This window comes from Butyrivibrio sp. Su6 (assembly GCF_900108105.1).
GTDB lineage: Bacteria > Bacillota > Clostridia > Lachnospirales > Lachnospiraceae > Butyrivibrio.
Genome location: NZ_FNUR01000004.1, coordinates 1 through 57,671 on the forward strand (window position 1 = coordinate 1; position 57,671 = coordinate 57,671).

Genomic DNA, 57,671 nt, shown 5'->3' on the forward strand with positions numbered 1-57,671 from the left:
CTCATACCACCGGAGTTTTTCACACTGTGTCATGCGACACTGTGCGCTTATGCGGTATTAACAGTCGTTTCCAGCTGTTATCCCCCAGTATGAGGCAGGTTGCCCACGCGTTACTCACCCGTCCGCCACTAAGAATATACAATCATCTGCCGAAGCTTCTGAAACGTATATTCTCCGTTCGACTTGCATGTGTTAGGCACGCCGCCAGCGTTCATCCTGAGCCAGGATCGAACTCTCACGTTTAAAAGTTTGATCAGGCTAGAACTAAGCTTGGCTTTTGTTCTGTCCGTTATTTACTAAATCTTTGTTCTGAATAAATTCTCTTTTGCATTGGTCTTGCGAATTGCTTCGCAATGCTCATTGCTTTTTGGAATTTTTCAGGGTTGCATTACTGTTTATTTGTCAAGGTGCATGAGCTTGAAATCCGCTCCAGTGCTGCATTTGCAGTGCCTTGTGTTTCGCGGCTGCATCAGCAACGAATACAAATATATCACCCGGGTACTTAAGTGTCAACACCTTTTTTTAAATTTTTTTTGCCTTTTTTTGGCTTTGTCATTTTTACGTTTCACTTTAAAGAATATATGGAATATATATTGTTAAAGTCAGCCTAGGACAAAAACAGAAACCAGCTAGTAAATAACTGGTTTCCGGCTTTGTTTTCCCACTACAGATTTTCAACCAGCTTTACTACTGAAAAATTTATGCTTTAAAAACAGATTTTTTTATATTTTCCGGCTCACAGGTATTGCAATGTGCCTTTTCAAAGAAGAAAAGTGAATGATTTATACTTGAAAGTGCATCCAATTTCCCCTCGTTTATCATCATTTTTGTTTTTAAAATTTTCATTCCCATTTCCATAGCTGTCATTTTCTGTTCCCCTCTCTAAATATATTTTCATCATACTTACAATTATTAATACGATGATACGGAACAGGTGGCAAAAAAATTTCAATTATTTTTCCGAACAGTGAAAATAGTATTCTTATCAAATAGGTCTATGGCAAATGCCATCTTGAAATAAAACGGCATATTATCATAAGCTTCAAAGCTGGTACGCTCCAAAAACTCTTCAACAGATATTTCTTCTATATATCCATAGGGATTAGCAACTGTTATATTATCATTCTGAATGTCCATGCCAATAAGAAGCGAATAGTGAAGAGTCCAATCATCTCCGTATTTAGCTGCCCACTCAAATGGTACCGGGATCCCCTCGGACAAAGTCTCATACGCAGCTTCGATCAATTCAGTATTAGTCAGATATCTGTGGATAGTAGTTGTATACCCTGGAAATCTTTTATTCATCTCTTCTGCAAATTTAGGTCCGGTCGAAGTCACGACCTTCCCATATTCATTAAAAAGAGTCTCTTCGGTTATATCTCCTCCATCCCATTTGGAAAACATCTCTATACATGCGTATCCGCACGATATCTTTTGAGTTATAACATCAATGCCTTCAATATAAACAGGCCTGTTGTACTTTGTATTTATATATATAGAAGAATAATCTTCACGAATATTGTTTGTCCTTATCCCCAGCCTTATAAATGCTCCTGCCAAAAAAACTACTACAACTATCAGTATTGCCGCTAAACATTGAACTACTTTTTTCATATACATATTATCCCCAACTTTTTCTCTATATTATATGAAGAAAGTAAACAACACACAACCTAAATTGTATGCTATAAGCCATATTTATCTGTAGCTTACGTTTCAAACATTAGATAGCTCAGGTTGCTTATAAAGATCCTTCTTTTTCAGACCATTTAACTTACCGCTTTTGGGCCAGCCTGAGTTGGCAGCAAGTATATACAAAAACCGCGGGAACTTAAATGCATCAGCATAGAAGTCTTCCATAGGTTTTGCTTCATTTATGGCATTGGCAAGATCACAAAGTCCAACAGCAATGTTGCGCGCAGGGCCCTTATCCATGTTAGGAGATGCCGTCATCATCCCCATCATCTCACCTGCACCTATGGCAAGACCTCCACAGTATGTAAATCCGCTTTCATCACACCAGCTCTTTACCATTGACATAAGATTTGTAAGCTGACTGCTCTCGTAAAATCCCATGTTGGCGATAACATATATCTTCTTAGCCCCTGCATTGTCGCTGCTTTCAAGCTTCTGCATAAGCCTCAGAACAGCTGATGGAACGCCATCAACATACAGCGGCATTCCAAGAACTATCTTTTTTGCAGGTAAAAGCTCTTTTACAAGCTCATCAATCTGCTCTGAATATGAGACAAGAGAAAGCATCTTAATTTCTCCTTCTAATGCAGGAGCAAGTTTACTAAGAAATCTCATGGTGTTTGACTTCTCGCCTCGGTAACTACAGTTTATCAGATAAGTTTTGGGCAAAAGAGCTGCTTCATCGCTGCTTCTGTCAGGTGAACCTGCTTTGCAAGAACTATCATCTTCAAATTGCACAGACTTTATTTCGCCGTGGAGATTAGTACAGACAGCCTTCACATATTTTCTGGCCTTTTCCTTATCTTCTTCTGAAATATTTCTTCCCCTGAAAATGAAAGTCATAGGTTTAGTCTCGGGATATCTTCTCTTGTGATGCATCTCGCCGTCAAAAATTTCAAAAAAAGGAAGCACATACCCTATGCTCCTGTCGAAGACATTCTTGATAAAGCTGCTAAATCCCCCATAGGTATATCTGCTCATAACAATTACTTCGTCGGCTTTGTGTATGAGCATTCCCATATGCTCATAGCCATCCTTGATGACACATTCTCCGGGAGTTTTAGTCCAACAGCCAAAACATCCAACGCAAGACTTTATCCTGCCATTATCGGAGATAATCTCATAATCCCTGTATTTATCTGATATTTTGTCCCATTCGCTGTTACTGAGATCGTGAATAACTAACTTCATTGCGTTGTTTTTCCTTTCTTTATATTGATTTATCGTATTGTTTCCTTAGATATTTTCTCAATCTGACTGGCGGCTTCCTCCGGCGTAATTTTACCTATCGCAAGTTCTTTTAGTTCATTACAAACAGCAAGACTTAAGTCCTCATACTTGATTCCTCTTGGTCCCGCTACATTGTTTTTGCCGTTTTCTATTATCACATTAAGATTTTTCTGACCATCCTCACTAAGTCCCTGAACGTTTAGCTCCATATCAGCCCTTGATGGCATATACTCAAGATATTGATTGACTAAAAGATCCTGACCTTCGTTTACCAGATAGTCCATAAAGCGGAAAGCCGCTTCTTTCTGCGTTGATTCAGGGTTCATGCAAAGGACTACATCAGGATTTGCAGTTACAGGGGCTATTTTTCCATCACCATTCCAATCAATCAGAAATACATCATGGTCTGCGCCCTCTCTGTCAACAACAGCCCTGGTTCTCTCATCGCTTACTGTGTACATGTTCATAGCCCAGGAACCGTTTGTGATCATTGGTATCTTGCCGTCGCGCTGAAACATGTCATTTATAGTGTCATAAATAGGCATCTTTGTTGCTTTATCCTGAAATACTCCGCTTGTAAAGCAGTCCTGCCATATCCTGAAAGATTCTATTATAGGCTCTGATTCAAAGCTCGCCTTACCTTCTATAGCATCGTATAAGGCATCTTTGTCGCAATCTGCAGCAATTGACATCCACATATCAAGATTCATCCATGAATCCTTGGCTCCAATTGCCAAAGGCATCTGTCCATTCTCGCGAAGTGTCTGACAGGTTTTCTTCATATCCAGGTAATTGGCCGGAACTTCGCATCCGTACTGCTTTAGCATATCTACGTCTGCCCACATATATCCGGCATAGGTTTGCCCCAAGGGAAGTCCATAAATCCTGCCTTTAGCATCACTCACGCTCTCCAGGCATGAGTCAAGGAATTTTTCCTTCCACTCTTCTCCCCATGCCCTTTCACAAAAGGGCGTTATGTCTTCCTCAAAAATCCTGAAGGTATCAAAGGCCGAAGATCCAGAGCTTATTCCATATACGTCAGGACCATCACCATCTATCAGCTCTACCCTCATATGCTCCTGATATGCGACTGATTTAGTAAAGACATATTCTACATGTATATCCGGATTCTCTTTTTCAAAAGAATCAATGATCTGGTAAATTGGGCTATCTGGCCCATAGTCAGCGGGATTCCAGGTTTGAAAGGTTATGGTCGTTTTCCCTTCCTGTATCTTGCCTCCACAGCCGTTAAGCAATCCCAGGCACAGGGCTAAGATTAAAAAATATAAAACACCCTTTTTCATAAAAACTTCCCCTCATACTATCCTATTAACATTTGTACTTTAAACTTATTGTCCCCTGTAATATATCTGATCTCACTGCCGGTCTTTTTCACAAAGTCAAGAACGCTTCTGGTTCCGATTCCATGTCCTTCTTTTGAAGTTACAGGATGCCCGTCTTCATCAAGCATAACTTCTCCAATACAGGAATTAGATATTTCCAAAAGAAGCTGCTGCTTAAATTTACCGGTAACTTCAATGAATCGCTCATTCTCAGGAACCTTTTCACAAGCGTGGATCGCATTTTCTAGCAAATTGCTTATAGCAATAGCCAGTTGCATCTCATCAACACCAACATTATGAGGAATGTTGGCCGATACCTTTACCCTTATATTATTCCTCTCAGCTATGGTCACATAATGCATAAGGGCAGCATTAACCGTTGTATTTTCACAGAAAGACCTGCTTCCCCGCGGCTCCTGTGACATTCGTTCCTCAAGGCATTTTTTTGCTTCATCCACCTTACCATCCTGGATAAGAGATAAAAGAAGTGCTTCGAAATGCCTCCTGTCATGTCGCATAGCCCTGTCCTGACTAAGAAGCTCTTCTGTGGCATTGAGTCGCTCTTTCATACTGTTTGCAGCCATTTCCAAAATAGCCGCATCTGATTTTAGCTGGTACTCCCTCTGTTTAAGTACAGTTGAGTCAACCAATGCATAGAGCTTTCCGATAACTTCTCCATCTGCCGAAAGCTCTTTTTCCTCAGGTGTGTAATACTTATCGCCAATCTCAATGGTATCGCCTTTAATGATTGCTTCTCTTAAGGTATTAACGACACTCATTGGGTCTTTGGTAATATCAGGATAAAGCTCTTTTGCATGCTCATTGTAGTACTGAAGCTTGTCGTCAACATCAAGAGCAATAACTCCCTCTGATAACCTGTCCACAATATAATCTCTGGCCATATCAATAACCCCAAGAAGGTTATATCTGAATATGGCAATGAACATGGAAATAGTGATCGCAACATTTCCAAAAACAGTTAAGTCAAAGTAATATGTAATAAAGAAAACATGTGCAATCTGGAACAAATAGAGAATTGACGCAATGAGAAATCCACCGATAATGATAAAGGCACGCCTTTTGGCAATTTTACCCTTGTGATATTTTATGGATCTGAACAGCATTGCTAAAACGATCACAATGACAACAGCCTGATACTGCATAAACGCCTTATGTACAATACCGGCTCTCTGCAAAAGAACCGGAAACATACCGGTCTTGTCGTACCAGATTTTGGAATAGTATAGATCATGGTTCTGAAATGTAAAAATGATGGCATAAACAAACACATCAATTAGAAGTAATGCTCTTACAAGGAGCTTCGGAATCGAAATGTGACACAGCTCAGCAGAAACCATAATAATGGAAAATAAAATAAACGCTCTACCTGCATATGAGAACTTCAGGGCAGCAATATATCCTTCTTCAGTTTTTGAAAGAAGTTCCAGAAGATATCCGGTATTGTTGACCAGCATTGTGATGCAGTTGAGAAAAAGATATGCATGGAGCTTATTTTTGAGGTTTCTAAAAACAACAAAGCCCTCAAAAAGCATAGCAAATATGCTCAGTATAATCGCGCCTAAAAGAAATTCCCTCATAGTCATTGTTATGTCCTTTATTCACAAATTGCTACTTAATTATAGCAATTTCTTTTCCTAATAGTGTATATCTTTACAGGCATATCAAAGCCAGCGCCCCATATGCTGCAAGTCCAAGGCTTGCTGCGCAGCAGCTTGGTGCATCAATAAAGATATCCAGTTTAGTCGCTCTGAACAAAAAACCAACAAGCTGAAATACTACAGGATTTAGTAACACACACCATATTGGAGCATGGATAAAGTCCATAATAATAAGTACTATGACCGCTATCGCAGGAATAATGACCAGCATTGAATACAGTGTAAAAAAAGGTACATAAATTTGTCTAAAAACTGACTGAATCACATCTTCAGCAAGCTTCAAGTCGGTTTCTGCTATGATCTTTCTGTATATTGTCGGCTGTTGGCAAAGAAAGGTATGAATCATAAATCCTCCCATTGCTCCGATCAGGAATATGACCGAAAGAACTGTGGCGATCATTGAATGCTCCTCGTAGAGAGTCATCATCAAAGCAATAAATCCGCAGGAGTACATAGGCACTGCAAACATCGCAAGGATGTCAGACCACACAAATCTCCAATGGGCCATATTTTTCCATTCGCTGTCAATTACGCCCATCTTTCCAAGTTTCTTATTCTGCGGCCCTTTTAAATCCAACAAAAGATCTGCTGTAGCACATAGTAAGCCACCAATAATTCCAATTACTGCTAATAGAGTATTCATCTTTGTTTTCCTCCCGAAAACTTCACAAAGCTTCCTGGACACGTGGCTCTGACTGATGCTCACATGCAAGATTATTTAGCCAGCGCTCTTTTTTCAGCCAAAAATGGAATATAAGGGTCCTGCCAATGTCCAGAAGTTTTACGCAAAGGTACATCTGTACAGGTCCAATATCAGTGTATCTTGCAAGCAGAAAAAGCATAGGAAGCATGACCACTATTGTTATTCCAGCATCTGCATATGCGCCCATCTTCGTGTCGCCGCCGGATCTTGCGATTGCCTGCTGTGCATTTACAAGCACCCATACAGGCATAAAAAATGCCATAAGTATTACCATACTCCTTGAAATTGTAATGGCACTTGGGCTTAGCTTTCCAAACACTATCGGAATGATAAGTGTTGTCGCAAATCCAACAAAGGTCATGGCAACACCAAAAACGATAGATCCTGACAGGAGCCACGTTTTTTCTCTGCGGGCTTTTTCAAGATTGCCTTCTCCAAGAGTTTTCCCGATTATTACGGTAGTTGCAGAATAGATTCCACCAAATGCCACAAAGAACAGATTAGCTATGGCAAAACTCGATGCCATTCCTGAAACAACATCTGCTCCGCCCCTTCCGTTATAAATAGCTGTCGTTAAGGTTTCGGAAAGAACCCAGGTCATCTCACAGAAAAGCATCAGAGCACCTTTCTTTAATATTTCCCTGAACAACTTTCCATCTATTATGAATTCTCTGCTAAAGTGAACTGCAAAATCAGGCTTGGTCTTGAAATAGATAAATGCAAATATTGCAAACTCTACTGTTCTTGCTATAACAGTAGCATAAGCAGCTCCTCGGACACCAAGTGCCGGCATTCCAAAATTCCCGTAAATAAGAAGATAATTGAATACGGTGTTTGTAAGAGTTGCTATTACTGTTACGACCAGTGGCGTTTTAACTCTTCCCATATCTCTAAGTGAACTGGCGATACTCACAGAAATGATCATGGGGATTCCCACAACAGACATGATTCGTATATATGGAACTGCCTCATCAAGAATAAGAGCTGCCTGTGTGTTTCCCCTAACCATAAATGATAGGATTTCTCTCGGATATAATAAACATACCATAAGGTATGGAACGAGTGCTACAAATCCTGCAAGCAGTTTAAACATAAACGCCTGCTGCATTCCGCCACTGTCTTTTGCACCAAAAAACTGCGTAAGAAATATCCCTCCGGTCATACAGATTGTGTTAATTAATACCATAAACACAAAAAGCACCTGACCGGCAACATTTACCCCTGACATTGATATATCGCCCAGTCCTGATACCATAAAATTATCTATCAGCGACACCATGCTCTGTATAAGCTGCTGAAGCATTATAGGGACTGCTATCGCCAGAACGTTTTTATAAAACTTTCCACTTCCGAAAATCGTATTCTCTTCTCTCATACATTTAAAAGTCAGTAGCTATCTTCTACTGAAAACTCTCCTTCTGTCATCTTCCTTTATAAGCATACCGATTTCAGTACAATCATATATTTATCACAAAACAAAAAACAGCCTCAAATTTACACTCATTTGAAGCTGTTTTACACTGATATTTAAATCAAAAGTATCATTCAGAATATTTATATCTCTTCATAATCTGGCCAGATATTATACAGATGGTCGTTCCTGTCACGCCAAGAATAAACATCATCATCGCTGCGCCTGCCCCCTTTCCACTTCCGAAAAGAAAAGTCCAGAAGGGATCATCACTTTTAAGTACCATAAAGGGCTCGCAGATCTTGTCTACAAAGAGTCCTCCAAGGAAAAGACCAATGGGAATGGTAAAGAACTGCAGAGTATTCCTGCAAGCATATACTCTTCCCTGAAGCTCTATTGGAATGACATTGCGCATTATAACATTCTGGTTGGCTGCCATAAGTGGTACGAACACCCATCCTATTATCTGGGCAACACACCATAATACCGGGTTTCTGGCAAAGGCCAGTAAAAAATTCTCTATCCCTAGCGCAAAAAGCATCGTGAGATATATAACCTTTACTCTATCCTTGGGTTTTGGCAGGATCATTGGAAGAAAGCTTCCTGCTACCATAGCCAGCCCCGAGCATGCTGTTACAATTCCATACACATTGTTACCTTTTTGAGGTATAACAAGGGCCGGAAGCACAGCATCAAAAGCTGAAGCTGTCAGGTTAACCCCCGCCATGAACAGTATTACGGTAAGTATCAGTGGAGTATCTTTTAGGAACCTTAGCCCTTCCTTTGCAAGTTTGATAACATTTTCATCCTTGCCTGCTCCATCTTGAATCTCAGGCAATTTTATATAGAACAATAATGCCACAAATGCAATGGCAAAAGTCAGAAGATCTATAGCAATAACCGTTTCAAGGCCAGCTAATCCATAAACCGCTGCAGCTATGAGCGGGTTACCAATTGAAATGAGCGAACGTGACAATTGCTGAAAGCCACTGGTCTTCTGATAATGCTCTTTTGGAACAATAAGCGAATATGTCACTTCTGACGCAGGCTGCTGAACAGTGTTCATGAGACCTGAAAAGGCATTGATGGCGTATAAATGCCACATTGACAGAGTATCAGTTTTGTATAATACAAATACCGCAACAGTCGTAAGCGCCGCTAAAAAGTCACATATGAGCATGGTTTTCTTTTTATCAAATTTGTCTGTTATTGCTCCGGCAAAAATGCTCATAATTACATATGGTGCATATGTGCAGATTCTTAGCGCTGCTGTACTCAGCGCAGATCCTGTCTTTTCATACATCCACAGCGTCAGCGCGAATCCCGTTATTGCACTACCTAGCTGTGACAAACTCTGTGTGAGCCAGATTATGTAAAAATCTCTTAATTCCTTTATTCTGTTTTTCATTGTTATTTATCCTCCATACAAATAATTTTATCTGCATGGAGCATATGCAATGCAATTGATCATGCCCTTCCTCTCTTCTTTGCTTCTATCATTCAAAAACATTTTTCCTTATTTTTATATGTTTTATAGTAACTATACGCTTTGCAATATAAAAAAGACACCTTGCACTTATCTGGTGTCTTTTTACACAGATTCTTACTATATTATTGTATATTATTATATGAAAATATCAATCTCTGAAGATGATCTTACCTGTTACATGATCCATTCCATCGACAATTGCAAGAGATTCAAGTTTATAGCCTAAGTTTCTGATTATCTGTCCACCAGGCTGGAAGCCCTTCTCTATAGCAATACCGATGCCTGCCACAGTAGCGTTGGCATTATTTATTATGGATATCAGACCTTGCAAAGCACAGCCGTTTGCCAGGAAATCATCAATGATAAGAACCTTGTCATTCTCATCAAGGAACTTTTTGGATACGATCACTTGGTTCTTATTTTTGTGGGTAAAAGACTCCACTTCAGCAGTGTACATTTCCCCATCCAGATTGACACTCTGCGTTTTTTTTGCAAATACCACAGGAACATTAAAATGTCTTGCTGCCACGCAGGCAATACCTATACCTGATGCTTCAATGGTCAGGATCTTATTTATCTCGACTCCTTCGAATCTTTTAGCCCATTCTGCACCCATCTTGTCGAAAAGCTCAACGTCCAATTGATGATTTAAGAAACTGTCCACTTTTAGTATGTTGCCCTCTTTAACAACACCGTCTTTCATAATTCTCTCTTCAAGAAAATTCATCTCTCTACCTTCTTTGTTTTTAATTCATATCAAATGTTATTTATCTTTCTTCGCGGAAGTAATTGGTTCCAAGGCTCTTTGGAGGCTGATCTTCTTTTTTGTTTCTCATACTGGTAAAAACAAGCACCACAAGAGTTACGATATAAGGAATCATCTTATACAGCTCCTTGTATTCTGTGTGTGTTCCCGAGGGAAGATACAAGTATAAAATGTAGAGCCCTCCGAAAAGTATTGATGAAAAAATACCTACATCAGGTTTCCATATCGTAAAGATAACAAGTGCAATAGCAAGCCAGCCTCTGTCGCCGAAAGCATCATTGGACCAAACACCACATGCATAATCCATTACATAGTATAAGCCGCCAAGTCCTGCTATCATACATCCAAGACATGTTGAAATGTATTTGTATTTTTTTACATTTATTCCTGCAGCATCTGCAGCTGCAGGATCTTCTCCAACAGCGCGAAGGTGAAGTCCGACTCTTGTCTTCTTAAGCACATACGAACAGATCAAAGCAATAATAATTGCAACATATGCCAAAAATCCGTATGAGAGGAACACTTTGCCAAACCATCCCGTTTTTGATGCAAAAGGCAGGGTCCTGCTAAAATAGGCAGAAGTAGCTGACAGTGAAATTGATGGAACATCAGCACCTGCAAGCTTTATCAAAGAGCCACCGAAGAAATTACCAAAACCTATACCGAACGTAGTCATGGCAAGACCTGTAACATTCTGATTTGCCCTTAAGCTGACAGTCAGAAAGCAATATAACAATCCCATCAAAAGAGAACCTGTCAGTGCACAGATAAGAGGAATAAAAATTGCAAGGAAACCATTTAACTCTCCTGACGCAACAGACTGTTCATAGAAAAAAGATCCTATTACACCGCTTATTGCACCGACGTACATGACACCGGGTATTCCCAAATTCAGATTTCCTGATTTTTCTGTGATCGTCTCACCTGTACTTCCAAGCAACAGAGGAACGCCCTGCTGTACAGCTCTTGGTATAAATGCAACCAGACTAAACATTATGCGTTCTCCTTTCCCAAATCTTTACGTACAACGATTTTATATCTGATAAAAAACTCACATCCAATTATGAAGAACAGAATTATTCCGGTCAGAATATCTGCAAAACTCTGATTAAGTTCAAATGCAGTGGATATTTCACTGGCACCTCTGTCCATGAAAATAATAAGAAGGCTGGTAAAGATCATAGCAACCGGGTTAAACTTTGCAAGCCATGAAACCATAACACCTGTAAAGCCCTGTCCATCAGAAATTGTTGTTGTTATTGTGTGATTGATGCCTCCCACTAAAAGAAGACCCGCCAATCCGCAAATTGCGCCGGACAACAACATGGTTCTTATTATGACCTTCTCAACACTGATTCCTACATATCTGGCAGTGTTCTGACTTTCACCAACTACTTCTATCTCATATCCGTGCTTGGTATATTTCAAATAAATAAACATTCCAATAGTGACAACAGTAGCAGCAATAATACTTAAAAGATATTTATTACCAATGCTCGGAAGCCAGCCTATATTTGTATTTTGGTTGATAATACCAATTTTGCCTGATCCCTTAGGAACCTCCCAGACTATAGTAAAATACGCCACAAGCTGCGTAGCAATATAGTTCATCATCAGTGTTGAAAGCGTTTCATTAGTGTTCCACAAGGCTTTAAACAATGCCGGAATTACTCCCCAGACAGCCCCCGCCAATAAAGAAGTAACTATCATAAGAATAATTATGACACCATTCGGAAGCTTGTCTGATAGTGTTATCATACATGCTGCCGCTGCAAGACCACCTATCAATACCTGTCCTTCACCACCGACATTCCAAAACTGCATTTTAAATGCAGGTGTTAATGCCAGAGAAATAATAAGAAGAATGGCAACATACTGCAGCGTTATCCAGGTTTTTCTCTGAGTGCCAAATGCACCTTTAAAAATTGTTGCAAATATTGATATTGGATTGTCACCTGTGCAGACCATAGTAATTAGTGCACATAATGCCAAAGCAGCCAAAATTGCGATTATTCTGATAGTCCATGCTTCCCTGTTGCGGATGTCTGCCCTTTTTACTATATGAAAACGAGGCTCTTTTATCTTCTGTTCCATTATGAAGCCTCTCCTTTCTGTGTCATCATTGATCCCAAGGTGAATTTATCGGTATTCCTGCCATCTACAATTCCCGTAACTTTGCCACCGCAAAGAACAAGAATTCTGTCGCAGAGCTCAACAAGAACATCCAGATCTTCACCTACAAAAAGCACAGCAGCTCCTCGTTCTTTCTGCTTGTTGATAAGATCGTATATCTGGTAGGAAGAACTGATATCAAGACCTCTTACCGCATATGCAGTCAGCAAAACCTTAGGTCTTGAGGATATCTCTCTTCCAACAAGAATCTTTTGTACATTTCCGCCGGAAAGCAGGCGTACAGGAGTGTCGATACTTGGAGTTGCCACCTGCAATTTATTTACAACTCTCTCCGCAAGCTTTCTAGGCTCTTTTTTCTCTGTGAAAAATCTCGACTTGCCACTTCTATAGGATCTGAGCATCATATTGTCAGCAAGATTCATATTGCCTACAAGTCCCATTCCAAGTCTGTCTTCAGGGACAAATGACAGCTTTACGCCAAGATCAGAGATTTCTCTCGGAGATTTACCAAGAAGGTCCTCCGTTCTTCCATCCTGGTGAACATATGTGATCTTTCCATCTTTAATATTTTCGAGACCCGCAATTGCCCTAAGCAGTTCCTTCTGTCCACAGCCGGATATTCCGGCAATTCCCAGTATTTCTCCCGTATTGGCGGTAAAAGACACATCATCAAGCTTAACAATTCCCTCTTCATCAACAACAGTGAGATTTTCCACCACGATGCGCGGCTTGGGATCCACAGGCTCGGGTCTGTCGATATTAAGAGAGACTGAATGTCCCACCATCATATCTGTCATTTCCTGAGCATTGGTCTTGCTTGTCTTCATATCATCGATGAATTCTCCATGGCGCAGAACCGCAACTCTATCGGATATGCTCTGCACCTCGTTTAACTTGTGAGTAATAATAACTATGGATTTTCCATCTTTTTTCATATTGCGCATGACATTAAAAAGCTTCTCGGTTTCCTGAGGAGTCAGTACGGCTGTTGGTTCATCAAGTATTAAAATATCAGCGCCCCTATAAAGCACCTTAACAATCTCAACTGTTTGCTTTTCAGAGACGGACATATCATAAATTTTCTTATTTGTATTGATCTCAAATCCGTATTTGTCGCAGATTTCCCTGATTCTTTTTTCAGCCTCTTTTATATTAAGCCTTCCTTCAAGACCAAGAATTATATTCTCTGTCGCATTAAACACATCAATAAGCTTAAAATGCTGATGAACCATGCCTATTCCCAGATCAAACGCATCCTTAGGAGAACGGATAACAGCCTCCTTGCCGTTTATGATTATCTGACCGGCATCAGGGTAATAGATTCCTGCAAGCATATTCATAAGAGTTGTTTTTCCACTTCCATTCTCACCAAGAAGAGATAATATTTCACCCTTATAAACATCGAGATTGACATTGCTATTTGCCGTTACATCACCAAAAGTCTTTGTAATGCCACGAAGCGATATGGCTACTTCTTTGTTTTCCACGATTATCACCTTTCAAAAATACAAAATAGATTAAAAATAGGAAATCTTTGTTACAGCACAACTAATTTGTGCTCACAAAGATTTCCTAAGATCACATTATGTTATGATCAATATGCTGTATCAAGAAGTGAAATTCCATCAATCTGTAAGTCAAAGTAAGGAGCTGCACGGAATTCAGAACCTGATTCTGCAAAATAACCATCTGTGATAACTTCAGTATCAGCAGTATACTCAGCATCTGTATCTACATCAGCCATGTAGGATGTAAGTGTCTCACCGTTAACAGTAAATGTTGTTGTATCAAATACATGAAGTGTTCCTGCATTCATAGCTTTTTCAGCCTCTGCTATAGCCTCAGCTGTTCCCTCTGCTGCAGCAGTTCCAAGGTCTGTAAGTACAACAGAACCTGTCTCAAGTGTTCCAACCCAGTCAGTAGCAATCTCTGTTCCATTTGCTACAGCGTCGATGATATATGCGAAATATGGTGTCCAATCAATTCTTGAAGAAACAATAAATGTGTTAGGGCAAGCGGATGCTGTGCTTCCGTTGTAGGACACGTCAGGTACCCCAGCCTTTTCACATGCTGTAGGAGCACCCATTGAATCAGCATGCTGGGAAAGAAGAACACAGCCATCTTCGATAAGCTTGTTAGCGCCTTCTTTTTCAGCTGTCTCATCATACCAGGAACCTGTAAAAGTTACTTCCATTGTAGTTGAAGGGCATACAGAGCGGGCACCAAGGAAGAATGATGTGTAACCTGAGATAACTTCTGCATATGTATATGCACCAACATAACCAATCTTAGCCTGGTCTTCAGTAATTTCTCCATTTGCGATCATCTCATTGAGCTTCATTCCTGCAGCAATACCTGCAAGATAACGTCCCTCATAAATTGTAGCAAAAGCGTTGTGGTAATTGGAAAGGCCCTCTGTATGTGCCTTTGTACCTGTTGCATGACAGAACTGAACTTCAGGGTATTCTTTAGCTGCCTCAATCATGTAGTCTTCATGACCAAATGAATCTGCGAATACGATATCACAACCTGCATCTGCAAGTTCGCAAGCCGCCTCATAGCATTCCTGTCCTTCAGGAATATTTGTCTTGAGCATGTACTCAACACCGGCTGCTTCGCAAGCCTGTGTGGCACCATTGATGAAGTTCAGATCGTATGTTGAATTCTCATCGTGTAAAAATATAAATCCAACCTTTACATCTGATGAAGCTGTCTGTGCAGCCTCTGTGCCAGTAACCTCTGATGTTGATGCTGTTTCTGCTTCAGTTGCGCTTCCGCAGGCAGATAATGCCATTACCATTGTTGCAGCAAGAACTGCTGACAACACTTTTTTGAATTTTTTCATGTCTTCCTCCCATTTTTTTAACCGATCACAGGTCATTTATAGGGATGGATTTTCTATGCTTTTCTTTGAAGCAAAATAAAAAGGCGTAGAATCCGAGTTTCTACGCCTATCTGATTTGATATCATTAACAATTAATAGTATAAAACTGTTGTATATACATCAAACACTCGATAGTCCGGTAATTTACGGTAACCGGGTAGAAACATCAAATCCATATCATTTGACCTATATCGATAAAATACCCGCTTATATTAGCAAAGTAACATCAAGATTACAAGCTTTTTTTATCTTTTCTTTTTATAATTTTTCTGATCGCTCTCGTTTTTTGTTTTTCCAATATATCAGCGCAATTATCACAATATAAACTGCCGACAGAATAACATAAAACCATATATCAACCTGCAAGAAACAATATAGGAAATTAAAGCAAAAGTGTATCACTATGCCATAGATAAGGTTGTCATCCTTTTCCATGAAATAGTTCATGATAAAGCAGAGCCCCGTCATTACGATGACGTTGGACAGAACATAGGGTATCATCTGAATCCCCATATAATCTGAATCAACAAACCACAGTATGGTATGCCAGAATGCCCATATAACACCCTGTATCACTGACGCTCGGAAAAAACTGTATTTTGCATTAAGGTATGGGCGAAGATACCCTCTCCAGCCTGATTCTTCTCCTGTCGGTCCCGTTGTGATCGAGAATAAAAAAGATGCCCAAAATGGATATACTCCAAGACTCCAATATGTTCCAAAGGCTCTGCCCTGGATCAGGGACAGCACAAAAACAGTGATCACAGTTGCTGCTATGGTAATAACCGCAGATGCAAATAACGACAGCAATGACATTCTCACGCCAAAAGCCTTTTTATAGAACCCTGTAATGGTCACTCCGGGACAAAAATACCTAAATCCCTTAAGGAGCACTATGGTCGGTGACCAGGCACATACATTGGACAATATGCGCATTACTACGGGCGGACAGTGAAATACCATACTTGCTGTTCCACATATTCCGAGAACCATACACCAAAACACAAGATAGCTTAAAACTACGTACTTTTTAATTTTCTTTTCCATTTTTCCTCTCTATCTACCACATATCAAATACGAAATCCAACAATAATTTACAGCAAAATAAAACAGACCACCCCAGTTTCACTGATTTAGGTCTGTTTTACACTTATTCTTTAATTTATCAGCATCCTGACCTTAAAAGTCTTCTCTTCTGCTATATATCTAATCTCGCTATCTGTCTGATTTATAAAGTTAAGAACACTTCTAGTTCCTATTCCATGCTCTTCCTCAGTATTAAACGGATATCCTTCCTCATCCAGCTTTACTTTCTCAGCGCATGAGTTCATGATCTCAAACAGAAGCTGACTTTTATACCTTGCAGTGATGTCAATCCGTCTCTCACTCTCAGGAACTTTTTCGCAAGCATGGATAGCATTCTCTATAAGGTTACTGATCACTATGGCAAGCTGCATCTCATCCACATTCAGATTTGCAGGGATATTAGCAGATATATTTACCTTTATATTCTCTTTTTCGGCCATAGACAGGTAATGCGTGATTGCCGCATTAAGTGTAGTATTCTCGCAATATCTTTTTACAGAGTGGGGTTCCTGTTTGAGCCTCTCATTAAGACAATCCAGGGCTTCCTGCGTCTTGCCATCCTGTAAAAGAGTTTGAAGAAGAGCCTCAAAATGTCTTCTGTCATGACGCATGGCTCTGTCCTGCTGCATGATGCTCTCAGAAATAGCAAGTCGTTCCCTCATGGCTTTGGTTGCAATCTCCATAATAACCGCATCTGATTGAAGCTTTAACTCATTTTGCCTTGCTTCCATCTCCATTTTCATGAGTCTTGTGTTTTTTTCAAGAAATCCAAAGACAAGTATGTTAATAGCTACAAGAACCACCATAAGTTCAGTATATTGGGAAAGGTTATATTCCTCTCCTCTAAGATATCTGTTGCCATCAAGAACCAAAATAATGATAGTAGCGATTGGCAGCACAACATATGGAAGAATTTCCTTATCAAGCCTCTTGTCCTTATCCTTATTTCCGAAAAGACAGATGACTCTGACCACAATAATCTGCAAAGACAAGATAATTCCATAGCTCTGAGGAGTCATAAAGTCATAGTTTATCTTAACCATATCCATACTCTGAACGCCTTGAACATAAATCGTGATGATTACTTCAATTGCGCTCTGGGCAGCAATATAGAAAATGAAATATATTATGCCTCGAATATGATTAACTTTATAGCAAATGAATAATGGAATGAGGAATGCCAGGAATGATGCTATCAGATTTATATAAATCACTCCCAGCGTATTGGCGTAAAAGAAAGACAGCACAGTTAATGCATATATCATAAATACGAGAATCCTATGCTTCTTAAAGAATTCTCGCATCACGTAAAAACTCATATGCATGGCATAGTACACAAAAAGAGCTACTATATCCCCTAATAGCAGCAATGTATATGGATTGGACAAAAGGTCAGCCATAACTAATCCCCCCTTGATACTATGTATTTCTAAATTATTATAGCATCGTTAATTTTTCCGGTCTTTCAGTCTCAATTTTTATCATAATCTTTTTCGCCATCCTTCTTAAACCAAAATGAATAATGATACTTCTTTCTAAAGCCGAGCCTCTCATAGAATTCCATATCGGAAATGACGTAAGCTCTTTTCGCTCCAAGCTTTTTTGCCCTGCCCAGCGCTTCAAAGATAACAGCCTTAGCAACGCCTTTTCCTCTATATGAGGGAATAGTACATACAGGCTCAACATAAACATAGTCAGTACCTGCCATATACCATAGCAGACAGCATGCCACCATTTCTCCATTTTCATTCACAGCAGCAACACCTAAGTCCTTATTAAAATGCTTCCTGACTCTTGGAACGATTTCTTCTTCACGCTCGAATACAGCTTTATCATCACCATGATCAAATCCCTGCCAGAAAAGCCATTGAAGTTCATAAGCATTTTCCATCGGATCCGGGCAAAAGAATTTAAGCCCGTCCGGAAGTTTCGCTTCAAGCGCATCAAAAAGACTCCTTTCCATGATGGTCTCATCCTGATCAGAGAGTGTAAATCCAAGGCTCTTTGCCATCTTTATTTCATCTGTATTCTCGTCACAGATAGCCAGTCCAAACCCTGAGTCATCCTTTAGTTCTTTATAAGCATATTCAACAACCGAAGAAAATAAATCTTTATACTCCGGAAGCACTCCGCAAAAGCCCTCTCCAAAATACATATCGTAAATTGCAGCACCAACAATTTTGTCATCCACTGTCCAAAGGCCAATGGAGTTCTTTAAGCTCTTATCAAATTCAGGATGTTCAATCATCCATTCAAGTCTCGCCCAGTTCCAGTTAATGTGGCTATCATCGTTCTCATTTAAAGCAATGAGAAAACCACATAATGCATCATACTCGTCATCTGTGTAGTTCTTGAATTTTATATCAGTTCTCATTTATGCTGTCTCCTTTTAAGCTCTTACTTAATAATACATTCCATCTGAAGATCATATGGCTCATCTTCCGCATAGGATGAAATTGGGTCAGAACTGAGACGGAAACCCATAGCGGAATAGAAATTTATCGTTTCCTCAGAAGAACAACAGGATGCATACAAAGCATGCGCTCCTCTCTTTAGTGCTTCCTGTCTGGCAGCTTCAAGCAGGAATCTGCCAATTCCACGACGGCGGTAATCCGTGGACACGTGAAAGCTATCTATGATGAGTCGCCCTTTATTTAGCTGGGGGATCAGCATAATCTCGCCAACCACACAGTTTTCCTCAAACGCACAGTATCTGTCTTTTCTATCATCCACATAGCATACCAGTCCCACTGGTCTGGATGCGCAAGGCACCCATCAAGCATTTCACCATATGCCTTCCTAAGTTCATCATCCTTTTCTGCCAGGATGCTGCTCTCCATCTGCTCTCTGCTGGCAGGATAAACCCTTATTCTATCTGTTTCCATCTTAATTCTCCTGTCATCAATCAAAAATCTGTCCGGGAAGCTTTAATTTCTCCTTCGGAGGGAATGTCTTGTCAAACTCCTCAACATCTGAGTCGTCAACATAGTAACCCTTCGGTGTCTGATATACCCCTGTGATGCCATCAAGATATCCCGGAATCAGCTCTCTGCACAGGAAAAATGACGCATCTGCGCCCTCTGGAAGATCATGGTATCTAATCCCAAACTTGCTTGCATAGTCAAATCCGCAATGGCTGTAGAATCCGATATTCCCCTCAAAAAGAACTGCTCCAAATCCCATCTCTGCAGCTTTTTCCAGAGAATAATCAAGAATTGCCTTTCCATAGCCTTTTCTCTTAAGTTCAGGTGTAATTCCAATGGGGCCCATGGTAAGCACATCAATAATCCTTCCATCATCAGCCTCAATGACAGTTTTCATGAACATGTTCTGTCCGATCAGTTTCCCATCCTGCTCCATAACAAAGTCAAGCTCGGGGATAAATGCTGGATCATCTCTGAGCACATGAATTACATAGTGTTCACTGCATCCAGGACGATAAACGTTCCAAAATGACTCTCTTACTAAATTTTCAACTTCTCTATAATCTTTCTTTTCTTCTAATCTAATTGTGTAATTACTCATTGTTTTCTCCTCTATTTCATCGTTAAGAAATTAAAAGCTCACCAATTTCTATATGTGGGTTCCTATATCTGGCGGAACTCTTCTCTCTATTATGGTGGATAGCATTCTTAGGGCAGTTCTGAATACAAGCTCCGCAGCTTATACAGCTCTTTGAAAAGAGAGGACGACCATTTTCAATATGTATATTTCCCATTGGACAAAGTCTTGTACATGTGCCACATCCCGTACATGCATCGTTCACGGTAACTTCTTCTGTAATACCAATTCCTATAGGAAACTCATACTTTTTCTTGTGACTACTTGTAATAAGTTTGCTTAAAAGCGAATTCCTTTTAACGTACTTTTTCTTTTCAACTATATCGCCCACTATCTGGTCAATTGCGTCCTGCTGCTTTTTGCTATCGCCTTCCTGTTTTTTCATGTCAGCAAAAGTAATGCAGTTCTCGCCCATTAAAACTGAATTAATATAGTCGAACTTTCTTCCATTTGCCAGAGTAATCTTGTTTACCTCGTTGCAAACAGATCCAGCAAAACATCCGTAAGTTGCTATGGCGAAGAGATAGTTGCACTCTACCTTCAGTTTCTGCAAAAAATCCTCAATATATGGTGGTATGCAAAGCCCGTAAACCGGAAATACTATACCTACAACATCATCTTTTATCTCATAGGTTCCCTGTTTGATCAGCTTGGGAATAGATAAACACTCTCCTCCCAAGCACTTGGCCACATACAAGCAATTTCCAGTTGAGCTGAAATACAAGGTTTTCATTCAATATCCTCCAAATGTGTAAACATAAACTGTATAGTAACTATACCCTTTGGAGAAAATAAAACATGGATTACACTAATTATTTTGCTTTTTACACGGATTTATCCAGATCATCAAGCGCCTTGTCAAAGGCTTCAAGGAACTGCCTCATGCTATCCAAAGTACTTTCAGGTATTTGGTCAAGTATAGCTTCATACATAGTTCCCATGTTTTCATGCATCTTGCGGTGATCATCCCTTGCCGCTTTACCTTTTTTAGTAAGATACAGGCAAATCGCAGCATCTGAATCGGGAGACACTCTCTTCTCCATAAGATCCCTGTCCACGAGCTTGTTGACCATCTGTGATACAGCGCCCTTAGTAATTCCGCGCACCTTGGCAAGCTGTGTGATGTTGATTCCCTCACTATCACCAACTATAGCTATTGTATGGATCTCAGGCTGAGTAAGGATTATATCCTTGCAGTAAACCTGAGGCTTTTTTTCATACTGAATGTATTTATGGATGATTCGCTCCATTAACCAGGCAAGTTCCTTGTAGTGTTTCATATCTTACGCTCCTAATTTGTGACAAATACGATACTCTGCTAAATATGTCTTTTGTATATAGGATACCATTGCAAAAGCCACTATCACAGATAAAATATGGCTTATCAAAAATGCAAACCATACTCCGTTTAAGCCAAAGAGCTGTTTAAAAATATAGGCAGTTGGAATTCTGAACACAATGTAATAAAGAATCAAAAGAACCATCGCCATTCCCGGCTTACCAACTCCCGTAATATATCCCTGCATACAACTTGTGAGCATGTACAGAACATAGCCAATACTGATTATTGAAAAGAACCTTGATACTACCTGTGCGACTTCTGCCCCCTGTCCAAAAACTGCTGTGAGCTGACCTGAAAAAAGGATCACTAGCACGCTTGTAATTGCAATAAGAGAGCCTCCTATGATCATGCTTGATTTCAAATAATCCATTGCCCTGTCATGCCTTTTTGCTCCAACACATTGTCCCACTATGGATGTCACTGCCATACACATTCCTGTAGTAGGCATAAACATTATAAGTTCAAGATTTCTGGCGACTCCAAAGCCTGCTATAGTGTTCATTCCAAATGAGGAGATGAAAGAAATCATAAAAGCAGAACTAAGTGGAGGCATGATTGACTGTACTGTAGTTGGCACAGATAAACGGACCATGGTTATGGCATCATTCATATTGATCTTTTTAAAATCCATAGAAAACATCTTTTTCTTTTTGTGATAAATAATGGCGTAAACCAGGCATAGAACTTCAGAAGCCACTGTAACAATTGCTGCGCCGGCTAATCCATAAGCTTTTATTGCAAAAGGATCAGCAACTGCATTAAACACTGCTGTGAGCATCATACCTTTCATCTGAAACATTGGATCCCCAAATGCCCTAAAGATTGATGTAAACACCATGTAAATAAATAACGCTGCATTTCCCAACAAGTAAATTTTTAAATATGTTGCAGCATCAGAGAAAATAATTTCCGGTGTTCCCATAAGAGCCAGTAGCGGATCAACAAGTACTTCGCCTAAGATGAGAAGTACAACTGAAAAAAAGGTGGACATTGCTATAACGGTCCCTACTGCCCCCGGAATATGTTTCCTGTCATCTGCTCCGACAAGATTAGCTATCATAACGGAAATACCGTTACCAACACCCATTGAAATGGAATTTAAAAACAAAACAATCGCTGTTCCAGCGGTGAGCGCCGACATACCCTGTTCTCCAAGCAGGTTTCCGACCCACAGACCATCCACCATGTTATAGATCATTAGCATGATCATCCCAACCATAAGTGGAGCAAACATCTTGATAAGTGACTTATTTGTTTCACCATTGATAAAATCTATTTTGCTATTCATTTTTTCCTCCTTTTGTATAGCTGCTATACTGTTTAGTAACTATACACTTTGCAAAATAAAAAAGACTCCTTACACTTATATGGAGTCTTTTTACACGGATTTTGCTCTATTGATCCATTTACTTTGACGCAAACTTAGGATTTTTCACCTTCTTTGATTACGACAAAATTCCCGTCAATGCCCTTTATGCTTTTCTCTTTTCTTTTCCTGTTTTAGTTCAAACAAACGCTGATTCTCAGCTTCTTTTTGTTCGCGGCTTCTGCATTTCCGTTCCAGTTTATTCTGCTCCTGTTGTAATTTGAGAGCTTGTTGCGATTTTGTACCTATGCCAGTCTCTAGTGTCTGCTTTTTCGCATCACGCTGCGCTCTCTTGGGATTCTTCTTAGTTTCCTTTACGGTCGTTTCAATCTCCGGACTAAAATGCAGATGATAATAGTTCCGATTAATAAGTTCCAGCACCTCTATGTCCTTAGGTTCAGCACCAAAAGTCACTTTAGCTGCTGATAATTTTTTATCGATAACCCTCTCGAATATGCCCACCCAGAATGGGTCTTCAAAATACACGATCAGCCTGCCACTTACTCTATCCATTGTTAATCATCTCTCGTATCAGGGCCTTCAATTTAGCCTCTGTACACTTATATGTAGTAGTGACCATACTTTATCATAGCAAAAGAAAACAGACTCAAATCACACTGATTTCGGTCTGTTTTTCACTGATTTAATAGGAGTTCAGTGTCCTACATGTTTTGAATAAAACACAAACTCCTTAACTGACCAACATTCTGACTTTGAAGGTCTTTTCTTCAGCTATATATCTTATCTCGCTATCAGTCTGATTTATGAAATTCAGAACACTTCTGGTTCCTATTCCATGATTCTCCTCATTACTAAATGGGTGTCCTTCTGCATCCAGGACGATTTTATCTGCACATGAGTTGCTGATTTCTATCAAGAGCCGACTCTTATATCTGGCATTGATGTCGATTCTTCTCTCATTCTCCGGAACTTTTTCGCAGGCATGAATAGCGTTTTCAATAAGGTTGCTGATCACTTTTTCAGGCCTTTCAACATCATGTATTCTGTGATTCCAGGCCGGTACAGGTTTGGAATTTCTCCAACTTGCTGATAGCCGTTTCTTTCATAGAACCGCTTTGCTTCCGGATTATAATCCGCGACAACAAGGAAAAACTTGTCTGCCATTTCATACGCAATATTTTCAGAAAAATCCAGCAGAGCCTTGCCGATTCCATTGTTCCTGTATTCTTCCTTCACGGCGATGATGTGCAGATATGGAAAACTGTGAAACGCTCCTTTAGGAATGATATATGTAAAGCCAACGCATTCTTCACCGATGAACGCCACATACAAATTTTCTTGGCGAATCCCTTCAAGTATCGCGTCTTCCGCGCTCCCTGGCGAAGAAAAGTATTTTTCGCCAAGCGTTGACTGGCAGAGTGCGTCCCTGCAATCCCTCAGATGCTGTTCGCTTGCTTTTGTAAATGTTATCTCGTGCATTCTAATCCTCCCCACTATATTCACTCATCGTCTATACTGTTCCATACCTGCTATCAGTACATTCATTGATATCTCCAAGCTTTCATCTATAGAAATCGGATTGCCAAAAGAATTGTGGATCTGTAGCATAACAAACCCCTCAAGAAAAGCTCTGTAGGTTCTAAGTAAATGATTAGCAACATCTCTTTCAATTCCCATGCCATCTGTCTGCCTAAAGAAAAATGCATACAAACCTTCGGTAGCTTCAAGTAAGGACTCATCCAAATACTTGTTATACCAAAGCATTGCCTCAAATACGCCTGGATTCTCCATGGCAAACTTATAAAATGCTCTTCCAAAATTTGCGATGTTCTCTTTTGGATCATCCGAATCAATTCCTGCCACAACCTCCTCGGAAACCTTCTTCCAGCCATAAATCATAAGTTTACGATGCACATCATCTATCGTCTTTACGTGGTTATATAAAGAGGGTTTTTTGATACCTAAATAATCCGAAAGCGTTGTAACGGTCAAATATGACAGTCCTTTCTCATTTGCTAATTTAGCAGCTTTTTCTATTATTTCTTCCTTAGATAATCCTGTTCTTGGCATAATTACTCCCATCCCACATTTACTAACATTGTTAGTTTTGTCAACTAAAAAAACAGCGTGCATAAGGATTTTTCTCCCTATTCCCGCAGATCAAGTTTTAATTTGTCTTAGCCTATCATCCAATATTTTTTATTACCATTGCTGAATAGTTTTCATATTGCTGAAAACCAAATTTCTCATAAAATGGTATTGTTTTCGGATCTGAAGGCATTACCTTTATATATAGGTATTTTTCAAAATATGCCAGAATTCTTTTCATCAATTCTCTTCCTATTGCATAGCCTTGATACTCAGGATCAACTAGCAGATAATGTAAAAATGCAACTGTCTCTCCATCATCCAATGCGCGAACCAGCCCCACCAAACGGTCACCATCCCATGCTGATACAACATGGGTCGAATTATGCATAGCTTTGACTAGTTTTTCTGGATAATGTCCGGACTCCCAGTTTACTGACAAAAACAACCTTTCAATATCTTTAGCTCTAAAATCTTTTGTATCTTTATATGTTATTTCCATATATCATCTCCAATAGACCATTTATTGTTCACAATACATACATATTGTTCCATTTGATAACTTAAATCCGTTCTTTTCGTAAAATTTAGCCGCTGGTGCATACTCACTTGTATAAAGAACAATGCCTGCAAGTCCTTTTTCTTTACTGTAATCTTTAACTGCATTTAATAGTTGTTTACCTATTCCATGCCCTTGCCGTTCGGGAAGTACCGCCATCTCATTAATGTAAATTTCTTCTTTGCTTCCGGAAATTTTACAAAGCGCAAATATACAACCTAGCACTTCATCATTTTCTTCATAAACATATCCAACAAATCTTTTCTGTTCAAAAAAAATCGCGGAGATATTCTGTTGCATTTTCTGCAGTCCAATCTATTCCCCAATGTTCCATGGGGAATGCTTTTGCATAAATCATGCCACATTGTGCTAAGTCAATGTTCTCCATAAGTCTAATCATTTTGCTGTCCCACCAAGATATGTTCTTGAAGCGACTTGCACAACGCCGTCGCATCTCCATTTACTCCATCAAATCTGTAATCCACTGATTCAGAATCAAACAATCCATGTTTCCTCTCAAGCATCTGCTCAACAGGTGCCGGCAAGTTTCCATGCATTCTCTCCTTAAAACGTTCCTTTATAGTATCAATATCAGCTGTAACTAGCACCTTTACTGCTCCATCAGGCAGAAAACTGATGTGTTCCTGATCAGCTATAATATAAACAATATCTTCTTTGTTGATGGCACTACTAAGCTTTTCCTTAAAAAGAGCTATTGCTTCACTCTCGCTCTTGGCCATTCTGAGATAGTCTTTACCTGTTATCACCTCAGCTCCGATTGTTCTCTGTATTTCATTTGCAAGTGTGGATTTTCCACTGCAGTTTTCACCTATAATTCCTATGACCATTGTCCTCTCCTTCTGTTCCTTCATCACTTCTGCTAAAGCATTTTCTTCAGTATTTCCCGCGTCCTTACTCCATCCTCATAGATAGGACTGTGGGCGCATCCTTCATATAAAAAGAACTCTTTTTCCGGTGCTTCGATCGTCTCGTAGTATTCCTTCTGCACCGATGTGGCGCATGTCATAGCTGTTATCCTCCCTGGTTGCTTATTAGCTATAAAGTGAAGCTATTTACCTCCAAAATATTACTTTATATATAGGGATGCAAATCGACTGAACAGGCACTACACCTGTATTCCTCTCAACCTTGTATCCCTGTTCTATCAAGTTATCCGCTCGTCTATCCATTTCTCTTTCGCTAGAACATATAATCTCATGTTTTCTTTTCATTTGTAACTCCTTTTCATCTTGCGAAACTGGTATCATGTTTGTTAATGAGAGAAGAATCGGTCACCCGATTCTTCTCTCCAAGACATGCATCAGTTATTTCCATCTTTCTTCTTCACGGGGATCCAGATTGCACTGTGATAATCCTTATCCGTCATTTCGCCATTTACGCAGTCATACCATTCTGCAGATGCATTCCCGCAAAGTTCATAGTCCGGATTACCCGGAAGCCACTCATTGAAAATCTGTGTATTCAGGCTCTGCAGCGCCTCAGGGATAGGGCCGATGCAGTCAAATACTGCCCAGTCACCCATCGGAAACTCATAGACCACCATTCCTTCAGGAACTTCCCCTCCGGCATACTTCCCAGCCACAAGATACCTAAACTTTCCCTCTCCGATATCATCGATGCAGACTCCATACTCTCCAATGCAGTTCTCTACGATAGCCTTCTCATAAGGATTGGCCGGAGCATTCCCGGCATAAACATTTGCTGCATACTTCTTGCAAATCTCGTCCCAGAACTTTGGAATCTCCTGATAAGCAGTATCATTATCAAATATCTTTTGAAAACCGATAACCTTAAACTGGAACATTTTTTTAATTTTACAATTTATTTGATTGCCTCCTTGAACCTGTAGTTTTACAGTCAGTGGAAGGAACGTCCTCACAGCCGCCCCATCACGGACCTGTGATGGTGTTACACCGTGAAAGCGAGAAAATGCCTTTGTGAAGCTCTCAGGCGTCTCATAGCAATAAGCGTATGCAATATCGATTACCTTATCATCCGTATTCTTCAGATCCAATGCTGCCTGATACAGCCTGCGGTTTCTGATATACTCCCCGATTCCGTATCCGGTCATCAAGGAGAATCCCTTCTGAAGAAAGAACGGAGAAATATACACCTGATCTGCCACATCCTGCGCACTGATGTTGTCTTTCAGATGTTCTTCCATATAATCAATTGCTGTGCGAATGCTGGTAAGCCACTCCATCTTATACAATCTCCTACTCCGTTCCGGCCGTTGCTAAACATACACCAACGACTCGAAACAGCCTTTCCTTTACCCTGACACGATTAGTATATCTGGTCAGTAAGTACTCATCCTGTCATTTTCTGTTCAAATCTGTCCTATTTTCAGTCCGATTAACTTAAAATTGCTGATTTCTTTGTGCCAAATAGAAACGGTATAGCTTTTCTTTTGCATCATTAATATCTCTGTACATTTTTTTCTCTGTCAGCGAAAAGCCTACTCTTTCTATCGTTTTCCAAGATGGAAGATTGTCCTCACGGATAGTGGCAATTATCTCATTTTCATCATAATGCTCAAAGAAATAACAAACATACGCCTTTATTGCTTCTGAAGCGTATCCATTATTTCGAAAATCTGCTCCGATAAAATAAGTAATGCCCACTTTCTCCAAATCTTCATAAAATGTACATCCGACAGCTCCGGCAGGCGAACCTGTTATTTTATCTTCAATCACATAAGCAAGATAATTCTTTCGAGGATCGTCCTCTCGCGCCAGATTTTGTGCTTCTATAATCCAGTCATCCATCCAGTAACTGCAATCTTTGCCAAAGCCTACATCATTCAAGCTACCATCCAAAGCCATATGAATAAACGCCTCTCCATCCGGCAGTTCTATATCTCTAATTATCAATCTATCAGTTTCTATTACCTTGCCGATCACTGAATTTCCTATTCTCATTGCAACATCCTCCCTGATCATTCAAACTAATCAATTATTTTATTTGGCCATTTGCAAATCCCCACTTCAAGAGCTCTTTCTTCCTTCAAATGAAAATCCGCATATTTACAATACCAGCAGCCTTTTAAACTTGGAATCGCATCATCTCTTGGGGTGTATGCAGGGCAGATATCTTCTGGCCACACACTTCCGTCTCTCTTGGGAATATCGTAATTGTTTGATTTATTATCCATTAAAAGTAACTCTCCTTCCTGATCGGATGACGGATATCCACTTGAAATCTTCTTTATGAGCATAGTCGATACCGATTACTCCATTCTGCCACCAAAAACCTTCCAATGGCGGAACTACATAATCAAAATATCCGTCAATCTGATGATCACCTTTTTTACTCATCTTGATCGTAAATGCGATTCCATACAAAAGACCTATAGCCTGTTTATATTCGCCATCTTCATCATTTGGATTCCCACTGCCCCTAACCGCGATATAATTCATTTTCGGAACAGTAACGATAGATGGTGTGCCCTTCGGCATATAGAATTCTTTGTATTCCTTCTTGTAATCAAACGTCATACCCTTTTTCTCCACTTCGTTTCGGTCGGTGCTAAACGATCGTCCACCGGACGATCAGCACCCCTCCGTCAAGTCTTTTTTTCATCTCAATTTTTTCCCCTTATATCGTATCTCTCTTTGTGAATACGAACGTTCCCATGACAGAGTATAATATCAGCCCTATCACAATAACCACGATTATATTCACATAGGAAACAGATACTCCGCTAATTCCAAGGTCTTCAGTCTTAGTCACAATAAAGTTCCTTGAAAGACCATATTTATCCATAAAGCCCGCAAGGGCCGGGATCCTGGACACGAGCTTTGTTTCAAGAAAACTAATAAGCATTCCGTGAAGATTTGCTGAACCAAAGATAGTAATAATGGTTGGTATGATGGTATTTCTGGTAATTTCATAAAGAGCCATCATAGCGATGCCAAATACTGTATGAAGCATCACTTCGAATGTTATGAAGCTTATAAGTGAGCCAATACGGCCAAAGTAAATACCCGGTGCCCAGAAAAGACTTCCAAACCATGATGCAACAAGTTCCCCCAGAAACATAAAAAGGGAGTACAGAAACACCACCGGGATCTTAGCCAAAAAAATGTTCTTCTTCCCGCTGCGGGTCGTCAGAAGGTTTTTCAAAAATCCGCTCTTTCTCTCTTCTTCTGAAAAAACAATTGCGAATACACCTACCATGATCAGAACGTATCCGGAAGATGCAAAGCTTGCATAGAACTCTCCGAAGGTTGAAGCAGACTCGGTTTCCATTCCTGCCAGAAGTCCGGTCAAAATTACAGTGGTTAAAAGCATCACATAAAAAACTCTTGTTTTAAATAATCTGTATAGGTTCATTTTTATAAGATTTAGCATGCCTTCTGTCCTTTCCTGATAATATCCAAATAGAATTCTTCGAGAGAATCAGCCTCGCCAATATAGCTGTTCTTTAACTCCTCAGCAGTTACCTCTGTTAAAAGCTTTCCTTCTGAAATGATGCCAAATACCGTCGCAACCTTCTGAAGTTCTCCAAGTATATGGCTTGATATCATAATCGTCATGTTCTTTTCTTCATTAAGCCTCTTTATAAGCTCTCTCATCTCGATTATTCCCTGGGGGTCAAGTCCATTAATGGGTTCATCCAGTATGAGAAACTCAGGGTTTCCCAGTAGAGCCATGCCAATTCCAAGCCTCTGCTTCATGCCCAGGGAAAACTTTCCTGCCTTCTTTTTGGGTTCTCTTGACAATCCTACAAAATCAAGAATGTCCAGTATCTCTTTCTGGTCATGTAATCCCATTGAAATTGCTCTAAGTTTCATGTTGTCAAAAGCATTGAGATACCCGTATATTCCCGGACTCTCAATAAGACATCCGACCTTTGTAAGGTAATTATCGCCTGCAGCAACTTCAATCTCTCCACTGGTCGGAGTTGCGAATCCGACCAGCATCTTCATAAGTGTTGTTTTTCCTGCTCCGTTGGGACCAATGAGACCGTAAATCTCACCTCTGTCAATGTGAATATTCATATCCTTAACAGCCTCAAAGGAACCGTATTGTTTAGTCAGATTTTTTGTTTCCAGATAACTTCTCATTTTGTTCCTTCCTTTCTCTGCGAAAACAGTCATTTCTTCATATGCCTACTCTAACACGCAAAGAAAAACAGGCCTTAGCGTACACCGCATTAGGCCTGTTTTACACTGAATTCACTAATTCCGCGAGAATAGCATATCCGCTGTCTTTTCCAGTTCGCGTCTTTCCTGCGTATCATCGTATGATTTTTCCCTGTCATCAATGCCCTTAACCACATCTATAGAAAAGAGTCCGTCTTTATTGCAGTAGAAAAAGATTTTCTTTATCCCGGAAACTTTAAAATCTGCCTCCTCATCAGTACATTTAAAACATCTAATGTAATGATATATCGGAGCTTTCATTTTAACCATCTACGGAAAGTAGAGTACTGCGGCTAAAAAATTTCACATACTGCCTCATAATCCTTTTCATGCCAGAACCTTTCTTGCTTTGTTGCACCATTTCAAATATGCCTCATAGGTTTCTATTCCAAACAGTATCGTAAGATAGAAATAAACATGATCCTCTTCATCAAGTGCTTTTTCAATATTAGCCTTATATACCTGTAATACCTTAAGGTCAGCCTTTATCTGTTCTTCAAAGACTTCTATATTCCTAAGTGCTATCTCTTTACTTTCAACCCCTCCGAAAAACAGTTTCATCAAAGTCTCATATTTAAGATCGTTGCTTGCCTTCTCGTCTCTTACCCATGCTCTGAGTATTTCTTTTCCCTGACCGGTAATGCTGTAAATGATCTTCTCCCGGCCGCCACTGTCATTACCCTTAAGGCGCCTTACGCTGCCCTGTTTTTCCAGTTCCGCAAGAGCGGGATAAATGCTACCAAAGCTTCCCTTCCAGAAGAACCTTATACTTCCGTCGATCTGTTTTTTTATATCATATCCGGTCAGATCATCATGGGATAACAAGCCCAGAATCACCATGTCTATCTTTCTGTCTTTGGCCATTATTTCCACCTCCAACAGTATTTTAGAACTTTTTTCGGACATTCATCAACACAAGCTCCGCACAATATGCACTCGGTGCACTTTGAACTGCTGCCTTCCTTTGCCATATGTGCGACGTCAAGCCCCATTGGACATGCCTTTGAACACCTGTTACATGAAATACAGTCCGCTGCAGATGCTTCAACATGAAGCTGGGGGACATGAAGAAAACGACCTATGCTGCTCCCAATCACCATAAATGGCGCCATCCAGCAAAGATAATGGCATGTTGCTCTCCTTCCATGTATCAGTGACGGAAGAACCAATATCAGAAGTACTCCGTAATAGATAATATAGTTATGTATTTCTGTCACTGAAATACCGTGATCTGTCATGAAAAACGGATCTATGGTTACATGGTTTTTCCCGAGGATGAAAGTCACAACTATAGCGGAGATCCACAGTATCCAGATAACGTATTTAATCTTATTCCTCCAGCCCTGCTTCGCGGACTTATCATTGCATCTTGCTACACATTCCTGTAGCCCTCCTGCAGGACAGAGATATCCGCAAAAGGCACGTCCAAAGAACACCGAAAAAATAAGCAAGCTCATAAAGACTATAAAGCTTCCGTTCATGATATGTTCTGATGCTGCCATGATTATCAGGTATGGTGAAAAATACCACGCTGTTATTGGAAACAGCAGGAATGATATGAAAATAATCGTTCTTCTTATTGTCTGACGCTTCATTGAACACTCCTTCACATATATCAATTAGATATATCATTTTGATATATATTATACCTCAGAATACTTCATGTCAACAGATGTTTTTTCAATGGTATTAAGCTCCTTATAGTATTCCAAAAACTCCGGAGTTTTTGACCAGTATTTTATTCCCCAGTTCTCGAAGTTCCACTCTTCCATATAATCATTGCACTCATAATCAATATAGAAAAGCTCTCCATCATGAACAACAAAATTCGTCGGGAAATAATCAATATTGGTCTTTGCAGGATATAGGAGTTCACACATTGCTTTTACCTGTCTTATATAATCAGGGTCCATCTGATCTCTGGCAACAAGCTCATAGATAGTCTCACCGTCTATGTATTCCTTTACAATGCGTTCTTTATCAATGTCAGCATCAATTATTTTGGGCATTCTGATTCCAATCGCCGTCAGTCTTCTGTAATCATTTATTTCAGACTGGATCTTGTCACCAAACTGGTAATATGCACAAGGCTCGTGGTGTATCTGTTTTAAGACATACTCCTTACCATCCTTTACTGCCAGGTATGAATATCCTCCCTTACCCTTGCCAAGGAGCTGCTTAATTTTATAGCTGACTCCATTAACGCTATATGCTTCTCCATGACCTGTTTCAAACATAAGACTCCCTTCCCTCTGTCATCAATCAAACAGCTTCAATAACAGTTTTCATAAACATGTTCTGACCGATAAGCATTCCGTCCTGTTCTGCGATAGAATGACTCTCTTACAAGATTTTCAACATCTCTATAATCTTTCTGTTTTGTTCGCGAGGCTATATGAACCGTAACAAGAATCATGAGAAAACTAAAGAAACGCTTGGTGACATGTATGACACGATTAGTATCATCTGCATAAACAAGCCTATCACACAATAAAAATAAGGTCGTCATCTACACGGATAACGACCTAAAAATCACTGATATTATATTTCTTGATTTCTCACTCTGTTGGAAGTGAGAGTGCTTTTTCATTAAACTCCATCACTGTGACATAGTTACAATATCATCCAAGCTGAGAACAGTATGTCATGTTCCTGATTTCAACGGAAAACAGATATCTATCTCCATGTATCCATCTTCCCTCATATCCCTATACACATCAAAGATAGGCCTCTCATCAAGCTCGTTACCGGTCCTTGAAAGCCATCTGCAGAATATCTCCTGGTACACCATATAGAGAAACTTTGGAAATCCCTTAAAATGATAAACTGCGTATTTTCCGCCATCAACTGAATGAGTAAGGATATCCGGATTCTCTTTTACCAGAGGGTTGTCAGCAGAAACAGTCTGACAAAGCTCATACATGCAGTTATTCTCATCGGTTATAGAGGGATCATCTATGGTGCATTCTATATACGTTGTACTCTCATCTGCCAGATGCCGATACTTATCAATGAACTCGCACCACGCATTAGGAAAATCGTGATAATTCCCCCGCTTCCTTTCATAAATAACAGTAAAATCCGCTAGGTATTCCACGGTGATCTGCTTTTCTGCCTTAGCCAGATCGTCCAACGTAAGTCCATGAGAAAAAGAGCTTTCTTCTACCATCTGCTCACTGTTTTTCCGAAAGCTTGCCGGCGATACTCCAAGATGCTTTTTGAAGGCAGTAGCAAAATTAGACGAGGAATATCCATAATCCTCGCCAATCTGCGTAATGCTCTTATCTTTTTCAACCTTCAGGCGCCATGCGCTTCTCTCAAGGCGAATCCTTTTGATGAACTGATACAGCGCCTCATCCGTATCTTCCTTGAACATACGGGTGAGGTGGTATCTGGAATAAGCGCAATGTCTTGCCACATCATCAACAGTAATGTCATCATCTATGTGGTCAAAGATATATGTGATCGCCTTATTGATCACTTCGCTCCTTATTGTAGAGCTTTCTCTGGTTTCCACGCCGGTTTTCCTTCCTCTAGCGCAAGCCTTTGCCTGTTTATAAGGCAAAACGAAACTACTGCAGTCAAAATCTCCGCCCCTGGTCCTGCCATCCATATTCCCTTCATCCCAAAGATCATAGGAAGAATGAACGTAAATGCAAGAAGCAGAACAATTCCTCTCAGTGATGATATCAGAGCCGAAGACTTGGCATCACCACAGCTTGTAAAGTACATTGAATTGATTACATCATAACCCATAACCAGGAAAGTAGCCAAATAGAACCTAAATCCTGTCACCACCATGTCCACCACGATATCGCTGCATCCAAAGAGTCCGGCGTATGATCTTCCCATAAGTAAGAAAATCGCCGCGATTGCTACTCCGATTCCAAAGAGTATCTTGTTTGTGATCTTCCTTAATTCTATTGCTGTCTCAAACTCTTTTGCGCCAAACATGAAACTTACAAGTGGCGTGAGCCCCTGCCCAAAGCCTATGCAGATCATGCTAAATCCATATACGACATAACCAAGGATGGTAAACGCCGCCACTCCTTCAGGCCCTGCGTACTTCATCAGTACGAAGTTGAAGACAAACATTGATATCGCACTGGCCATCTCTCCGATAAATTCGGAAAATCCGTTAAACATGATCTCCTTGTTGAGTGCCCTGTCAAATGCAAATCTGGTATAGGACAAGCCTGACGCTCTGGATAAGAAATATCCAGTCATAACCAGCGCTGTGATCGCCTGGACTGTAAGCGATCCTATAGCACTTCCAAACACGCCAAGACCTAAGCCGGCAACCAGCGCATAGTCCAAAACTGCGTTAAGCACGCATCCCGTGATGGTTATGATCATACATACCTGCGGCTTGCCATCCACCCTTATGAACATCCCAAGCACTGTTGTCAGCACCATTAAGGGGTAGTTTAGCAGCATGACTTTGTAGTATTCATTAAAAAATCCCGCCAGGGCCGCATCTGCCCCAAGCAGGTTCCTAACTGGCGCGAAAAGAACTGCCAAAAACGCAGATATTACAACACAGGCCACAAGCGAAGTAACGATAGTCTGTGAAAGCACTTCGTTGGCTCTTTTCCCATCTTCTGCTCCAAGAAGCCGGCCACATATAACAGTTCCTCCGACACCCACGCAAAGCCCGATTCCTAAGTAAAAATACAAGATCGGAAGTCCAAGGTTGATAGCCGCCAAGGCTTTCTCCCCCACATAGTTTCCAGTGAAATAACCATCCGTCATGGTTATAACCGTTTCCAGAAGCATCGCGATAATGCTCGGGATCGAAAAACCAAGAATCATCTTGAGTTTGTTTTCTTTGATTTGTTCAGTATTCATCTCTCATCCTCCTTCACTGACCTACAGTATAAGGAGAATTAAAATTCAACACTTCTGAATTTGTGCGTATCTACGATGAAAATTCCGGATTTGCTTTACGTACCTCGTATTGCTCAAGAAGCTCGTCAAAGGCCTTTCGTACATCGGGCGGGATGTCCTCATGTGCAATATATCCCTTTCCTCTGGGGCCATAACCTTTTTCATCATCCATAAGCCTCGGAATCTCTCCCATGATAAGGCTGATATACCGATCCATATCCCACATGCCTTTTATGTCCGATGAAAAAGAAATATCTCCATTTTTCCGGACCACCTCCGCCCGGTAGGTTGCGTAATTGATGATCTGAAGCTCCGGTCTGTACTTTCTCATCACGGCAGACATCCTCCGCTGCATGGTCGCATCCTGCGAAAGGATAATGCTCTTGCATGGTATATTGTTTTTTTCGAGAAGCTCCAGCAGATTAGTGATATTATTACCACAGTTGGTTGACGCAGTTTCCAGATAATCTGCGCTAAGTCCGAATTTTCTATTCAGATAGATATTGAATAATTCCGCTTCCTGCATATTGTATGCATCAACATCCGGAAAAAGAGCTTTCATTGTTTCCTGCAGGGTAGAAGTGGTATGTCCAAAGCCTCCGACGATTATATATGTCTTAGCGACATTCTCCCTCATCGCCTCAGCCATTACATCACCACCGCACAGGATGGTACCTCCAAACAGCGCCATCACATCAGCCTGATGGATATTGTATTTTCTGTAAAGTGCCTCTTCTGTAAGTTCCTCGACATCGCGCACCCCACAGAAGGCGCCTATTATATTTATGTTCTCAGCTGTATTCATCAGTTCTCCTTTTTTTGTTGAGCAGAAACGGTTCGTAGATAAAAAGTTAAAGATTTTGTCATCCCACATTGTATTCGGATATAACGCTCCACTTTCTAGGGACTTTGAGCGGAAAACTGAAATTAAATAGTGATACTATCCTTGTATTTTTCAAACAGCTCGTGTGAATATTCCTTCTTCATATCCGAGTCCCTTACGATACTCCAAAGAGACGCGGCTGCTTTCAGCCTTTCATCAAATATCTTCGTTGCATCATCCGCACAAAAATCTTTTACAAACTTATTCCAATGAAGTGCTGATTTATCATATTTGACGTATATCTTCTTCCCATAGTAGATATCCAGGAGATCTCCAAGCGTAAAAGATTCATCTCCATTTTCCTTTACAGCTTTAGCAGACGCAACCATGTCAACATTGAACTTGAACGGTCTTACTCCTGTCTGCTCCGCATAAAATACCCGAAATCTGTTGCCAAAAGTAAATCCACACTCTATAAGCCCTGTACTAAGAGTCAGTTCCTTTACCGTGATCTTTGTACTTTTTATTCTTCTCTTTTCTTTATGGGCTGTAATAATTGTATAACTGCTGGCATTCACAGTGATAATGCATCCTTCGATACAAATATACCAATTCTTTCCCTGCTTGCTTATCTCCGCCTTTTTTGACATTATCTTTGACTTGCACCAATCGACAACATCGACTTCACCAAGCGAAAGATTCTTCTTTATCCGATCCACCCCCATGGCAGTTGTATGTATTCTATCAATGTTATCAAAGAGTATCTGTTTATCCATTTATATTCCTCGCTTATCCGGAAAATCAACTTTCGGTTTAAGGATGTAAAACAAATACTTGATTGGGATACCCAAACTCCTCAGTCATTTCGCCCTCTTGAAATCCGAATTTTTTATACAAAGCTCTCGGAGCAATTCCTTTTTCATCATTTTCACGAAACGTTGATACCGTGATTTCCCTACTTCTATCCAATTCAGCAAGCGCTTTTCTCAGAAGGATTGAAGCCAACCCTTGCTGCCTGTATTCAGGATCCACAGCAAGACAACAGATCATATTTCTATTACGTGAAAACAGCTCGTAGCCCAATCCTCTTTCTTTATTTCCATTTCGATGACATTCCATGGCTGTTTGCTCACTATTTCCTTATCTATAAATCCAACCTTCTTATAACATTTATGAGCCAACTCGTTGTTTTCAAAAACACCGATGGTTACAACATCAACGCCAAGAATCTCAAAGGCATATTTCAGACCAACCTGTAACATCTGGGTTCCATAACCTTTGCCACGAATAGAGTCATCTACAACCACCCATCCAAAACGAAGTATTTTATTATCTCCGTGCAAATATCTCATGATAAAATGTCCGAAAACCCCGTTTTCATCAAATGCTATCCATGGATAAAAGTTATCCGGTTCTTTACAGTCACCATTATTCAGGCGGTATTTCTCATCAATAGTTTCTGCTGATATTGGAAACTCACCAAAGAGTTCTCCTCCCCATTTGAGGAATGCATCTTTATCTTTAACCCATTCTGCTATCTTTACGGCGTCACTACTTTTGTATTGTCGTAACCTAACCATAATCAATTACCTCATCGAACGATAAACTGGAATTCAAAACTTATACTTTATACATTTATTTCAATTTATTCTTTATTCTCAGACATGCTTCAGTATGCATGATCCAATGTCTGGAAAACGGCATCTGTATAAGTCCTCGTAAATCTTTATTGCACCAGTAATCAATCAACCAAACAGCATTCTCATCCGAACTGACTACACTCAACGCTTTCAGTTCTTCCCTTCGTTCATTCATTACCTTGATTTTAAGATCATTAAATGTAAGATTGCGAATAATATTCTCCGTACTCTTTTTTACATCTGCTATATACGAATACAATTCATCGATATCCAACTGCTTTGTAAAATCTGAAATCTGACCTTTAACAAGCTCATTTCCGGTTGTTATTATAGGAGAATTGATCCGGCTCTGATACTTTCCTGAAAACAATATTTCTTCATCTCCACATACAAGAGTGTTGGCAACGATATCCTCTATCCTAAAAATATGCCATAAAGAATAAGCAATATTTTTACTGTGATAACCGTCAGCATTCATAAAAGGCATAGCATCATAGTCTTCTCTGTCAAGATCAACCTTAAATGAAAGCATCGTATTCATCAGGTCGTTTCGCAATTCAAAAAGGACATCCTTACCCTCATTAAATGTATCTGCCTTTTTGATCAGCGACTGCATTCTTTTATTCTGTTCAGACCACTCTTTATTCATAGCTATTATTCCTCGCTGATATGATCCATTTGTCATCGTGCATTTAACTGAAAGATTCTTCTCCCTCATCACTCACATTTCTTAATATAATAAATGAATTCATTATCCCGACTCACTTCCACATATCCCAGCTTGGTATAAAAGGCGTTTGTTCTGACATTCCAAATGGGCGTATCTAATACAAATTCCTTTACATTTGAAAACATTGTCTCAATTTCCTGCATCATGTAGACTCCATAGCCTTTGCGATAATGCTCTGGGCTTACAAAGATCCTTCCAATGTTCAACTTGTCTTTTTCCAAAAATAGAATCGCACCGCCAACAATTAGTCCATTGTCCGTGAGCATATACAAATGATTTGTTCTGGCCATCTTTGTGTGATAAGAAACAGACATATATCCAGGTGGCCCACCAGCTGACGGTGCTCCAACCTGAACATCGCTATCAAAAGCTCTTTTAGATATTCCATTAAGTGTCAAAGCATCAGAAGTGCTTGCTTTTACAAATTGTAGGCTCATATCTTTACCCCCTTCTTTTCATCATCAGATAGCAGTTAATCCCACTCATTCGAAATATTCCTTCCGTTGCCCCTTGCAAACTCTGATTCTACTCCGTTATCTCTATCTGATTGCCTTCGATTACAACTATGCAACTTTCGTAATAATTATCACCAGTCGTACGCGGTCCACTTACAACCTCAAAACCGTCCTTTTTTAACCTTGTCGTTAGCTCATCAACTTTCTCTGTGCTACCAGCGCTAAAAGCAACATGAGCATAACCTGTACGATTCAAGTTCTTTTCCATATCTACAAGTCCAGGTTTATTCATTATTTCCAGCCTTGAACCATCCCCAAAGCTGATAAAGTACGATCTAAATCCTGTATTCTTATTGTGATAACCGGCATTAGAACTACCATCTAAATATTTAATAAAGAATTCTCTGGCTTCTTCTAGCTCATTTACATACAGGGCTACATGCTCTATTTTCATTAATCACTCTCCCGAATTTATATTTGTTGGTTTCTTTGCGCCAAATAAAATCGATATAGTTCTTCATTTGCAGCATTTATACATATGTCAAAGATCCACGGCATTTACTTCATCCTCTCCTCCGGCTTTTTCTTTGAAAACCATCCACGGAATATTCCACCCTTTACTATGGAAACCACTGTAAAGAATATATCCGCAGCCAGAATGAACAGGAACGAAGGCAGCATTATTCTCGTGTAATGCTTTCCATATTCCTTCCCTCGATTAATATAGGAGGCTATCCAGATGTCAAAGGTAATAATTCCACATCCAAAGAACAGAACCTCTGCTACATTCTTTAAAAAATTCAGCAAAACATTTCTGTCTAAAAAGTTTCCTGAATCAATCCCTGTAAGAATAAGGTTCAGTATCGTGACTGCAAAAACTACTACGATCATGATCCGCATCACATTCATCATGACTCCGCCGCCTATTCCCAAGCCACCGCACCACTTAATTTTACTCCTTATACAGAAGTTCTCCATGATCTGCATAAGCGGCTCATTCTGTCTGCCTTCTATAAAGCCATTATTTGCAATTGTATATACCCTGATCTTCGGATTATTGCTTTTGCACCAGACTTCCATCTCCCTTAGAAAAGGAAGTACGTGGGATGGGACGCCGTCCACATAAAGCGGCATTGCAAAAACAACTGCATCCGAATCCTCAAGTTCTATTAAGATATTCTCATAATCAGCCTTTGTACGGAGCTTCATTCTCTTTTTTGTTCCGGAAACAAAAATGCTTGTCATGTCGGCGATAAAACCTGATGCAGAAAGTCTCTTCTTGGGGCTGCAATCAATAAAAACTGTCTTCATATCTTCGATACCTCCAGGTCAGTGATATCATCCATAAATATAATTTCAGCAGACTGATATCCGTGGTTGATCCTATTTCTCTCCACCATCAATTCCCACGTACTCTTTTCATTATCACTAATATCACCGTAGACTATTACCTTCCATGTGCCCTTTCTTCCGTACCTTAAAGTATGATGCATCTCCCCTCCGCGATATGTGCTCATGGGAGTTGATGTCCCAATTGACCTGTCAAGAATGTTCTTAACCTCCGGGCTGTATCCGCCGTAGCAATTCTCAGTGATGATCACAAGGTCATCAGCCTGTCCGATCACCCTGCACATTTGATGAAGAGAATCCATCATGCCACAGGTTGCCGGGTGTCTTGTCCAGCAGTCAAAGCACCCCTGGCAAGGTGCATACTTACCATCAGCCCATATCACATCCGAAAGCTTTGTGCTGACTTGCTTATGAAAACTCTCGTCAAGATCGTGAATTATCATCCTCATATTTGTTCCTCCTTCACAACCTGATTATCTTCTGTTTTAACCTTTCAAAAATTCAAGAACAGCCTGATTAAACCTCCCTGGTTGCTTATTAGCTATAAAGTGATTGCCCTTAATGAAAGCAAGCTCAGAACGAGGAATTCTCGAAGCAATCAGTCTTGTGTGTTCTTCTTTTATCACGTCCCTTGTACCGGCAATAACCAAGGTTTTTGCTTGTATTAGTGCCAGTTCTTCTGGCTTCACATTAGGATTGTTTACCATCAAGCCAAGCATTTCAGCATTTAATCTTGCAGATTCATTTTTTCTGCAAATCTCATTGCAATCTTATAGCCTATTTCTATGGGAATCTGTCCTATTTTCAGTCCGATTAACTTAAAATTGCTGATCACTGAATTTCCTTTACCGAATGTTGTTACTTTCCGTATTCGTTCACATACTTGATCACATCATTCTTTTTATTAATTTTCTCAATTATTGACGTGTCCAATAAATTAAAAAAATCTTCAAACTGAATCTGCGAATTACTTCTTATTTTCTTAAGCATTTCAGTATCTTTCAGTTTTCTTTCCGCTTCGCTCCTAGGATATCCCTGCCCAAACGGTTCAGAAAAGAGCGCTTTTATTGTTTTATCAAAGTTTTCAACGCCTGCCCAAGTATAATCTTCGCCCAATGGAAGTGAAATAGCATTACCATTATTGATCTGTGCAAACAGATAAGCGTCCTTTGGAGTAGGCGCATATCCACAAATTACTCCAGGCATACTGTTACACGCCAGCATCATTCCCTGTCCGGATGAACAACCGGTAACAACAAAGTCAACTGCGCCGCTTGCAATTAGTATTCCAACAAGAACCGAAATATCTATATAGGAGTACTTTTCCTGCTCATCTAAAGTACAGCCAAAGTTTATGACTTCAGAATCTTTAGGGGCATATTTTTTTACAGTATTGAAAATAAGCTCATTTTTTTCAGCCTGAGAGCTCGCTTGAATTATTCCTATTCTCATAACGTCATCCTTAATGTATTTTGTGTTTACTTTTTACCTGCAATTCTGCAACAGATACATAGTGTTTAACGTTGAATACTTCAGGAGCACTTTCATTCAGCATCTGCATGTGATCCTCATTCCATGCGTGGAGCTGAGTTTCATCCATTGCCGCTCCTACTCCTCTGCAGGCGCGCATACGACCATGCCAGCATTCTCTTGTAAATGGAATATCAGTTCCAATCCATTTTGCGCCGTACCGGTGCATGTTCCGAGGAAGGACGCCGGTTCCTGTTCCAATATCGAGGACCTTCTGACCATCTTTGCACAAGCCCAGACCTAAAATGAATTGATAGAATTCATCGGGGTAAATATCTCTGTATTTCGCATAATCCTTTGAAGTATTGCCCCAGTCAAATGTCTTTCCATTATCAATATCTGAGAATTGCATATTAAGTCCCCCTATCCTTTCTTAAGTATATCAATTATTTAAGATATTGACGCTCTCTATAACTATTTCCGGTTCCGTCAGGTGAATATAATGAGTGCTTTTCTTAGCCTGGATCCATATTGCTCTTTTCGAATACCCTAAATACTCTTTCATGATCTCCTGCCACAGTTGTTCGATCCTGGCGGCAAAAGGCGGTGCCTGACACATCACTTTCTTTACAAAGCCTTTCATTCCAAGCTTAGTAAGCGTTTCTAAAAAAAAAAAGTTTTTACTCTTATCTACTCCGGATTTTTTAAACTCCTTCGCAGTTAATTCCTTCTTAAATCTATTATCTTCTGTAGTTAATGGGTCCAAAAGAATTAGTCCCTTTACCATCTCCGGATAGAGACCACAGAACTCGCTGGCATACAGTCCTCCCTGCGAATGTCCTATTATCACCAGCTTTTCATCATGCGGGATTTCATCTAGGAGATTCATTAATTCTTTAGCAATATTCGTAGGCGTTCTTTCTTTATCACTCTTATCACTGTGATTTATCCCGGCTCTTTCATAGACAAGCACACCGTGATTCTCTCCAAGTTCTCTTGCAAGCGCTTCCCATTCAGCTATGCATGCTCCAAGGCCCATTTCTATTACGATATCTACAGTTTTACTTCCAAAAATCTTATAATTCATGATAGCATTCCTCTTTTCGATTCATCCTATCATCCTCAAAATAAAACAGACCCAAATACACTTATTTGAGCCTGTTCTGCACTTATAATATTATATTTATTTCAACGTTTACAGAACACTAAATGCCATGTCATACATTTCTCCGGCATCATTGGTATTTCTAATATAATTTGGCTCATCCGGCTCATATCTGACATATTTTTCAACTTCTTCAATAAGGGCCAGGTAACATATCGCTAATGCGTATCTGATCTCTGTCTCTCCAGAAAGAACCAGTTTTTCTTCGGCAGTCTCATTATAGATATCAAGCTCTTTCTGTTTTGTTGACAACGGTGCTTTTTGCCCGGTACCAAGGGTTATGAAATCAGCTACAGGATCACCCCAAAAACCTCGCTCAGGATCAATCCAGCAGATCTTGCCATCGTGATAAAGGACATTACTGTCCCAAAGATCAAAATTCACCATTCGGCAAGGTACACTCTTAAGGAGCTCTGCATGTTTATCAATATATGAAATGAACTTCTCCCCATCCGGTGTCTCGTACCCAAGCTCCTTGCAATCCTTAACGAGATTCCCTGCCATGGACTTTAGTGCATCATACCATGTATCGTGGAGTCCGGATTGCCTGTAACCAAACCTGTCATTTTTGATCCTGTGTATCTTGGTAAGCATTTCTATTTTCTGCTTCTGAACGTTTTTGTATTCATTATCCGAGAAGTTTACTGCCCACAAGGGTTCTCCTTCCATCATCTGCATGATAAAGCAATTACTCTTCACAATATCTTTTGAAAAATCAGATACATACACTTCCGGGCAAAGAATATCTGTGTTCTCATGCATCATCCTATACCAGAACACTTCTGATTCCATCATGTTTTTCTCATATGAAAGAACCGTAGCACCCTCCGGAGGAGCTATCTTGAGGGCAAAACTCTTTCCGTCATCAAGTATTACCTTATATGCAGAATTGAACTCTCCATTACCAAGTGGTGCTATATCTGACACATTCCCAAGCTTATGGAATGCGAAAAGCTCCTTTATTTCTTCTAGGGTTGCTTCATATTTCGTTTTACTCTTTATCATCCTGACTCCTCTCCTGCCCTTTCTCTTTTTCCCACTCCGTACGCGAAATTGCATACGCGTAAGATATTTCATTCTTGGGATCAGGGTATTCTTTCACTTTTTTCATACCATTGCCCATAGCTGTTGAGTAGGAGCCAATATTGGTATACTTCATATAAGAGTAAATCTTATCATAATCTGTATTCTCAAATGCCCAGTCTCTGCATGCGCGCGCAGCTTCTTTTGCAAATCCCTGTCTCCAGAATTTCTTGTTAATGTGGTAGCCTATTTCTGGCAGCAATTCTCCGTCAATATTCTGGATAGTAATACCACAATCGCCTATGAATTCTCCTGTCTTTTTAAGTGTGACTGCCCAAAGGCCGAATCCATAGGTTTTATAATTATCAAGATTCCAGGTTATCCATCCCATTGTCTTCTCTTTATCAAACGGGGCAGGATAATGCTGCATAGTCTCAGGATCGGATAATATTTCATACAAGGCATCAAAGTCATCTACAGTGAATTCTCTGAGGATCAATCTCTCCGTTTCTATTTTCATAGTAACCTCCCTGATCATTCAAACTAATCAATTATTTTGTTTGGCCATTTACAGATTCCCACCTCAAGTGCTCTTTCTTCCTTAAGATGAAAATCTGCATATTTACAGTACCAACAGCCTTTCAAGCTTGGAATCGCATCCTCTCTTGGGGTGTATGCAGGGCAGATATCCTCTGGCCATACACTTCCCTCTCTCTTGGGAATATCGTAATTGTTTGATTTATTATCCATTAAAAGTAACTCTCCTTATAATGAACTTCCGCTCTCGCATTCGCTCGCCGGAAGACGCGCGAACCAAGCTCAAAAGTACTTCGCTAGGTTCTTACAGCCTAAAGTCCATATAACTATCCATAACTTCAGAATATCTGCTCTTTGTCACAGGTATCTGTTCCCCACCGCGAAGCGTAATATCTATCTTTGTCAATTTATCAATCGCTGCTATATTCACAGCTATTGATTCATGGCATCTTACAAAATCTTTGCTTGGATGGTTCTCTGAAAGATATTCAGCAAATCCTATCCTTAAAGTTGGGGTTGATATGATCTCACCATTATCCATGTGATATGAGACCACGTGATTGCGATATTCTATATAAAGAATGTCACTAAGGTGCAGGGTCTGCATACCACCCTTGATCTTTATACAAACACTTTTATCACTACCAATATCCACGCGGGAAATTGCCAGATCAAGAGTTGAAAAGAACTTTTCCTTTTCAATCGGCTTCAAAATATAATTTATGGGATTTACATCAAAAGACTCCAGCGCATATGAGCTCTCAGAAGTTGCAAAAATGATCTGGGCATCCGGCTGATTCCACCGTAGTTCTCTGGCAGCCTGTATTCCTGTAACCATTGGCATAACTATATCCAAAATGTAAATATGGGGCCTGTAATGCTCGCACTCCTCTATAAGTGTGTCCGGGTGATCAAATACCCTGACATGTGCTTTTATAGATTTTTTCTTCAAATAGTCCTGAAGAAGGACATGTACCTTTTCCCGATCAGACTTGTCATCATCACATATAGCAATACGTAATTCAGAATCCTCAATAAAATCCTTATTTTCCATATAACCCCCTGTAATAGTATGATTGACTATATCAAACCAATTATATCAGAGTTTTTCATTCTTAAAGTCTCATTTGCCCTCAAGTCTGCGTTTTGCATCAGAATTAGTACTGATAATCTGGGAAAGCTTTGAGCATGCATTCATTTCATGGCAATCTCCACAAGTCTCAACTTTTCTTCCCAGTGCGCACTGTCTGATCTCGCACATGGACTGGCAATATGGGAACTTCACCCCCGTAAGCCTGCAGCCTACGCAGTTGATCATGTCGGGTGTTATTTCTACACCATTGAGCTTTGACCACTCTTTGGCCACTTTTGCTCTTAGATCGTTGTTGTCATTAACTGTTGCTATACGCGCTTCACACTGTTCACAATCAAGTCCGCAAAATGCGATATAATCTGTCATGGCTAATCTCCTTTTCCAAATATGTTTTTCTCTTCCTGTTCTAACTTTATCACCAAATAAAAACAGACCTTATCACTTACACTAATAAAGGTCTGTTTTACACTTACTTTTATGCTTTTTGGGAGCTGCTTAGTCAAAGTTCTTTCCAAATTTTCCAAGTAGCAAAAACGTTCCCAGCACTGCATTGAAGGTTACTGCCGAAAAGGTGCTGAATCTCTCAAATAGCCCGAATACTGCCTTTGGCATGATTCCTGTCCCAATAGGTCCAAGCAGCATTGCAGCAAGGCACACACATGCCCAGATAAAAAGAGATTTCATCCCTTCTTTTTTTGCTCCAATTATTGACAGGATCAGCGCCGTCAGTGAAAAGATCACCACAAGGGCAGTCACTATAAGGTGCATCACGTTCTGAGGGTGACTACTGTCAGCATCTGCCACCCATGGAAAGAGTTTATAACCAACATCAGAAATCCATTCCATAGCTGCAAAGAAATATATTCCCAGCCTCAAAATCTTAATCTTAAGATTCTGAGATGCCACGCAGACAGCCATGATAGAAACAAGTCCACAAGGTCCATACAAGGCATTCAGCTGCCCTGCAAGCTCCGCAGATGGAGCTCCAACAGCACTTAGATCACTTACCGCCATGCTGAGCCAGTCATACCCCGGATAGGCAAGAGGCGAAAACACAACCATTGCCGTGTATGAAAGCAAACTGATAATTCCACAAATACCAAGTTTTGATAATTTCATAAATGTATCTCCTTTTGGGGTCTTGCCTTAGTATGATGTGCCTTTTCAAGCATGTGTTATTGCCTGCATCATATATTCATCGCCGCGGCTATCCTCAAAGAACTTCCCTTGTACAAAGAACGTAGTGTCTTCCTCATGGAGCTCGCTCTTTACAAAGCCACTGGTATCCTTCGGTGTAAAGCAAAGAACAACTTTCTTTACCTGCGATCCAAATGCCCTGATAACCTCATCTACTGCCCCGGCACCAATGATTGTGTGTAAGATCAGTGTGTCATCCTCCACTTCAGCAATAGCGTAGCTGTTGCACTCCTCAATATAGAACAGGTTCTCCGTCATGAACTGCGACAGATAGAACATATACAATCCGGGATTATCGACCATATAAAGCTGAGCGTTCTGTTTTTTTGTATCTAAAATCTCTACAGTCCTGTCGAAATCAATCTTATCCCTAAGCAGTACATTTTGTGCAGTGCATTCGCCAGATATTGTCACATCTTTTGTAAACTGATATTCTTTTGCTTCTCTAAACCCAAATTTTGGATAAAACTCAAGTACAGAATCATTGGCAAAAAGATATATCCCATCTACTTTTCCGTCATAATCTTTCATGACCTCTTCCATCAGGGCTCTTGCATACCCTTTTCCTCTGTAGTCATCATCTGTCATGATCGTTCCAAGTTGTATAAGCTTAACCAGCTTACCCTTATAGTTCATATTGCAGGCGTTGACTGAAACATTTGAAACAACCTCTCCGTCTAACACCACCGAATATGGGATGTAGTTGTCCTTCCAAAATCCATTTCTATACCAGTTTTCGAAGTTAAGCCCAAAAGTCCTTTCCGCCAATCTGTTAAAAGATGCTCTAAGAGCTTCATTGTTTCTATAATTCTTTTCTATGCAAAAGTCCTTAGTCCCATCTGCTCTCTTCATAGCATTCTTAATTATTGTATCTTGCATCATACTATTTCCCCTCCAGTGCTCAATCACAGTCAAATATTGCCTTGCTCTCAAGTCTGTCTCCATAAGTATCCTTCCACTTCTTATGCACCTCAGATGCATCAAAGCTATTTAGTCCTTCCGCTGACAGATTCATCTCTATCATGATGCTGTATCTGTTCTCTCTGGTACTGTTGGACTTATGTATCACAAATGACTCCACACCTGGGATTTCCAACGTAGCGCCAAACAACTCCTGGATCTCTGGGAGTAATTTCTCCGTATCGCGCCTATCTTTAAACTTAACAATTATGTAATGCTTCATTAGTCAAATCTCCTTTGGACTGTTTTGCACTGATTTACTTCTTTAGCAGCTTTTTTGCCTTGGCGCACCGCTTAAAGTACACTACATGCTCCAATCAAGCCAGTACAGGTATAATTTTTCCTGATTCTATACAATATCTATCTGTTGCTATCCTATCAACAAAGACCTTATCGTGAGACGTAAACAAAAGCGTTCCCTCATACTCCATTAACATTTTCTCAAGAGCCTCTACCGACGGAATATCCAGGTAATTAGTAGGTTCATCAAATATCAACAGATTAACATCTGACACAAAAAGCATGGCAAAAGAGAGCTTCATGCGCTCGCCACCGGAAAGCTCAAATGCCTTTTTATTCATATCTCTTTCTGATAATAAGAGACGGGCAAGTACTATCCTGGAAAGGCTCTCGCTCTGGATACTGACTCTGCGCACATTTTCAAGCACTGTCTGTTCAAGATCAATCTGTGACATGTTCTGCCTGGCATATCCAATTTTCGCTCCGGGAACAATATGTATTCCCTCATACTTGTCACTTATCAACTCAAGAAGTGTTGTCTTTCCCACACCATTTCCACCGATAAGAGCTACCTTGCTGCCATTTCTGATAATAAAGTCAGCATCATCAAATATCATATGGTCATCATAATGAAAAGAAATATGCTCTCCTCTAATGACAATAGGATTCCTTGGTGGATTGGTCAGTCTGAAATCCGGTCTTGCTGTGAGTTCTTCCTTCGGTTTCTCTTTAACCTCCATATGTTCAATGCGCCTGAGCACATTTGTGGCACTTTTTTCTATTCCTCGCGCTTTGTCTTCAGGCTTCCTGTTGCCGCATAAGCTGATGGCCTTTGCCTCGCTTGAAGTAAGATTCCTTGGTTTTTTCTCAACAGTTTTTGCCTTTGCTTTTTTCTGAGTATAAACCCTCTGAAGCCGCTTTTTCTCTGCCTGGTAGTTCTCATACTCTGACTGCATGGCTTTAAACTGTTCTTCTTTTTGAATTACATAGTCATCATAATTACCCGAATAACAGTTAAGCTTTCCAAAAGAAATCTCTACTATACGGTCACATATATCATTCAGTACCGATCTGTCATGACTGATCATTACCAGCGTTTCTATTTCTTTTAACCGCTTCTTTAGCATCTCCACGCCTTCATAATCAAGGTTTGATGTCGGCTCATCCAAAAAAGCTACTGCATGAGGACATGAAAATAACTGAGCAAGCCTGATCCTTGTGTCTTCACCGCCACTTACATTATCCTGCCAAAGCTTTTGGCTTACGCCCATTTTGCCCGCTTCGCTAAAGTCTGTCTCGTAGTATGCGTCGCTCCCGCCAAACTGTTCAAAACAGAAAGGCTCACAGTCTCTTGAAACGAAGCCTTTAGTTGGCTCTAATTCACCTGAAAGGATTTTAAGGAGCGTAGTCTTTCCAGCACCATTCATTCCAACAAGCCCAACTTTCTCGCCTTCATACAGGTAAAATCTGTCAAAATCTAGAACTGTCTGCTCACCAAATGAATGTGCTATATTCTCTGCTTTAATCAGTAATCTCTTAGACATATACAAGCCTCCCTTGTCGGCTTTTTAGTAAAAAAACTAAATAAATAGCCTATCCTGCGTACGCAAAATAGACTCATACAAAAAAGACCTATATATGACAGGCTTAGAATGCATGATAATCCAATTTAAGCGTACACATAACACTGCTATCAGAAATAGCAGCAACATCAACATGTTCACCTAAATCAAATTATCTAATAATCATTCCTTCACCCTACGAAAAATCGCCCTTTCATTTATAAAAAGATGATAGCATATGCTCCAGCTCAGAACAAGCCTTTACACTGATTTAGGCTTGTTTTACACTGATTTGCATTTACTCATTATTTTTCCGTCTTTCCAGACTATATCTATAGTTTTATTCCCTTTTAGCTTAAGGCCTTTTATACTTCCGCTTTTCCATTCTTTTGGAAGTGCCGGAAGCACAACCGGTCCGTCTGAAGTGTCATGAAGCAACATATTGGCAATCGCTGCAGTAGCGCCAAAGTTACCATCAATCTGAAAAGGTGGATGATTATCAAACAAGTTATTCAGAGTAGATTTGGTCAGAAGCATATTTAAGTGCTCAAGGGCCTTCTCTCCATCATGTAGCCTTGCATAGAAATTAATTATCCACGCCCTGCTCCATCCGGTATGTCCGCCGCCATTTTGGAGTCTTCTGTCAATTGTGACTCTTGCTGCATCTGCAAGCTCTTTTGTGGACTGAACTGAGATCTGATCTGAAGGGAAGAGACCATATAACTGTGAAATATGCCTGTGTCCCGGCTCTTCCTCCTGATAGTCTTTTGCCCATTCCATTATCTGACCATGCTTCCCGATATTTGTTGGACGCAGCCTGTCTTTGGCTTTTTGCATTTCATCAATTTCTTCATCATGCCTGCCAAGAACATCAGAAGCTGCAATACATTGTGTGAAAAGATCTCTTAAGATCATGTTGTCCATCGTTACACCATATCCATTGCAGCCTTTATGGAATGTGTCAATTATATATGTATTCTCAGGGGATACAGAAGGGCAGGTAACAAGGTATCCGTCCTTATCTTCAATAAGGAAATCCAAAAAGAATCTGGCTGATTCAAGCATAAGATAATAATGTTTTTCCAAAAAAGCTTTGTCACAGGTATACTCGTAGTGGTTCCAAATATGGGTGGACAGCCATGCAAAGCCCATTACCCAGTATGTCCCGGGAATCCATTGATCCTGAGGCGCAGTATCTCCCCATATATTTGTGTTGTGATGAGCAACTATTCCTCTGCAGCCGTACATTGAAGAAGCAGTTTCTTTTCCATGCTCATACATTCTTTCCATCAGATCAAACAGTGGAAGGTGACATTCGGAAAGATTACAGATTTCCGCCGGCCAGTAATTCATCTCAGCATTGATATTTATGGTATATTTACTGTCCCAGGCAGGTGTAAAACTGTCATTCCATATTCCCTGAAGATTTAGTGGCAGTGATCCGGGTCTGCTTCCGGAAATCATCAGATATCTTCCGAAATTGAAATATAGAACATAAATACCAAGATCTTTTACTTCATTCCCCTTATCAACGCATTCTCTTACAAGCTCAAGCCTTTTATCTGTCGGCATTTCTTCATAGCTTCTGTCATCTGAATCCAGAGAAAATGAGACTCTGTCAAAGAGCTTTCTGTAATCGGCTAAATGTCTTTTAATTAGCTCTTCATATGACAAATTGGATGCTAAGCTGCACTCTTCACAAAGCTCTTTTTCAAGCTCTTTATATCTGGATGTAGATCCACCGTCTATGGTCAAAAGCACTTCGTCTGCTTCTTTAACAACAAGACTCTCACCTATTACTGCAACCTGACCTCCTACGGCATTTGCAGTAACTACTACTCCAAAGTCCATTCCATCACTGCCAAGTTTGCCATAAAGATAAATAGTATGGTCATTTATTTTCTTAACTGCCTGATACTCTCGTCCTCTTGTCAGTAATGCATCAAAAGATATACTGCCGCCTTCAGAAGCTGAGATACGCATAAACATGCACTTATTAGGATAACTGGAAAACATTTCTCTCTTAAAAGCTATGTCTCCAACTTTAAACTCTGTAGTTGCAACTGCGTTTTCAATATCCAGAGATCTACAGTAATTTGTCATCTCACCATCTCTATAGTCAAAAGATATCTCGAGATTCCCCAATGTCTGATAAGGCTGCATGCTCTGAGGTATTCCGGAAAAAGCCCTTTTTAAAAGCTTTTCACCTTCTTTTATATTTCCATCCATCAAAAGTTTTCTTACTTTTGGAAGGTTCTTTAGTGCATCCGGATTATTCCTGTTTTTATAGCCTCCCAGCCAGATGGAATCTTCATTCATCTGTATAAGCTCTTTTTCCACCCTGCCAAATATCATGGCTCCAAGCCTTCCATTCCCTACAGGCAAGGCTTCATTCCAATTTTCAGCCGGATGTTCATAGTATAATTTTGTATTCCCCATTGTGACATTTACTCCCCATTTTCTCTTAGAAAGGATTCGCATACATTCTCAAGGGCATCAGCTGCAGCCCAGAGATTATAACTAAACCATGAGCTATATGGCCTTCCATCGCTGTATCTCTCAACAGTAAGACCATCACTTGGACACCACCGCTCAGATAACACCCCGTACCTTCCATAACCTGTTTTTTCCGGATACAGTTCAAGAGTCTGCATGAGCCATGTGATGCCATCCTGTCCTCTTAGTCTATAATACTCATCATTCAGGCTGTTTCCAAGATACAATATATCTTCATTTACAATAGCTCCCATAGGATGAATATGAGGATTAGATACTGATGTCACGCTACCACCACAGCTGTTCCAATCGCTATATTCTTTTTTTAATGGTGCAAAATCAGGTCTGGTCTTATATCCATATCTCCATAAAAACTCATAGTCTGCTCCATCCTTCAGATAATCAAGATATTTATCCTTCCCTGTTAGTTCATGCATGATCCTGGATGCCCTGATAAAACTTAGATTTCCTTCTTCATCCACAGACTTCCAGGTATCCATAGGCGTGCCTGAGCAGCATAAATTACGCACATCCTTATAATAATAATCAAGTGCCTTATCTACTGATTCAAGATATTTTTCATCATGTGTCAGTTCATAGCAGTAAGCACCCGCAGCAGCAAACCAGCACCCAGCAAAGCCATCCCAATCAAGAACTTTAGGCTTTTCAACACTGTAAGTATATCCATAATTCCCATCTTCCCTCTGAAGCGAGATTACAGTGTCCATCACTTTAAGTGCTGTTTCAAGCCATTTTTTATCATAGGGCTTCCCTTTTAGTTTTAAATATCTTATGGTCTTAAGAATATAATGAAGCGCGCTTCCATTAGTGTATGAACAGTGACAGTCTTTGGTCAGCCCAAATCCTGACCACCAGCCATTAACGTTACTGCCATCAATTGGTGTCATGATATCGTTGTACAATCCTGACTTTTCATTATAAGAATCTGTTATCCTGTCTATTATTTTCTCACCAGACATAGCTTCATTTAACAGCTCATCCGCCTCATTTCCAAGGACTTCTCTTGTCAATACAAGTGGGTAAGCCAATACTCCTCCACCTGTCCACCCAATCTCTACAACGTTTCTCCATGGCTTAAGTTCCATATCAAGCGGCGGTTTGCATTTTACATTGGTATATTCACCTTCTTCTTTATTCCAATTGACTTTTACAAAGGCTTCCAAGAGTCCTCTTGCAGCTTCCTTATATGTTTTTTTATAGCAAGGTTCCTCATGCCTGTCTTCATATTCCATCCTAACTATTTCATGAATGAGCCTCCTGTCACTTCCCTCAAAGAAATAGATATATCCGGAAGTTTCTGCTTTATTAGCTCTGTCATATGTAGAGGGAGTTGGTATTCTTTTGCAGGTAGCTGTGCAAGGATAGTTTGTATATCCGAGCGATACCCCAATATAATCAGGCAGCTCGGACATCAGCCCATTGTGGATATCTCCTGAATATGGTTCCACTGACATTCCCAAAACACCCTGTCCAGTACATATTGCAGATATTGGCATAGCTGCTCTGTCTGCCCTAAATTCCCACTTTGGACTACAGAAAAAATATCTGTTGTTATCATTTGTTAAGAGAGGGAACTCCCCAGGAACCACGAATGGCTCATTGTTATTTCCAAAAATATTGCATGGAATCACATGAAAAGCTTCCCCACTATTTTCAGCAAGTCTTAGTTTGAACCTCAAGGCTGTAGGATATTTTGCCTCAAAAGAAACACTATAGAATAGTCTTTTATCTCTTTTTTCAAGAACCAGGCTATAAATCCCCTGATTGTCATAGTCGCTGAAATGAATCCCTGAGTACGCATCTCCTTGTGCCTCTTTTACCGGAATCCATACACTTTCCTTTACATATTCAAATTCAATTTCAATTCTAGTGTTTTTATACTCAAACTGCATGTTTTAACTCCTTGTCTATGATAAAATGAATAATAGTTTTTAACTTGGGGGAATTTCTGATGAGGCTTTACAAAATCGTTGTTGCTGATGACGAATCAAAAATCAGAGAAGGACTTGTCAATCTTTTTCCGTGGAATAATCTGGGCTTTGAGGTAGTTGCTGATTTTTCAAATGGTCATGAAGTTCTGGATTATCTTGACATGCATAAAGATGTAGATGTGGTTCTTACTGATATTCAGATGCCTGACATCAATGGAATAGAGCTTTCTGAAGCTCTTCTTGAAAAAGATATCCGTGTAATATTCTTTTCAAGCTATCAGGATTTTGCTTACGCAAAGGCTGCTATTACCAATCATGTCTTTGAATACCTCACCAAGCCAATCAAATATGAAGATCTGGTGTCATGCTTCAACAAACTACGGACTGTTCTTGACAAAGAAGCGGAATCAAAAGTTTTTTCCTCACAAAAAACAGAAGCATCCTTCGCACCTTCTACTGACAAAATAGATCTTGTAAAAAAAGTCTTAAAGTATATTGAGAATAATTACAGAAAGTGTTCTCTTGAGGAAGCTGCTGGAGATGTCTTTATGTCGCCCAGCTATCTATCAACTGTTTTTAGCAAAGAGACCGGAATCACATTTAGTGAGTATCTGCAAAAAGTACGCATGGAACACGCTTGTGACATGCTAAAAGACCCATCTGTCAAACAGTACCAAATTGCTTCGCTGGTTGGATATGATAATCCCAAGAACTTTTCTCGCGCTTTTAAAGCATATTTTGGCATATCTCCACAAGACTATCGCGCCAAGCATTTTTCAAAAACAGAGGACAGTCCATTATGATGCTTCGAAAGTTCTTCCTAAAGAGATTAAAAAAATATACTCTGATTCTGTTCCTTCCTTTATTTGCAGTTATGCTGGCAACACTATTTTTCTTTTCCAGAAATCAGATCAACTATATCAAAGTTGAATCTAAATCTTCAGCTGATCGACTTGAAACCAACATAGATCAGCTCTTTTCTGATGTCATATATCAGCAGAGCATCATAACCGGCAATCCCAGTATTATTCTTTCACTTAGAAAAATGCTTACTGATATGACTATGGATTACAGCAACTATTCCATGTTTAATACCATGACCGGGCTTATACGCAGTGTCAACATGGCTAATCCTTATATCATTAGTATCTACTACTATCAGGACGGATGCAGCAGAATATATAGCTCAGAAGATGGGATTGAAGAGATCAGCACTTTTCCAGACAGCACCTTCACCAATTATCTGGGGCGTGCCAATTCGGGTAAAAACTACGTAACTACCAGAAAATACATAACTGATTCTTTTTCAAAGGAAAAAGAAATCCTGACCTTTTATATGTCAATGCCGACAATGAAAGGAACTGCTGTAATAAATATCTCCATGGACAACCTTATATCAAGAATGAACTCTCTTAGGGCCAATCCTTACGAGTCTCTTTTTGCACTAAATGACAACGGAGAGATTCTTTTTTACTCCTCTGACAACGTACGTTTATCTGAAGATGACTTGTCTGTTATCACTAATAAAGCAGCAAACAACAAAAATCTCTCAAAAGAATGGATAAAACTTGGGTCGAAAAACTACTGGATCAGCACATACTACGGCCCCACAACAGACATTTTATATGTATCTCTTATCTCTTCTGATGTTATTTTGGCATCCATGAGAACCACTTTATTGGGATTCCTCATAATATTTGTCGCCGCTTTTGTTGCTGTATTTATTATTTCTTACAGAGTAACCAATGATTCCTTCTCACATATCCAAAAGATCATTGATACTTTTTCAGATGCCGAAAAGGGAATATACCCCGGTGAAATTGATCAAAAAATCAACGATGAGTACGATATTATCCTCATGAACATACTTAAGCTATTCCTTAATTCCACATTGCTAAAAAGTAATTTGGAAAGGCAACGATTCGAAAAGCAGGTTGTTGAACTTGCCGCACTTCAGCTACAGATCAATCCTCACTTTTTGTCTAATACTCTACAAACCCTTGATTTTGAATCGCGCAAGTTGTCGGGAGGAAAACCTACTCAGCTCAATCGTATCATTACAGATTTGTCTGATATTTTGCGCTATTCATTAAGGCCATCAAACACTCTTGTCCCTCTAAAGGAAGAACTTGATGCACTGAAAAAGTATATAGACATCCAACAATACCGCTTTGGGGACGCTTTGGTGTTTTATACAGAGATAGATGATGCAGCTCTAAACTTCTATGTTCCAAGGCTAATATTGCAGCCCATCGTTGAAAACAGCATATCGCACGGAATCCTGCCTTCTAACAGGACCGGATTTATAAAATTAAAAGCTCTTTCAAATGGCGAACGCCTTACAATTAGTGTAACGGACACAGGTGTAGGCATGAATCGTAATGAGCTGGTAAAGCTCCGCAAACAAATAAACTCTAGTAATAACAATAATATAGGTCTTTCTAATGTTAACCGCAGACTGATCCTCACATATGGTCCTGAATCCGCTCTTCACATCATCAGTAAAGAAAAATATGGGTGCAGCATTAGCTTTTCAGCCTTTCAATCCCTGAGTAGCAATGCCTTCAACAAAGTATTTTTGAGCACTGAAGAAGAGAATAATAAGCGGGATATTTGAAACAAATGCCATTGCCATTACCTTATTCCATGGTATTACCGACTCAGCATCTATCGATAACTTAAGTGCCAATGAAATCGTGTATTTTTTAGCCGAGTTGATATACAAAAGGGGATTCAAATAGTCATTATAAGTCCATATGAACTGAAAGAGCCCTGCTGAAAATAAAGCCGGTTTCATCAGCGGAATTAGTATCTGTACAAAAGCTTGAAAAGATCCGCAACCATCGATATACGCGGATTCATCAAGTTCTTTTGGCAATCCTCTCATGAACTGTACAAGCATAAACACAAAGAAAGGATATGTTCCAAGTACAGCCGGCGCATAAAAGGGCATGTAGGTATTGACCCAGCCAAAGCTATTAAAAAGCGCATATCTTGGTATCATTATTACTGCATTTGGCAGCATTAGAGTCGATATCAAAAGCATAAAGAGTGGTTTTTTTCCGGGAAACTTAAATCTGGCAAATCCATACGCAACCATTGAACATGATGCTACTGTAAAGATCACAACAGGAATGACGATAAGAAATGTATTTTTAAAATATGTTGAATATGTAATTCCTGCTGTTCCTTTCCAACCTTCGATATAACCGCTAAAATCAAATGAATTTGGTAACAGTTTAAGCGAGCCAAATATTTCCTCATTTGTCTTAAATGTAGCAAGGAACATCCATAAAATCGGAAATAGCATTAAAACTCCCGCAACTGTAATAATAACATTAGCTACATAATGTCCTATCTTATTTTTCTTCATAATATTAAAAATCTCCCGCATCTGAATAGTACACTTTTCCTGATGAATATCTGAACAGAAGTAAAGTCACCACCATGATTGTGGCGAAAATAACCCAGGATATAGCGCTTGCGTATCCCATTTTGTAATAAGAAAAAGCCTCCTGATATAGCTTCATTCCGAGAAGATAGGTCGATTTTAGAGGCCCTCCTTTTGTTATTACAAAAGCATTAGTAAATGCCTGAAGCGCATTGTTGGTCTGCATTATCACGTTA

At 39.9% G+C, this 57,671-nt stretch carries 67 protein-coding genes, 1 rRNA gene, 2 pseudogenes and 1 riboswitch (1 of these 71 running past the window's edge); of the genes and pseudogenes, 2 read left to right on the forward strand and 68 right to left on the reverse strand.

Annotated elements, in window-relative coordinates; all coding sequences use genetic code 11:
* The 66 genes and pseudogenes from C4S54_RS05865 to C4S54_RS06185 form a co-directional block, all read right to left on the reverse strand.
* Positions 1-243, reverse strand: a 16S ribosomal RNA gene (locus C4S54_RS05865); the annotation flags it as partial.
* A gap of 456 nt (positions 244-699) precedes the next feature.
* Positions 700-867, reverse strand: a complete 168-nt coding sequence (locus C4S54_RS15955; RefSeq protein ID WP_022775734.1) for a hypothetical protein — start codon at positions 865-867, stop codon at positions 700-702.
* 81 nt (positions 868-948) lie between these two features.
* The gene (locus C4S54_RS05870) at positions 949-1,614 is read right to left on the reverse strand and encodes a C39 family peptidase (protein ID WP_103868906.1); all 666 of its coding nucleotides are present in this window, start codon (positions 1,612-1,614) and stop codon (positions 949-951) included.
* Between the two features lie 102 nt (positions 1,615-1,716).
* Complete coding sequence (locus C4S54_RS16100) at positions 1,717-2,886, reverse strand: flavodoxin family protein (RefSeq protein ID WP_200821045.1); 1,170 nt, start codon at positions 2,884-2,886, stop codon at positions 1,717-1,719.
* A 29-nt stretch (positions 2,887-2,915) separates the two neighbouring features.
* Entirely contained in the window at positions 2,916-4,229 is a 1,314-nt protein-coding gene (locus C4S54_RS05880; RefSeq protein ID WP_103868697.1) for an ABC transporter substrate-binding protein, read from the reverse strand.
* A 17-nt stretch (positions 4,230-4,246) separates the two neighbouring features.
* Positions 4,247-5,872 (reverse strand): histidine kinase N-terminal 7TM domain-containing protein, encoded by a 1,626-nt coding sequence (locus C4S54_RS05885; RefSeq protein WP_103868698.1) that lies wholly within the window; start codon positions 5,870-5,872, stop codon positions 4,247-4,249.
* A 67-nt stretch (positions 5,873-5,939) separates the two neighbouring features.
* The gene (locus C4S54_RS05890; RefSeq protein ID WP_103868699.1) at positions 5,940-6,590 is read right to left on the reverse strand and encodes a DUF6796 family protein; all 651 of its coding nucleotides are present in this window, start codon (positions 6,588-6,590) and stop codon (positions 5,940-5,942) included.
* Positions 6,591-6,612: 22 nt separating this feature from the next.
* A complete protein-coding gene (locus C4S54_RS05895; RefSeq protein WP_103868700.1) occupies positions 6,613-8,025 on the reverse strand; it encodes an MATE family efflux transporter in 1,413 nt (470 codons plus the stop codon).
* 166 nt (positions 8,026-8,191) lie between these two features.
* On the reverse strand, positions 8,192-9,469 hold the full coding sequence (locus C4S54_RS05900) for an MFS transporter (RefSeq protein ID WP_103868701.1): 1,278 nt from the start codon (positions 9,467-9,469) through the stop codon (positions 8,192-8,194).
* 229 nt (positions 9,470-9,698) lie between these two features.
* Positions 9,699-10,277 carry a xanthine phosphoribosyltransferase gene (locus C4S54_RS05905; protein WP_022775723.1) on the reverse strand — a complete coding sequence of 193 codons (579 nt, stop codon included), beginning with the start codon at positions 10,275-10,277 and terminating at the stop codon, positions 9,699-9,701.
* Positions 10,278-10,317: 40 nt separating this feature from the next.
* Positions 10,318-11,310, reverse strand: a complete 993-nt coding sequence (locus C4S54_RS05910) for an ABC transporter permease (RefSeq protein ID WP_103868702.1) — start codon at positions 11,308-11,310, stop codon at positions 10,318-10,320.
* Positions 11,310-12,410, reverse strand: a complete 1,101-nt coding sequence (locus C4S54_RS05915; RefSeq protein ID WP_103868703.1) for an ABC transporter permease — start codon at positions 12,408-12,410, stop codon at positions 11,310-11,312. Before C4S54_RS05915 ends, C4S54_RS05910 begins: the two co-directional genes overlap by 1 nt.
* The gene (locus tag C4S54_RS05920) at positions 12,410-13,945 is read right to left on the reverse strand and encodes an ABC transporter ATP-binding protein (RefSeq protein ID WP_022775718.1); all 1,536 of its coding nucleotides are present in this window, start codon (positions 13,943-13,945) and stop codon (positions 12,410-12,412) included. Before C4S54_RS05920 ends, C4S54_RS05915 begins: the two co-directional genes overlap by 1 nt.
* Before the next feature lie 98 nt (positions 13,946-14,043).
* On the reverse strand, positions 14,044-15,294 hold the full coding sequence (locus C4S54_RS05925) for a BMP family ABC transporter substrate-binding protein (protein ID WP_103868704.1): 1,251 nt from the start codon (positions 15,292-15,294) through the stop codon (positions 14,044-14,046).
* Positions 15,295-15,445: 151 nt separating this feature from the next.
* A riboswitch (purine riboswitch) is annotated at positions 15,446-15,547 on the reverse strand.
* 44 nt (positions 15,548-15,591) lie between these two features.
* A complete protein-coding gene (locus tag C4S54_RS05930; protein WP_103868705.1) occupies positions 15,592-16,380 on the reverse strand; it encodes a CPBP family intramembrane glutamic endopeptidase in 789 nt (262 codons plus the stop codon).
* Between the two features lie 110 nt (positions 16,381-16,490).
* Positions 16,491-17,819 (reverse strand): sensor histidine kinase, encoded by a 1,329-nt coding sequence (locus C4S54_RS05935; protein ID WP_103868706.1) that lies wholly within the window; start codon positions 17,817-17,819, stop codon positions 16,491-16,493.
* A gap of 71 nt (positions 17,820-17,890) precedes the next feature.
* Positions 17,891-18,793, reverse strand: coding sequence for a GNAT family N-acetyltransferase (locus C4S54_RS05940; RefSeq protein WP_103868707.1), 903 nt, complete (start codon positions 18,791-18,793; stop codon positions 17,891-17,893).
* Between the two features lie 23 nt (positions 18,794-18,816).
* Positions 18,817-19,107, reverse strand: a complete 291-nt coding sequence (locus C4S54_RS05945) for a GNAT family N-acetyltransferase (protein WP_103868708.1) — start codon at positions 19,105-19,107, stop codon at positions 18,817-18,819.
* Positions 19,086-19,304, reverse strand: a complete 219-nt coding sequence (locus C4S54_RS05950; RefSeq protein ID WP_103868709.1) for a hypothetical protein — start codon at positions 19,302-19,304, stop codon at positions 19,086-19,088. Before C4S54_RS05950 ends, C4S54_RS05945 begins: the two co-directional genes overlap by 22 nt.
* Before the next feature lie 16 nt (positions 19,305-19,320).
* Positions 19,321-19,944, reverse strand: coding sequence for a GNAT family N-acetyltransferase (locus tag C4S54_RS05955; protein ID WP_103868710.1), 624 nt, complete (start codon positions 19,942-19,944; stop codon positions 19,321-19,323).
* A gap of 22 nt (positions 19,945-19,966) precedes the next feature.
* Positions 19,967-20,713, reverse strand: a complete 747-nt coding sequence (locus tag C4S54_RS05960) for an EFR1 family ferrodoxin (protein WP_103868711.1) — start codon at positions 20,711-20,713, stop codon at positions 19,967-19,969.
* A gap of 91 nt (positions 20,714-20,804) precedes the next feature.
* Complete coding sequence (locus C4S54_RS05965; protein ID WP_103868712.1) at positions 20,805-21,260, reverse strand: MarR family winged helix-turn-helix transcriptional regulator; 456 nt, start codon at positions 21,258-21,260, stop codon at positions 20,805-20,807.
* 3 nt (positions 21,261-21,263) lie between these two features.
* Positions 21,264-22,610, reverse strand: coding sequence for an MATE family efflux transporter (locus C4S54_RS05970; RefSeq protein WP_103868713.1), 1,347 nt, complete (start codon positions 22,608-22,610; stop codon positions 21,264-21,266).
* A gap of 174 nt (positions 22,611-22,784) precedes the next feature.
* Positions 22,785-23,201 carry a YjdF family protein gene (locus tag C4S54_RS05975; protein WP_022775700.1) on the reverse strand — a complete coding sequence of 139 codons (417 nt, stop codon included), beginning with the start codon at positions 23,199-23,201 and terminating at the stop codon, positions 22,785-22,787.
* A gap of 178 nt (positions 23,202-23,379) precedes the next feature.
* The gene (locus tag C4S54_RS05980; protein ID WP_160110695.1) at positions 23,380-23,664 is read right to left on the reverse strand and encodes a GHKL domain-containing protein; all 285 of its coding nucleotides are present in this window, start codon (positions 23,662-23,664) and stop codon (positions 23,380-23,382) included.
* Entirely contained in the window at positions 23,661-24,128 is a 468-nt protein-coding gene (locus tag C4S54_RS05985) for a GNAT family N-acetyltransferase (RefSeq protein WP_103868715.1), read from the reverse strand. Before C4S54_RS05985 ends, C4S54_RS05980 begins: the two co-directional genes overlap by 4 nt.
* 24 nt (positions 24,129-24,152) lie before the next feature.
* Positions 24,153-24,719 (reverse strand): TetR/AcrR family transcriptional regulator, encoded by a 567-nt coding sequence (locus C4S54_RS05990; protein WP_026664002.1) that lies wholly within the window; start codon positions 24,717-24,719, stop codon positions 24,153-24,155.
* 115 nt (positions 24,720-24,834) lie between these two features.
* Positions 24,835-25,239 (reverse strand): GNAT family N-acetyltransferase, encoded by a 405-nt coding sequence (locus C4S54_RS05995; RefSeq protein ID WP_022775693.1) that lies wholly within the window; start codon positions 25,237-25,239, stop codon positions 24,835-24,837.
* A 21-nt stretch (positions 25,240-25,260) separates the two neighbouring features.
* Positions 25,261-25,596, reverse strand: a complete 336-nt coding sequence (locus C4S54_RS06000; protein ID WP_103868716.1) for a GNAT family N-acetyltransferase — start codon at positions 25,594-25,596, stop codon at positions 25,261-25,263.
* 92 nt (positions 25,597-25,688) lie between these two features.
* On the reverse strand, positions 25,689-26,144 hold the full coding sequence (locus C4S54_RS06005; protein WP_022775690.1) for a hypothetical protein: 456 nt from the start codon (positions 26,142-26,144) through the stop codon (positions 25,689-25,691).
* Between the two features lie 32 nt (positions 26,145-26,176).
* The gene (locus C4S54_RS15960; protein WP_160110696.1) at positions 26,177-26,323 is read right to left on the reverse strand and encodes a hypothetical protein; all 147 of its coding nucleotides are present in this window, start codon (positions 26,321-26,323) and stop codon (positions 26,177-26,179) included.
* 294 nt (positions 26,324-26,617) lie between these two features.
* On the reverse strand, positions 26,618-27,520 hold the full coding sequence (locus C4S54_RS06010) for an AraC family transcriptional regulator (protein ID WP_103868717.1): 903 nt from the start codon (positions 27,518-27,520) through the stop codon (positions 26,618-26,620).
* Between the two features lie 157 nt (positions 27,521-27,677).
* Positions 27,678-28,238: a GNAT family N-acetyltransferase gene (locus C4S54_RS06015; RefSeq protein ID WP_160110697.1), complete on the reverse strand. Its 561-nt coding sequence runs from the start codon at positions 28,236-28,238 to the stop codon at positions 27,678-27,680.
* Positions 28,239-28,264: 26 nt separating this feature from the next.
* On the reverse strand, positions 28,265-28,471 hold the full coding sequence (locus C4S54_RS06020; RefSeq protein ID WP_103868719.1) for a hypothetical protein: 207 nt from the start codon (positions 28,469-28,471) through the stop codon (positions 28,265-28,267).
* Positions 28,472-28,493: 22 nt separating this feature from the next.
* A pseudogene (locus tag C4S54_RS06025) lies at positions 28,494-28,814 on the reverse strand (GyrI-like domain-containing protein); the annotation flags it as partial.
* Positions 28,815-28,914: 100 nt separating this feature from the next.
* On the reverse strand, positions 28,915-29,670 hold the full coding sequence (locus tag C4S54_RS06030) for an ABC transporter permease (RefSeq protein ID WP_103868720.1): 756 nt from the start codon (positions 29,668-29,670) through the stop codon (positions 28,915-28,917).
* Positions 29,664-30,386 carry an ATP-binding cassette domain-containing protein gene (locus C4S54_RS06035; RefSeq protein ID WP_160110698.1) on the reverse strand — a complete coding sequence of 241 codons (723 nt, stop codon included), beginning with the start codon at positions 30,384-30,386 and terminating at the stop codon, positions 29,664-29,666. The genes C4S54_RS06030 and C4S54_RS06035 overlap by 7 nt, the downstream gene beginning before the upstream one ends.
* A 114-nt stretch (positions 30,387-30,500) precedes the next feature.
* A complete protein-coding gene (locus C4S54_RS06040) occupies positions 30,501-30,725 on the reverse strand; it encodes a hypothetical protein (RefSeq protein ID WP_103868722.1) in 225 nt (74 codons plus the stop codon).
* A gap of 66 nt (positions 30,726-30,791) precedes the next feature.
* Positions 30,792-31,328: a PadR family transcriptional regulator gene (locus C4S54_RS06045; protein WP_160110699.1), complete on the reverse strand. Its 537-nt coding sequence runs from the start codon at positions 31,326-31,328 to the stop codon at positions 30,792-30,794.
* Positions 31,328-32,059: a 4Fe-4S binding protein gene (locus C4S54_RS06050; RefSeq protein WP_103868724.1), complete on the reverse strand. Its 732-nt coding sequence runs from the start codon at positions 32,057-32,059 to the stop codon at positions 31,328-31,330. Before C4S54_RS06050 ends, C4S54_RS06045 begins: the two co-directional genes overlap by 1 nt.
* 48 nt (positions 32,060-32,107) lie before the next feature.
* Positions 32,108-32,701, reverse strand: coding sequence for a hypothetical protein (locus tag C4S54_RS06055; RefSeq protein WP_103868725.1), 594 nt, complete (start codon positions 32,699-32,701; stop codon positions 32,108-32,110).
* Between the two features lie 407 nt (positions 32,702-33,108).
* Complete coding sequence (locus C4S54_RS06060; protein ID WP_160110700.1) at positions 33,109-33,981, reverse strand: AraC family transcriptional regulator; 873 nt, start codon at positions 33,979-33,981, stop codon at positions 33,109-33,111.
* Positions 33,954-35,312 (reverse strand): MATE family efflux transporter, encoded by a 1,359-nt coding sequence (locus C4S54_RS06065; protein ID WP_074890637.1) that lies wholly within the window; start codon positions 35,310-35,312, stop codon positions 33,954-33,956. The genes C4S54_RS06060 and C4S54_RS06065 overlap by 28 nt, the downstream gene beginning before the upstream one ends.
* A 70-nt stretch (positions 35,313-35,382) precedes the next feature.
* The gene (locus tag C4S54_RS06070; protein WP_103868727.1) at positions 35,383-36,156 is read right to left on the reverse strand and encodes an ElyC/SanA/YdcF family protein; all 774 of its coding nucleotides are present in this window, start codon (positions 36,154-36,156) and stop codon (positions 35,383-35,385) included.
* A gap of 560 nt (positions 36,157-36,716) precedes the next feature.
* Positions 36,717-36,950, reverse strand: a pseudogene (locus C4S54_RS16210) (DUF3781 domain-containing protein); the annotation flags it as partial.
* A 37-nt stretch (positions 36,951-36,987) separates the two neighbouring features.
* Positions 36,988-37,293, reverse strand: a complete 306-nt coding sequence (locus C4S54_RS16460; protein ID WP_103868729.1) for a GNAT family N-acetyltransferase — start codon at positions 37,291-37,293, stop codon at positions 36,988-36,990.
* Positions 37,221-37,754, reverse strand: coding sequence for a GNAT family N-acetyltransferase (locus C4S54_RS06085; RefSeq protein WP_103868730.1), 534 nt, complete (start codon positions 37,752-37,754; stop codon positions 37,221-37,223). The genes C4S54_RS16460 and C4S54_RS06085 overlap by 73 nt, the downstream gene beginning before the upstream one ends.
* A 55-nt stretch (positions 37,755-37,809) precedes the next feature.
* Positions 37,810-38,463: a phage head-tail adapter protein gene (locus tag C4S54_RS06090; RefSeq protein WP_090155030.1), complete on the reverse strand. Its 654-nt coding sequence runs from the start codon at positions 38,461-38,463 to the stop codon at positions 37,810-37,812.
* A gap of 68 nt (positions 38,464-38,531) precedes the next feature.
* Positions 38,532-38,981: a GNAT family N-acetyltransferase gene (locus tag C4S54_RS06095; RefSeq protein ID WP_024865553.1), complete on the reverse strand. Its 450-nt coding sequence runs from the start codon at positions 38,979-38,981 to the stop codon at positions 38,532-38,534.
* 88 nt (positions 38,982-39,069) lie between these two features.
* Positions 39,070-39,453: a VOC family protein gene (locus tag C4S54_RS06100; RefSeq protein WP_022773459.1), complete on the reverse strand. Its 384-nt coding sequence runs from the start codon at positions 39,451-39,453 to the stop codon at positions 39,070-39,072.
* Positions 39,454-39,557: 104 nt separating this feature from the next.
* Positions 39,558-40,310: a hypothetical protein gene (locus C4S54_RS06105; RefSeq protein WP_103868731.1), complete on the reverse strand. Its 753-nt coding sequence runs from the start codon at positions 40,308-40,310 to the stop codon at positions 39,558-39,560.
* Entirely contained in the window at positions 40,307-40,798 is a 492-nt protein-coding gene (locus tag C4S54_RS06110; protein WP_103868732.1) for a hypothetical protein, read from the reverse strand. The genes C4S54_RS06105 and C4S54_RS06110 overlap by 4 nt, the downstream gene beginning before the upstream one ends.
* Before the next feature lie 409 nt (positions 40,799-41,207).
* A complete protein-coding gene (locus C4S54_RS06120; RefSeq protein ID WP_103868734.1) occupies positions 41,208-41,801 on the reverse strand; it encodes an RpiB/LacA/LacB family sugar-phosphate isomerase in 594 nt (197 codons plus the stop codon).
* A 10-nt stretch (positions 41,802-41,811) separates the two neighbouring features.
* Entirely contained in the window at positions 41,812-42,231 is a 420-nt protein-coding gene (locus C4S54_RS06125) for a hypothetical protein (RefSeq protein ID WP_103868735.1), read from the reverse strand.
* 30 nt (positions 42,232-42,261) lie between these two features.
* Complete coding sequence (locus C4S54_RS06130) at positions 42,262-42,906, reverse strand: alpha/beta fold hydrolase (protein ID WP_103868736.1); 645 nt, start codon at positions 42,904-42,906, stop codon at positions 42,262-42,264.
* Positions 42,907-43,014: 108 nt separating this feature from the next.
* Entirely contained in the window at positions 43,015-43,989 is a 975-nt protein-coding gene (locus C4S54_RS06135) for an aminoglycoside phosphotransferase family protein (RefSeq protein ID WP_160110702.1), read from the reverse strand.
* Positions 43,976-44,527, reverse strand: a complete 552-nt coding sequence (locus C4S54_RS06140; protein WP_103868738.1) for a GNAT family N-acetyltransferase — start codon at positions 44,525-44,527, stop codon at positions 43,976-43,978. The genes C4S54_RS06135 and C4S54_RS06140 overlap by 14 nt, the downstream gene beginning before the upstream one ends.
* A 23-nt stretch (positions 44,528-44,550) precedes the next feature.
* Positions 44,551-44,757, reverse strand: a complete 207-nt coding sequence (locus tag C4S54_RS06145) for a hypothetical protein (RefSeq protein WP_103868739.1) — start codon at positions 44,755-44,757, stop codon at positions 44,551-44,553.
* A gap of 91 nt (positions 44,758-44,848) precedes the next feature.
* A complete protein-coding gene (locus tag C4S54_RS06150; protein ID WP_103868740.1) occupies positions 44,849-45,598 on the reverse strand; it encodes a LytR/AlgR family response regulator transcription factor in 750 nt (249 codons plus the stop codon).
* Between the two features lie 69 nt (positions 45,599-45,667).
* On the reverse strand, positions 45,668-46,003 hold the full coding sequence (locus tag C4S54_RS06155; RefSeq protein WP_074884867.1) for a DUF3795 domain-containing protein: 336 nt from the start codon (positions 46,001-46,003) through the stop codon (positions 45,668-45,670).
* A gap of 129 nt (positions 46,004-46,132) precedes the next feature.
* The gene (locus C4S54_RS06160) at positions 46,133-46,756 is read right to left on the reverse strand and encodes a DUF998 domain-containing protein (RefSeq protein WP_103868741.1); all 624 of its coding nucleotides are present in this window, start codon (positions 46,754-46,756) and stop codon (positions 46,133-46,135) included.
* A gap of 45 nt (positions 46,757-46,801) precedes the next feature.
* Complete coding sequence (locus tag C4S54_RS06165; protein WP_160110703.1) at positions 46,802-47,716, reverse strand: GNAT family N-acetyltransferase; 915 nt, start codon at positions 47,714-47,716, stop codon at positions 46,802-46,804.
* A gap of 19 nt (positions 47,717-47,735) precedes the next feature.
* Positions 47,736-48,017, reverse strand: coding sequence for a Dabb family protein (locus C4S54_RS06170; protein WP_103868743.1), 282 nt, complete (start codon positions 48,015-48,017; stop codon positions 47,736-47,738).
* 94 nt (positions 48,018-48,111) lie between these two features.
* Positions 48,112-49,578: a ribosomal protection-like ABC-F family protein gene (gene abc-f, locus C4S54_RS06175; RefSeq protein ID WP_103868744.1), complete on the reverse strand. Its 1,467-nt coding sequence runs from the start codon at positions 49,576-49,578 to the stop codon at positions 48,112-48,114.
* 300 nt (positions 49,579-49,878) lie between these two features.
* The gene (locus C4S54_RS06180; protein ID WP_160110704.1) at positions 49,879-52,035 is read right to left on the reverse strand and encodes a glycoside hydrolase family 95 protein; all 2,157 of its coding nucleotides are present in this window, start codon (positions 52,033-52,035) and stop codon (positions 49,879-49,881) included.
* Positions 52,036-52,043: 8 nt separating this feature from the next.
* The gene (locus tag C4S54_RS06185) at positions 52,044-54,005 is read right to left on the reverse strand and encodes a hypothetical protein (RefSeq protein ID WP_103868746.1); all 1,962 of its coding nucleotides are present in this window, start codon (positions 54,003-54,005) and stop codon (positions 52,044-52,046) included.
* Positions 54,006-54,064: 59 nt separating this feature from the next.
* On the opposite strand from C4S54_RS06185, the gene C4S54_RS06190 reads away from it, so the two are divergent.
* A complete protein-coding gene (locus C4S54_RS06190) occupies positions 54,065-54,847 on the forward strand; it encodes a response regulator transcription factor (RefSeq protein WP_103868747.1) in 783 nt (260 codons plus the stop codon).
* Positions 54,844-56,661 carry a cache domain-containing sensor histidine kinase gene (locus tag C4S54_RS06195; protein ID WP_103868748.1) on the forward strand — a complete coding sequence of 606 codons (1,818 nt, stop codon included), beginning with the start codon at positions 54,844-54,846 and terminating at the stop codon, positions 56,659-56,661. The genes C4S54_RS06190 and C4S54_RS06195 overlap by 4 nt, the downstream gene beginning before the upstream one ends.
* On the opposite strand, the gene C4S54_RS06200 is transcribed toward C4S54_RS06195, so the two are convergent.
* On the reverse strand, positions 56,578-57,417 hold the full coding sequence (locus C4S54_RS06200; protein WP_103868749.1) for a carbohydrate ABC transporter permease: 840 nt from the start codon (positions 57,415-57,417) through the stop codon (positions 56,578-56,580). The genes C4S54_RS06195 and C4S54_RS06200 overlap by 84 nt on opposite strands.
* A gap of 4 nt (positions 57,418-57,421) precedes the next feature.
* A protein-coding gene (locus C4S54_RS06205; RefSeq protein ID WP_074885265.1) for a carbohydrate ABC transporter permease crosses the window boundary here: on the reverse strand, positions 57,422-57,671 show its 3' end. Its footprint extends 653 nt past the window's final position; 250 of the gene's 903 nt are visible here — the last part of the coding sequence; its start codon lies off the right edge, out of view; its stop codon occupies positions 57,422-57,424.

Coding starts and splice junctions, on each gene's coding strand:
- C4S54_RS06090 (WP_090155030.1), bottom strand. CDS start 38,463: ATGAATAAAGAGTGGTCTGAACAGAATAAAAGAATGCAGTCGCTGATC.
- C4S54_RS06155 (WP_074884867.1), bottom strand. CDS start 46,003: ATGACAGATTATATCGCATTTTGCGGACTTGATTGTGAACAGTGTGAA.
- C4S54_RS05910 (WP_103868702.1), bottom strand. CDS start 11,310: ATGTTTAGTCTGGTTGCATTTATACCAAGAGCTGTACAGCAGGGCGTT.
- C4S54_RS06000 (WP_103868716.1), bottom strand. CDS start 25,596: ATGCAACAGAATATCTCCGCGATTTTTTTTGAACAGAAAAGATTTGTT.
- C4S54_RS06100 (WP_022773459.1), bottom strand. CDS start 39,453: ATGAAAATAGAGCATGTAGCCCTGTATGTAAATGAGCTAGAAGAAGCC.
- C4S54_RS06095 (WP_024865553.1), bottom strand. CDS start 38,981: ATGAGCCTACAATTTGTAAAAGCAAGCACTTCTGATGCTTTGACACTT.
- C4S54_RS06170 (WP_103868743.1), bottom strand. CDS start 48,017: ATGAAGCATTACATAATTGTTAAGTTTAAAGATAGGCGCGATACGGAG.
- C4S54_RS06130 (WP_103868736.1), bottom strand. CDS start 42,906: ATGAATTATAAGATTTTTGGAAGTAAAACTGTAGATATCGTAATAGAA.
- C4S54_RS05940 (WP_103868707.1), bottom strand. CDS start 18,793: ATGAGAACTGATATAAAATTCAAGAACTACACAGATGACGAGTATGAT.
- C4S54_RS05895 (WP_103868700.1), bottom strand. CDS start 8,025: ATGAGAGAAGAGAATACGATTTTCGGAAGTGGAAAGTTTTATAAAAAC.
- C4S54_RS06020 (WP_103868719.1), bottom strand. CDS start 28,471: ATGGATAATAAATCAAACAATTACGATATTCCCAAGAGAGACGGAAGT.
- C4S54_RS06015 (WP_160110697.1), bottom strand. CDS start 28,238: ATGAGAATAGGAAATTCAGTGATCGGCAAGGTAATAGAAACTGATAGA.
- C4S54_RS06005 (WP_022775690.1), bottom strand. CDS start 26,144: ATGGTCATAGGAATTATAGGTGAAAACTGCAGTGGAAAATCCACACTT.
- C4S54_RS06125 (WP_103868735.1), bottom strand. CDS start 42,231: ATGCAATTCTCAGATATTGATAATGGAAAGACATTTGACTGGGGCAAT.
- C4S54_RS15955 (WP_022775734.1), bottom strand. CDS start 867: ATGACAGCTATGGAAATGGGAATGAAAATTTTAAAAACAAAAATGATG.
- C4S54_RS06135 (WP_160110702.1), bottom strand. CDS start 43,989: ATGATAAAGAGTAAAACGAAATATGAAGCAACCCTAGAAGAAATAAAG.
- C4S54_RS05905 (WP_022775723.1), bottom strand. CDS start 10,277: ATGAATTTTCTTGAAGAGAGAATTATGAAAGACGGTGTTGTTAAAGAG.
- C4S54_RS06195 (WP_103868748.1), top strand. CDS start 54,844: ATGATGCTTCGAAAGTTCTTCCTAAAGAGATTAAAAAAATATACTCTG.
- C4S54_RS06010 (WP_103868717.1), bottom strand. CDS start 27,520: ATGGAGTGGCTTACCAGCATTCGCACAGCAATTGATTATATGGAAGAA.
- C4S54_RS06035 (WP_160110698.1), bottom strand. CDS start 30,386: ATGAGAAGTTATCTGGAAACAAAAAATCTGACTAAACAATACGGTTCC.
- C4S54_RS15960 (WP_160110696.1), bottom strand. CDS start 26,323: ATGACATGCGCCACATCGGTGCAGAAGGAATACTACGAGACGATCGAA.
- C4S54_RS16100 (WP_200821045.1), bottom strand. CDS start 2,886: ATGAAGTTAGTTATTCACGATCTCAGTAACAGCGAATGGGACAAAATA.
- C4S54_RS06180 (WP_160110704.1), bottom strand. CDS start 52,035: ATGGGGAATACAAAATTATACTATGAACATCCGGCTGAAAATTGGAAT.
- C4S54_RS05990 (WP_026664002.1), bottom strand. CDS start 24,719: ATGCCAAGAACAGGATTATCTAAGGAAGAAATAATAGAAAAAGCTGCT.
- C4S54_RS05985 (WP_103868715.1), bottom strand. CDS start 24,128: ATGCACGAGATAACATTTACAAAAGCAAGCGAACAGCATCTGAGGGAT.
- C4S54_RS05925 (WP_103868704.1), bottom strand. CDS start 15,294: ATGAAAAAATTCAAAAAAGTGTTGTCAGCAGTTCTTGCTGCAACAATG.
- C4S54_RS06110 (WP_103868732.1), bottom strand. CDS start 40,798: ATGAGGATGATAATTCACGATCTTGACGAGAGTTTTCATAAGCAAGTC.
- C4S54_RS06145 (WP_103868739.1), bottom strand. CDS start 44,757: ATGGATAATAAATCAAACAATTACGATATTCCCAAGAGAGAGGGAAGT.
- C4S54_RS05970 (WP_103868713.1), bottom strand. CDS start 22,610: ATGAATAGCAAAATAGATTTTATCAATGGTGAAACAAATAAGTCACTT.
- C4S54_RS05890 (WP_103868699.1), bottom strand. CDS start 6,590: ATGAATACTCTATTAGCAGTAATTGGAATTATTGGTGGCTTACTATGT.
- C4S54_RS06070 (WP_103868727.1), bottom strand. CDS start 36,156: ATGAATACAGCTGAGAACATAAATATAATAGGCGCCTTCTGTGGGGTG.
- C4S54_RS05885 (WP_103868698.1), bottom strand. CDS start 5,872: ATGACTATGAGGGAATTTCTTTTAGGCGCGATTATACTGAGCATATTT.
- C4S54_RS05900 (WP_103868701.1), bottom strand. CDS start 9,469: ATGAAAAACAGAATAAAGGAATTAAGAGATTTTTACATAATCTGGCTC.
- C4S54_RS06190 (WP_103868747.1), top strand. CDS start 54,065: ATGAGGCTTTACAAAATCGTTGTTGCTGATGACGAATCAAAAATCAGA.
- C4S54_RS06045 (WP_160110699.1), bottom strand. CDS start 31,328: ATGGCCAAAGACAGAAAGATAGACATGGTGATTCTGGGCTTGTTATCC.
- C4S54_RS06200 (WP_103868749.1), bottom strand. CDS start 57,417: ATGAAGAAAAATAAGATAGGACATTATGTAGCTAATGTTATTATTACA.
- C4S54_RS06140 (WP_103868738.1), bottom strand. CDS start 44,527: ATGAAAATAGAAACGGAGAGATTGATCCTCAGAGAATTCACTGTAGAT.
- C4S54_RS05870 (WP_103868906.1), bottom strand. CDS start 1,614: ATGAAAAAAGTAGTTCAATGTTTAGCGGCAATACTGATAGTTGTAGTA.
- C4S54_RS05975 (WP_022775700.1), bottom strand. CDS start 23,201: ATGGATAGAGTAAGTGGCAGGCTGATCGTGTATTTTGAAGACCCATTC.
- C4S54_RS06085 (WP_103868730.1), bottom strand. CDS start 37,754: ATGGTTAGGTTACGACAATACAAAAGTAGTGACGCCGTAAAGATAGCA.
- abc-f (WP_103868744.1), bottom strand. CDS start 49,578: ATGTCTAAGAGATTACTGATTAAAGCAGAGAATATAGCACATTCATTT.
- C4S54_RS06050 (WP_103868724.1), bottom strand. CDS start 32,059: ATGAAGCGTCAGACAATAAGAAGAACGATTATTTTCATATCATTCCTG.
- C4S54_RS05965 (WP_103868712.1), bottom strand. CDS start 21,260: ATGAAACACTACAAGGAACTTGCCTGGTTAATGGAGCGAATCATCCAT.
- C4S54_RS16460 (WP_103868729.1), bottom strand. CDS start 37,293: ATGGAATGTCATCGAAATGGAAATAAAGAAAGAGGATTGGGCTACGAG.
- C4S54_RS06065 (WP_074890637.1), bottom strand. CDS start 35,312: ATGAATACTGAACAAATCAAAGAAAACAAACTCAAGATGATTCTTGGT.
- C4S54_RS06185 (WP_103868746.1), bottom strand. CDS start 54,005: ATGCAGTTTGAGTATAAAAACACTAGAATTGAAATTGAATTTGAATAT.
- C4S54_RS05995 (WP_022775693.1), bottom strand. CDS start 25,239: ATGGAAATAACATATAAAGATACAAAAGATTTTAGAGCTAAAGATATT.
- C4S54_RS05960 (WP_103868711.1), bottom strand. CDS start 20,713: ATGAAAACCTTGTATTTCAGCTCAACTGGAAATTGCTTGTATGTGGCC.
- C4S54_RS06150 (WP_103868740.1), bottom strand. CDS start 45,598: ATGGAAAATAAGGATTTTATTGAGGATTCTGAATTACGTATTGCTATA.
- C4S54_RS06105 (WP_103868731.1), bottom strand. CDS start 40,310: ATGAAGACAGTTTTTATTGATTGCAGCCCCAAGAAGAGACTTTCTGCA.
- C4S54_RS05950 (WP_103868709.1), bottom strand. CDS start 19,304: ATGGAAACAGATAGAATAAGGGTTTATCCTGCCAGCAGAGAGCAGATG.
- C4S54_RS06030 (WP_103868720.1), bottom strand. CDS start 29,670: ATGCTAAATCTTATAAAAATGAACCTATACAGATTATTTAAAACAAGA.
- C4S54_RS06120 (WP_103868734.1), bottom strand. CDS start 41,801: ATGAGAATAGGAATAATTCAAGCGAGCTCTCAGGCTGAAAAAAATGAG.
- C4S54_RS05915 (WP_103868703.1), bottom strand. CDS start 12,410: ATGGAACAGAAGATAAAAGAGCCTCGTTTTCATATAGTAAAAAGGGCA.
- C4S54_RS06160 (WP_103868741.1), bottom strand. CDS start 46,756: ATGAAATTATCAAAACTTGGTATTTGTGGAATTATCAGTTTGCTTTCA.
- C4S54_RS05935 (WP_103868706.1), bottom strand. CDS start 17,819: ATGGCTGACCTTTTGTCCAATCCATATACATTGCTGCTATTAGGGGAT.
- C4S54_RS06165 (WP_160110703.1), bottom strand. CDS start 47,716: ATGATGCAAGATACAATAATTAAGAATGCTATGAAGAGAGCAGATGGG.
- C4S54_RS05955 (WP_103868710.1), bottom strand. CDS start 19,944: ATGAGTAATTACACAATTAGATTAGAAGAAAAGAAAGATTATAGAGAA.
- C4S54_RS06055 (WP_103868725.1), bottom strand. CDS start 32,701: ATGTTTGAAACAGGTCATGGAGAAGCATATAGCGTTAATGGAGTCAGC.
- C4S54_RS06040 (WP_103868722.1), bottom strand. CDS start 30,725: ATGAAAGCTCCGATATATCATTACATTAGATGTTTTAAATGTACTGAT.
- C4S54_RS05880 (WP_103868697.1), bottom strand. CDS start 4,229: ATGAAAAAGGGTGTTTTATATTTTTTAATCTTAGCCCTGTGCCTGGGA.
- C4S54_RS05930 (WP_103868705.1), bottom strand. CDS start 16,380: ATGGAAAAGAAAATTAAAAAGTACGTAGTTTTAAGCTATCTTGTGTTT.